A 45,975-nucleotide genomic window follows, 5' to 3' on the forward strand; every position below is an offset into this window, starting at 1 on the left:
GGATGGCCTGGAGCATTTACGGCGCTGGAAAAACAGTATCGAAGCCCGGCCGCGGGCACGTCGGGGCACCGAAATCCCGTTTAAACTGGATGCCGAGGCCACCGCCAGCAATATTACCCAGGCCGGGCGCAGTCTGGTGTGAGCCTGGCCTGTTCCTCAGTGCTCAATCAGTTGCTTTACCGTGTCCAGGGTGTCGGCTTCTGCGGCTGGTTTGTCCCAGCGGATGCGGTGAAAGCGCGGAAAGCGTAAGGCAATGCCAGATTTATGCCGTGACGACGGGTGCGCAGCATCAAAAGCCACTTCAATCACCAGTGCTTTTTTGACCTCACGCACCGGGCCAAAGCGGCCCACTGTATGGCGGCGTACCCAGTTATCCAACTTTTTGAGCTCCTCATCAGTAAAGCCTGAATAGGCCTTGCCAATAGGCAGTAGGGTGTCGTCCTGCCAGGCACCAAAGGTAAAGTCCGAATAAAAGCTGGAGCGTTTTCCGTGGCCGCGCTGCGCATACATGATCACTGCATCCACCAGCTTGGGCTGGCGCTTCCACTTATACCACTGACCTTTGGGCCGTCCCGGCACATACACACTGTCGCGGCGTTTAAGCATCAACCCTTCAATGGCGGTATCGGCACTGGCCTGCTGGTACTGGTCATGTAATGCATCCAGGCTGGCAATTTCCAGCACCGGCGATAAATGCAGCCGCTCGCTGGGCTGGCCGGCAATAAACTGTTCCAGCGCGGCACGCCTGGCGTGTAAAGGCTGGTGATGCAAATCGGTATCATCAAGGGTAAGGGCATCGTACACCATCAGCCCAGCCGGCAAGGCTTGCTGTAATTTTTTGTCGGGCTTTTTTTTGTTCAGCCGTTGTTGCAGCTGATTAAAACTGTCCACCTCGGCACCATGCATGACCAACAGCTCTCCATCCAGCACACAGTGGGTATCGATGGTCTCTAATAAATCGGGAAACGACGGGCTGATATCATCGCCGGTACGGCTGAACAGCGCCTTGCCGTTGGCCGTGCTGACCAGCTGTACCCGAATGCCGTCGAATTTGTATTCCACCTGCCACAGGTCGGCCTGCCAGTCGTCTAGCGCGTTGTCATCCAGCGGATGCGATAGCATGACCGGGTGGAAGGTTACCTGTTCGGAGATATCCGGCTTGTCACCGCGGCCCTCCAGCCAGGCTAATAATTCGGTGTAAGGGGCAGATACGCCATGCCATAAGGCTTCAATCTCAGCCACCTCGGTGTCACCGTAGCGGGCCAGGATCTGTTTCATGCTGCGCGCCGATACGCCGATGCGCAACCCCCGGGTGCCCAGTTTAATGAGCGCCCAGCGCTGGGCTGCACTCATCCGGTCCAGATATCCGGTGAGCAGGTCTTTGACTTCTGTACGCTTGGCCTGCTGAAACTGCTCGACAATGTCGCCCAGGCTGGGCAGAGGCGTGGCTTCGGCCTCAGTATTGGCCGGCCACAGGTGGGCCACGGTTTCACTCATCTCACCAACATAGTCGTAGCTTAGATCAAACAGCACCGGGTCGATGCGCTCCAGCATCAGCTGCTTTACCGTGTTGCGTTTGAAAAAATCAAAGCGCAGGGTGCCGGCCATGGCGGCAATGGCCCAGCCCCGGTCTGGGTCGGGGGTATGGCGTAAATAGTCCATAATCAGCGCGGCCTTGGCGTTATTGCCGCTGGTAAAATACAGCTGCTCAAGCAGATTGCTAAACGCTTCCATTAACCGGTTTCCTCACTGTCTTCATAGCCCAGTAGCGAAAGCGCCCGGGCTTTAAAGCCCAGCTGGGTAGCCTGGTGCACCAGCGCATCTTCGCGGCCGTGGGTGACCCAGACTTCGGTGGGTTTGACCTCGTGCAGGGTTTGCAATAACTCTGGCCAGTCACAGTGGTCAGAAACAATCAGCGGCAATTCCACCTGCTTTTGTCGGGCCCGGGCACGGATCTGCATCCAGCCCGAGGCCATCACAGTGCGTACATTGGGCAGCTTGCGTGACCAGCGATCCACCAGTGCCGAGGGTGGGGCAATCACAATTTCACCGGCCAGCTGCGCCAGGTCGGTTTGTTCACTGACCGGCTCCAGCGGGCCTAAATCGATGCCCTGGCGTTCATACAGGTCGCACAATTTAATTTGCGCGCCGTGCAAAAAGATAGGCTTGTGGTAGCCAGCCTGGCGCAGGGCCAATATCACCCGCTGGCATTTGCCTAAGGCATAGGCGCCAACCAGATGACAGCGCTGTGGAAACACCTTGAGCGAGTCAATCAGTTTATCGATTTCCTGCTCGATGGGCGGGTGGGTAAACACCGGTAAGCCAAAGGTGGCTTCAGTGATAAACACATCACAGGGCACCACCTCAAAGGGCAGGCAGGTCGGATCCGGGCGGCGTTTGTAATCGCCGGATACCACCAGCCGGGCGCCCCGGTATTCAAACAATACCTGGGCTGAGCCTAAAATATGCCCAGCCGGGTACAGGGTCATGTGCACCGGGTCCTCCGGGTCGCCCAGCGTCACCGTCTGATGATAGTCCAGCGTGTCGGTGGTCACCGCCATCTCCTCGCCATAACGGGTAGTCATGATGGCCAGGGTGGCAGCAGTAGCAAATACATGGCTGTGGCCGCTACGGGCATGATCGGCATGGCCATGGGTGACCACCGCCTGGGCCACCGGCTCCATCGGGTCCACATAAATATCCGCCGGGCGGCAATACAGGCCGGCACTTTCAACACTGATCCATTCTTGTGGGTGCAAGACCACCTCCTCAAGTTATCCAGCTGCAACGATATACGGCCAAAGCCGAGGGATGGTTGCCTGGCAATGGTAATCCTGGCCTGTGCCTGGCCCGTATTGACAGGCAGTGACTGATGCCGATGAGGAACGGGTATTCTTCCCCCACGTTTTAGCCAATGGTTTGCCAGCCGTGACTGGCAGTTGCGAGACTACCAGGCCACCATGCTCAGGCAGGCCGACCAGCACCATGCCACCTTACTGATTGCGCCCACCGGGGCCGGTAAAACCCTGTCCGGGTTTTTGCCCAGCCTGGTGGAGTTGGCCGAGCAGCCGCACACCGGCCTGCATACCCTGTATATTTCACCATTAAAAGCCTTAACCCAGGATATTCACCGCAATCTGATGGAGCCGGTGGAGCAAATGGGCCTGGACATCAGCATTGAGACCCGCACCGGCGATACCCCGTCGCACAAACGCCAGCGTCAGCGGCGCAAACCGCCCAATATACTGCTGACCACCCCGGAGTCACTGATGTTGCTGCTCTCCTATGCGGATGCGCCCAAAATATTTGGCAAGCTGCGCACAGTGATCATCGATGAAGCGCATAGTCTGGTGGCCAACAAACGCGGCGATTTTACCAGCCTGGCGCTGGCCCGCCTGCAATCGCTGGCCCCGGCCATGCGGCGCATTGGGTTGTCGGCCACGGTGGCTGAGCCTGAGCTGATGGCGGCCTGGCTGGGGCCCACCGGCGACCCGGCGGCGGTGTTGCAGGTGGAGGCACCGGTTAAGCCGGCCATCACCTTACTCAACAGTGAAGCGCGTATGCCGTTTGGCGGGTTTATGGCCCGCTATGCCATCCCGGATATCTACCAGGCGATTTGCGCTGCCGGCACCGCGCTGGTGTTTGTGAATACCCGGGCACAGTCGGAAATGGTGTTTCAGATGCTGTGGGAGGAAAATCGCCAGGGGCTACCCATTGCGCTGTATCATGGCTCGTTGAGCAAAGAACAGCGTCGCAAAACTGAAAATCTGATGGCCACCGGCCAGTTGCGCGCCATTGTCTGTACCTCGGCACTGGAGCTGGGCATCGACTGGGGGGATGTGGATTTGGTGATCCAGGTCGGCGCGCCCAAAGGGGTCAGCCGCTTATTACAGCGTATCGGCCGCGCCAATCACCGCTTGGATGAGCCCAGCCGGGCCCTGCTGGTGCCGGCCAACCGCTTTGAGGCCATCGAATGCCAGGCTGCTATTGATGCCATTGCCAATGATGAGCTGGATGGCGATGCGCCGCTGCCCGGCGCCATGGATATCTTGCCGCAGTTTATTTTAAATTGTGCCTGCGGCGAACCGGTGTCCCCCGATATCTTGTATCAGCAAATTTTAGATGCTGCGCCCTATCAGGGGGTAAGCCGCAAGGAGTTTGATAAACTGTGGCAGTTTACCGTGGACGGCGGCTATGCGTTGCAGGTGTACGAGCGCTACCGGCGCTTAGAGCAGACCGAGGACGGCTGGGTGGCTGCATCAAAGCGCGTGATCCAGCGCCACCGGCAAAATATCGGCACCATCGTGGAAGCGGGCAGGGTCAAAGTTAAACGCATCCGGCGCGGCAATCAGGGCAAAATCATCGGTGAGGTGGAAGAATATTTTGCTCAGCAGCTGGTGTCCGGCGATACCTTTTTATTCGCCGGTGAGGTGCTTAAATTTGAAGCCATTCGCGATATGCAACTGCACGCCCGCCCAGCCAAAGGCGGCGAGCCGAAAATCCCCAGTTATGCCGGCGGTCAGATGCCCTTATCCACTTTTTTAGCCGAGCGGGTGCGCGACCTGCTGGACACACCAGCGCGCTGGCGCCAGTTACCAGACCAGGTGCAGCAGTGGCTGCAGCTGCAACAGCAGTTTTCTGCCATCCCCGATACCCGCCAGGTGCTGATTGAACAATTTGAATACCGCAAAACCAATGTGGCATTGTTTTATACCTTTGAAGGGCGCAAAGCCAACCAAACCCTGGGCATGCTGCTCACCAAGCGCATGGAAAAACAGCGCCTGCAGCCACTGTCATTCAGTGTGACCGATTATGGCTTATCTGTTTTTTCGATGAAACCTATCAGCCAGACCCAGCTGGATAGTTTATTTAATCCGGATATTTTAGGCGATGAGCTGGAAGACTGGATGCTACAGGCGCCCATGCTCAAGCGTTCCTTCCGGCGGGTGGCGATTGTCAGCGGGCTGACTGAACAGCGTTTTCACAGCAGCCAAAAGACCATGAAACAGGTCACCTTTTCCACTGATTTAATCTACGACACCTTGCGTGAGTATGATCCTGACCATATCCTGTTGGCCGTCACCCGGGCCGATGCGGAGCGCGAATTGTTAGATTTGCGCCGGCTGGCTGACATGCTGATCCGCTTTGTGGGCAAAACCCGCCTGATTAATTTAGAAAAAGCCTCGCCCATGGCCATTCCCATTGTGCTGGATGTGCGCTCGGAACAGGTCAAAGGCGCCGGTGCTCATGCCCTGATGGAGCAGGCCGATTTGTATGCCGAAGCCGAATCTATGCTGGATGAGGTCAAGGCGCTGTTGAGCACCAAACATTAGCGGTCTTTTGCAGGCAGCAGTAATAGGTAAAGAAAAAGGTAGTTGTTGTGGTCACAGATTCTGACTGGTTACATGAGCAGGTCAGTGCCGCGCGCATTGCGCCGGTGCGCTTTGGTGCCCATACCTGGTTGCTGGACAGCCGCGGGGTGGCCTATCTAGCCGCTCACGACACTTTGGTGGTGTCAGACCTGCATTTGGAAAAAGGCAGTTTTCTAGGCAGTTTTGGTCATCCGCTGCCATTGTTCGACAGCCAGGCTACGTTGGACCGATTGACGCGACTGCTGGCGCTGTATACCCCTTCGACACTGATATGTTTAGGCGACAGTTTTCACGATGGCGCGGCATTTGAGCGCATGCAGTCAGCTGTAAAAGCGCAGTTGCAAACCATGATCGACACCGTGCCGCGCTGGATTTGGATCTTAGGTAACCACGACCCGGCTATTCCGGCAGCGCTGAGCGGCGAACGCCATGCGCGGCTGGCGATCAGCAGCACCGGCTTTTGTCATGAACCCGAAGACAACTGGCCTGGCTGTGATTATCAGGTGGTGGGCCATTATCATCCCAAAGTGCGCCAACGGGTTGGCCGCCAGCGGGTCAGCGGGCGCTGTTTTGCGCTGACTCCGCAGATGCTGATGATGCCGGCCTTTGGCCAGTATACCGGTGGGTTATGGGTGGACGATCCGGCGCTACAAACACTACTGCCGCTATCACAGCGGCAGTGTTTTGTGCTCCAGGATGAGCGGATATTTGCACTGTGCAAGGCCCGCCGGGCCTCACCCTGACGTGTACACCTAGTCGCGCCAGCGCTTGGTTAGCTCGTCATAGGCATCGATGCGGCGGTCACGAAAATATGGCCAGATCCGCTTAACCTGTTCGGTGCGCGCCAGGTCCAGCTCCACCATCAAAGTTTCTTCTTCATCGGCACTGGCCTGGGCCAGTACTTCACCCTGCGGGCCAGTGATAAAACTTTGGCCCCAGAACTGAATGCCCGGGTCGTTATCCACCGGCGAGGCTTCAAACCCGGTCCGGTTAGCGACAATCACCGGCACCGAGTTGGCCACCGCATGCGAACGCTGAATGGTCTGCCAGGCGCCAAACTGGCGCTGACGCTCGTCCTCGGTATCGGTTTTATCCCAGCCGATGGCAGTAGGGTAAAACAACATATCAGCACCGCGCATGGCCATCAGGCGAGCGGCTTCCGGGTACCACTGGTCCCAACACACCAGCACACCCAGTTTACCCACACTGGTTTGAATGGGCTCAAAGCCCATGTCACCCGGGGTAAAATAAAATTTTTCATAAAAACCCGGGTCGTCGGGGATATGCATCTTGCGGTATTTACCGGCGATTTCACGGCTGCGGTCAAACACTACCGCGGTATTGTGGTACAAGCCCGACCCGCGCTTTTCAAACAGCGAGGTGATCAGCACCACATTATATTTTTCGGCCAGTGCCCCGAAAAACTCGGTGGCCGCGCCAGGAATGGGCTCAGCTAAATCAAATGCCGCGGTGTCTTCCTGCTGGCAAAAATACAAGGTGCTATGCAATTCCTGTAATAGGATGCACTCACAGCCATCCGCCGCCAGCTGCGCGATCTTATCTGCGCTTTTTTGCCAGTTAATGGCTTTGTCGTTGTTCTCAACAGCCTGTTGAACCAGGCCTACTTTAAGGGTTGCCATACAGCGTAACTCCTTGTTGCAGTTGAGCGCGTACCGCGTCGGTCAGGGTGCCTTGTGGTACTTGCATAGAAATACAGTGTAAACTGCCAAATTGCTGGATCAGCGCCGCGCAGTCGACCGGCACAATCTGATGGCCGGCAAAAGCCTGCGCCATCACCGCCAGGGCTGCCTCATCTTCAGGCTGGCCATACACCGGGACCAATACAGACTCATTACAGATTAAAAAGTTCGCATAGGATGCGGGTAATCGTTCATTTTCTGCATTCACCATATGCGGCAGCGGCAGCCGGTACTGGGTATGTTCCGGCAATGCCTCGGCCACCTGCTCACACAGAGCCTGCAAACCGGCAAAATGAGGATCTTCCTGGCGATTATCACAGGCCTGGATCACCACCCCCTGCTGCGGCGTAAAGCGCACCAGGGTATCAATATGGCCATCGGTGTCATCGCCAAGCAAATGGCCCTGGGTGAAAATCGTCGTTTTTCGGGCCCCCAATGCCTCGCTGAACAAAGATTTGTATTCGTCCAGGGTCATGGTCTGGTTGCGTTTGGGGTTTAACAAACATTGCGCGGTGGACAGCAGGTGGCCATTGTCATCAATTTCCAGCGCGCCGCCTTCCACCACCCGGTCAAACGACAGCAAAGGCTGCGCACACAACCCGGCCAAGACTGTCTGATTGACCAGATTGTCTTTTATCGCATTGAATTTTTGGCCCCAGCCATTAAACAAAAATTCCACCGGTTGAGGGCCATGCTCACCGGCCACGGTCAAAAAGCCATAATCGCGCATCCAGGTGTCATTGTACTCAGCACTGACCAACAAAACCTGACGCTCATTACCGAGACGCGCCTGAATGGTGGCGGCATCGGCTGGCTCGCATAGCAAAATTACACCGGCGCCGGCCTGATTAACCGCGTCAATCACCTGGGTATAGACCTGCTCGACCTGTTCCAGCCAGGGCGCCCAGTCGGTATCAGCATGGGGCCAGGCCAGCATCACGGCTTCACACGCCTGCCATTCTGGATATAAAGACAAATTCATAGTATTTCTCGAGGGTTGCATAGCGCCAAGTATACCGCCGGGCGGGGTTGGCTTAAACCAAAATTGTGCGGGCTAATACGCCTCGCGCTTCAAGGCAAATTAGCTTACCGCCATTGATTTTGTACACATCTGCCCCATCTGAGATCCCATTGATTTTGCCATGTGCAGATTTTAAACGTATTTATGTTACACTTACCCTGCAATCTGCGGGGCAAACTTACTCAGGTCACAGTTTATGCCTGTACCTCACAACATTGCATGCACATGCTGCAACAATAGCTTGGGCATACACATAGCAATTTCGGGGCTCGACAACTGAGGCTCTGAACAAGCAAAACGATGTAAATTCCACAGATGTGGTTGGGTTGGAAATATCATGCTAGCAAATGAAGCGGTAGTGGTGCGTGACGCACTGGAGCCGGTAATTGCCAAAGAAGCACAATTGGTTCGTCAGGCGCTGATCGACACCGGGTTGGAAACCCCGATGATCGACAATCAGCTCAGTGCGGCCCAAAAGCGTGACCGAATTGAAGCGGCAATGGCCGATATCATGGATGCCCTGGGCCTGGATCGTGAAGACGATAGCCTGGCCGATACCCCGCGACGGATTGCTAAGATGTATGTGGATGAATTGTTTGGCGGTCTGGACTACGCCAACTTTCCCAAAATTACCAATATCGAAAACAAGATGCGTTTGGATCAGCCGGTACAGGTCAGCGATATCAGCCTGACCAGCACCTGCGAACATCATTTTGTGACCATTGATGGTACCGCGTCGGTAGCTTATATTCCCAAAGAGCGGGTGTTAGGCTTGTCGAAGATTAATCGTTTAGTAGGATTTTTTGCGCAGCGTCCGCAAGTGCAGGAACGGTTAACCCAGCAGGTGCTGGTGGCCATTCAAACCCTGGCCGGCACTGAGGATGTGGCAGTAAGTATCAATGCGACCCATTATTGTGTAAAGGCCCGCGGTATTCGCGACACCAATTCTTATACGCGCACCAGCGCGCTGGGTGGCTTGTTTAACAGCGACGCTAATTTGCGGCGTGAATTTTTTGCCGACAGCCGTTAAATATTTGCTGGTCAGCGAATGACCAGCTCCTGCGGCGCTTCAGTCACTATCAGATTGATCTGATCATCAATGCCATCGGCCGACACAATTTCCAGCATCACCGCGCAGTTGTCGCATTTTGCATACTGTTCGGTGCATTTATCACGCAATTCATGATGTTGTAACACATTGATGTGCCCGCAGTGAGGGCATAAATACTCATGTTCGGTGGCCGCTTGCATGGTTTCCTCATCTCAGCTAAGCAGGCTACCGGGTCGCAGCCTGATGACAAATCTGTAATGAGTGTTACAAGAACCGCACCACAATGGCAGCAATGTGCGAATCTGCGTGATAGCCCGCAGTTACGCGCCGGCCAGCCACCATTGTTGCTGATAACCACTTAACGTAAGCAGCTCAGTTTGTTTGGGCAGTGCTTGCCCGGTAAACAAATCGGTGGCGTCGTGTTGTTCCAGCACCTGCAAAATCTGGCTGTTGAGCTGCTGTACCTGCTCAGAAAAATTACACAACGCCAGTAATTTATCGCCGTTGTCATGGCTACGCAGATAGGCAAAGCAATGCGGGTTGCCGGTGTCTAAAATTTGCGTGGTGCTGTCGCCAAATACCGGATGCGCCTTACGTAAGCTCACCAGTTGCTGTAATCCTTTAAACGTGTGCTGAGTGGCCTGCGCCGCCAGGGTGGTGGGGCTGGCCGGGCTCATGACCTGAGCAATCTGCTGGTTGGTGACCGCCACCCGGTTGACCCAGCGATCATCGTGCTGCTTGTGCGGATCCTGCCGATAACTGTAATCATTTTGCAGCGCCAGCTCATCGCCGGAGTACAACAGCGGAATACCGCCGATGCTAAAGGCAATACCATATAGCAACTTCATGCGCGCGATGGCCACCTCCACCAGATGCTCACTGCGCTGCTCCAGCGCTTGATCCAGCCCGCACAGTGAAGCCAGGGTGCCGCACACCCGGCAATCACCGGTGCTGGGGTTTTCAGCAAAGGGCACGCCGTTGGCAAATGAGCCGTCAAAGCGGCCGGTAAAAAACTGGTTGAGAAAAAAACGATGATCATGCGGGTTAATTCCCAGTTGCCAGGCCAGGTCATCATCAAAGGTCCAGCCGATATCATCATGACAGCGCACATAGTTGACCCAGGCAGTTTGCCGCGGGATAGCAAAATATTCCTGCATGGAGCGGGTCAGCAAGCGGGTTTTGCGGGTGGCCAGGCTGTTCCAGCTCAAGGCCATCAGCAAGGGGTTATAGGATAACTGACATTCATCGCGGTCAATGTACTCCACCACGTGTTTGGGGTGCACAATGGCTTCGGATTTAAACACCACCGCCGGGGCCACAATTTGCAGGCAGGCATTAAAGGCCTGGATCAGCGTATGTGCCAGTGGCCGGTTTTCACTGTCGGTGCCCATCTCTTTCCAGATAAAGGCCAGCGCATCTAAGCGCAGCGCCGCGCTGCCAATGTTAGCTAAAAACAGCATCTCCGCAGTGATGGCATTAAATACCGCCGGGTTGGCATAGTTAAGATCCCACTGAAAACTGTTAAAGGTGGTCCATACCCATTTTTGCATGGTGTCGTTGTAGGTGAAGCTGCCGCGGCGCACCTGCGGGAATATCTCGCGTAATGTTTGTTCGTACTGGTCAGGCTGCTGCCGGTCATCAAACAGATAATAATAATTTTGATAGGTAGGGTTACCGGCTAGCGCAGCCTGGGCCCAAGGGTGTTCATCCGAGGTATGGTTGAACACAAAGTCCAGCACCAGCCGGATCCCGGCATTGGCCAGCGCCGCCGCCAGTTTTTTCAGCTGCGCCATGGTGCCCAGTGTGGGATTGACCTTGCGGTAGTCTGAGACAGCATAGCCACCGTCACTGTCGCCGGCAGGCGCAGCATATAACGGCATCAGATGCACATAGGTGATGCCTAAGGCTTTAAAGTACGGAATTTTATGCTGCAGGTCGTTTAAGGTCGGGCCGAGCAAATCCACATAGCAGGCCATGCCCACTTCCTGTTCGCTTCGGTACCACAAAGGGTTTGTGATGGCCGCTTCATCCTGCTGTTTGAGACTGGCCGGGCGCTGCTGCATGCCTTCGGCCAGGGTTGCCATTAACTGCTGTAAATGAAAATAGCAGTCATACTGATGCCCGTACACCTGAGTATATAAGTCAAACAGCCGGGCAAAGTGGGTATCCAGCCGGCTATGGAACAGGGTACGCTCATCCCGGCTCAATTTGCGCAAGTCCAGCGTGGCAAGAATGCGGTCTAAGCAGGTGTGCGCATCGGCGGCATAATTCATCATACAGTCTCCTGACCAGCGCCAGCCTCGCGTCTGGCAACTAACAAAGTATTCACAATATTGTTTACAATTTTGTAAACTCTTGCTAATTTATCTTAAACGATTAAGCTCAACAAGCAAATTAATTTGCCGCGTCGGCTCAACCAGCCGTAAACGCGCTTGTAACAGGCAGAACAACCCATGCAGCAATCCAACAGCTATATCATCCGGTGGCTGACGTACCTGATGTTTATGATGTTTGCCATGACCTCCGACTCGGTGGGCGAGATCATCAAAGAGGTCAAAGCAGCCTTTGATGTGACCAATGCTCAGGCCAGTCTGATGCATTCATTACCCATGCTGGGGATTGCACTGGCCGGATTGTTTTTGGGCTTTTTAGCCGACAAGCTGGGCCGCAAGCCTACTATCATTTTGGGCCTGGCCATATTTGGGCTGGCCTGCTACAGCTTTTTAATCGCTAACGACTTTGTCTTTATTGTGGCACTGATGAGCTTATCGGGCATCGCGGTGGGGATCTTTAAAACCGGCGCGCTGGCCTTGATTGGCGATATTTCTTCTTCAACCCGTCAGCACACCGCCACCATGAACGGCGCCGAAGCCTTTTTTGGCGTGGGCGCTATTATCGGCCCCCTGACGGTGGCCTGGCTGATCCATCAGGGCGTGGCCTGGCAGTATTTGTATGTGATTGCCGGCGGCATCTGTACCTTGCTGATTATAGTGGCAGCCTGGGTGCGCTATCCAGCTCATCATCGCCAGTCAGACAGCACCAGTGATGTGGGCAATCCGGACAAGGTGTCGCTGGGCAAATCCTTAAAACTGGTTAAAAACCCCTATGCACTGGGCTTTTCGGTAGGCGCCTTTTTGTATGTCGCGGCCGAAAGTGCGATTTATGTGTGGATGCCCAGCTACCTGGTGTGTGATGCAGTGGATATGCAAAGCACCTATGCCTGTTACAGCGATGGGCTGACCCGTCAGCTGGCGATTTATTCGGTGACCGCTTTTTTTGTGCTGCGGGCATTGGGTCGCTTTGTGGGTATCTGGATGATGGCGCGGTTTAACTGGGCGCTGGTGCTGATGGTATTTAGCGGCGCCATTGTGGTGTGCTTTGTGGCGGGCCTGGCTGTGGGTAAACAGCTGGCGCTGTTTTTGTTTCCGCTCACCGGCATCTTTATGTCAGTGATTTATCCTACCTTTAATTCCAAGGGCATCAGCTGCTTTGAAAAACATCAACATGGCAGTGTGGCCGGGGTGATTTTATTTTTCACCGCGGCTGGCGCAGCTGCTGGCCCGCTTATCATGGGCCTGGTCAGTGACGCCATGGGCGGCGCTGCCAAATACGGCTTTATGGTGGCCACCGGCTTTGCCAGTATTTTATTTATCGGCCTGGTGTACAACTATCTGGCCAATCCTACCGAACAGCGACTGGCTGAAATAGAAGCGCGCGACTATGGCGCGCTGTCAGACTAATCAGTTGCTGGCTATGTAATTTCGTACAGCTCCAGCGGCAAGCCATCCGGGTCGGCAAAAAAGGTAAACAAGCGTCCGGTGTAAGGGTCGGTACGCACTGGTTCCACATCGATGCCGGCGGCGGTCAGGTTATCAATAACTGGTTGCAGCTGCGCTACCCGAAACGCCAGATGGCGCAAGCCTTGTGCTTCGGGCCGGCTGGGTCGCGGCGGCGCGCCGGGAAATGAAAACAACTCAAGCTGGCTGCCATCCGGCAGAGCCAGATCACATTTGTACGAGTCGCGCTCGGCGCGGTAATTTTCGGCCAGCACCGGCAACCCCAGGATCTGGGTGTAAAAGGCTTTGGAGCGTGAATAGTCGCTGCAAATAATTGCCACATGATGAATTCCGTCAACCAGTGCCATCAGGGGATCTCCTGACCGCGCACTGTTTCCAGTAGCTGATACCAGTGGCCGCGGGATAACCGTAGGTGATCGACTTCCGCACAGGCAGCAATGCGCTGCGGGTTAGTGGTGCCAATCACCGGTTGGATACAGGCCGGGTGACGGGTCAGCCAGCCCAGTACCACAGCTTCGGCCGAGACATTGTAAAACTCTGCCAGCTCGGCAACCAACTGCGCAGTGGCCTGGTCGGTCGGGCTATCAGGCTGGCCGCCGCTAAAGCGCCCCTGGGCCAGCGCTCCCCAGGCCTGCAGCTGCACATCATGTTGCTGGCAATATTCCATGGTACCGGCAGCAAACCCATACTGCGGATTGTCATCAGTATTGGTGGTGATGCCTTCTTCGATAAAACGTCGCGCCGACAAGCTCATTTCCAGCTGATTCACCACAATCGGGCTGCCCAACGCTTGCTGTAAAAACGCCATTTGGTGGCTGTTCATATTCGATACGCCAACATGTTTGATCTTACCGGCATTGATTAGCCGGGTCAGGGTCTCGGCGACTTCGGCCAGCTCCATCAGCGGATCCGGACGGTGCAGCAACAGCACATCCAGGCTCTCCAAGCCCAACCGCGCCAGGCTGTCATCCACACTCTGGCTGATCCAGCCGGCAGAGGCGTCATAGCGCTTTGGCCCGGCATCATCGGCAAAGCGAATGGCGCACTTAGACTGAATAATCATTTGCTCGCGCAGCTCAGGGCTCGACGCCAGCATCTGGCCAAAGACTGTTTCGGCTTTACCCAGGGTGTAAATGTCAGCATGGTCAAACACGGTGATGCCGGCTGCCAGAGCGGCTTCAATAGCCGCCTGCGCATGCTGGCGGTCTGCGTCGGTGACCGGCTGGTCGTCCCATTGGCCGCCCAGGCCCATACAGCCATACACCAGGGTACTGGCATTGGGAAAATGATGTGTCAGCATTGCGCTCTCCGCAAAAAAACAAAAGCTAAGCCTAGCATTTCAGGCTCGGCAGGCATATTAAACTGAACCTGTTACTCCGGTGTATTCATCATTATTCATTGTTTTTTACAGGTATGCCAAAATCATGCAGTTACATACCGATATGCGCGAGCCGTTGATGCTGACCACCAACAAGCTGGAGTGGGAAGCTGCGCCGGCTGATGGGGTGTGGCGCAAGAAGCTGGCCCGAGAAGCTGCTGAAAGCGGCCAGGCCACCTCGCTGGTGCGCTATGCTAAAGGCGCGCGCTTTTCTCGCCACACGCATCCGGGCGGCGAAGAAATTTTTGTCCTTAACGGGACCTTCAGTGATGAGTCTGGCGATTATCCGGCGGGCACCTATTTACGTAATCCCGCGGGCACAGCGCATGCGCCGTTTTCCGCGCCCGGCTGCGATTTGTTTGTCAAGCTGGGCCACTTTTCGCCCGGCGACAATCAGGCCCTGGCCATTTCCTATGAACGGGCAGGGTGGCAGCAGGGCATGGATGATCAGCAGCAGATATTGCCATTGCATCAGTTTGATCAGCAGATCACGCATTTGCTAAAGCTTGCCCCTAATGCGTGCTGGCGACCGGTGATCCCAGCCGGTGGCCTGGAAGCGCTGGTGATTGAAGGCAGCCTGTGCTGCGCTGATAAGACCTTACCGGCACACAGCTGGATCCGCCAGCCAGGTGGTAGTCGCTGTGAGTTTACCGTGGTTGAGGAGCCGGCGCTGGTGCTGGTGAAAACCGGTCATCTGAATGAATAAGGAGTGGATGTGAAAAAAATGAGTTTGTGGGTGGCACTGGGCCTGACCCTGGTAGGCTGTACCACCAAGCCCGACCAGGTGGAGCCGGTTAAACCATTCGACAGCCAGGCTTATCTGGGTAGCTGGTATGAGATTGCCCGGCTCGATCACAGCTTTGAAGACGGCTTGAGCAATGTGACCGCCACCTACAGTCAGCGCGATGACGGCGGCATCACGGTTATTAATCGCGGATTCAACGATGCCAAAGGCGAGTGGGAAGAAGCCGAGGGCAAAGCCTATTTTGTTAAAGAGCCCACCACCGGCTGGCTCAAAGTATCATTTTTTGGCCCGTTTTACGCCAGCTATGTGGTGATGGCGCTGGATGAACAATATCAGTGGTCGATGGTCACCGGCCCCAACCGGGACTTTTTGTGGATTTTGTCCCGCCAGCCCAGCCTGCCGCAGCCGGTGTTAGACAAGCTGCTCAATCAGGCCCGTGAATTGGGCTACACCACGGCTGACCTGATTTATGTGGAGCATGACCAGGCCGACACCGCACAAACCGCAGCCGACACAGCCGCCAGCAACACCGACCCATGATCAAGGGTGCTTAGTGTTCACTTTTACGGCATAATAGCGGCATATCCACGACGGCTACAGGCTTTTTATGCAATCTTTGACACTGCGCACGCCAGATGACTGGCATTTACATTTTCGGGATGACGTCATGCTGGGCGAGACCGTACCAGCTACCGCGCGTTGTTTTGCCCGGGCAATCGTAATGCCCAATCTGGTGCCGCCGGTGGTCAATGCCGAGCAGGCCATGGCCTATAAAAAGCGTATTGAAGCCGCCCGACCTGTCGGCAGTTCATTCACTCCGCTGATGACCCTGTACCTGACCAACCAGACCAGCGCGGATGATATTCGCGCAGCCTCTGCGGCAGGTGTGACCGCCTGTAAATTGTATCCGGCTGGTGCCACTACCAACTCAGATGCCGCCGTAAAAGGTATCGATGCGTTATACCCAGTGTTTGCTGAAATGGCCGAGCAGGGCATGCCACTGTTGATCCACGGTGAAGTGACCGAAGCGCATATCGATATTTTTGACCGTGAAAAAGTGTTTATCGATACGCATCTGATCCCCATCGTGAATGCATTCCCGCAACTAAAGGTGGTGTTTGAACATATCACCACCGCCGACGCGGCGCAGTTTGTCAGTCAGGCCAGTGACAATGTGGCCGCTACCATCACTCCGCAGCATTTGTTGCTAAACCGCAATGACTTACTGGTAGGCGGTGTGCGTCCGCACAATTATTGTTTGCCGGTGTTAAAGCGTTCGACCCATCAGCAAGCCTTGCGGGATATGGTGGCATCTGGCTCCAGCAAGTTTTTCTTAGGCACAGATTCAGCGCCACATCCGCGCCACAAAAAGGAAAACCCGTGTGGCTGCGCCGGGTGCTACAGTGCCTGGAGCGCCATTGAATTGTACGCCGAAGTGTTTGAACAGCTTGGTGTGTTGCACAAACTGGAAGGCTTTGCCAGCGAATATGGCGCTGATTTTTATGGCCTTGAGCGAAACAGCGGCACTATCACCCTGGTGCGTGAACCCTGGACAGTACCAGACACGGTGGAATTGCCCGATGGCACCCCCATGGTGCCATTTTTTGCCGGCCAGACCCTGAACTGGCAGCTGGAGAAAAGCTTGCACGCATGAGCAAACTGATAGCGGGGCTCCTTCTTGGGGTATTGACTGGCCTGGCCCAGGCGGCCACGTCCAGTAATGCGATCCAAATTCACACCAACCTGGTGCCGGTCTTAGCCGAGCTGGATAGCACCGGCCGGCCCACCGGTTTTGCGGTGGATGTGGCCCGCGGGATTGTGCGTACCGCCGGACTGAAAGCCGATGTGGTGATTACCCCTTTTGCCCGCGCGCTGCACGAAGTCAGTACCTCGGCAGGTACCGCCTTGCCAGCTATTGCCCGCACCCCCGAACGTGAGAATTTGTTTCACTGGATCACGCCGGTGGTGGCCAGTGAGGTGACCCTGTATGTGCGCGCTGAGCATGCCCGGGCCGACAAACCTGTCACCTCCATTGCGGTGGTGCGCAATGATTTTCGCCAGGCGCTGGCCCGGCAAGAAGGGATCACCAATCTGGTGCCGGTCACCACCTGGCGACAAGCCTTACTGGCGGTGCAAAAAGGCCGGGCGGATGGGGTATTGCTCAGTCCGTCTGGTTTTCGCGCCCAATGCGCTCAGCCTGATTTGCGTTGTGACAGTCTGATGGCCACCTCGTCGTATTTACCCTTTTTAACTTATCTGGCGGTCAGCCGGAAGCCAGCCAATGCCCAGCTGGCCGAGCGGCTCACCAGTGCTGCGGAACGCTTTAAAGCCAGCCCGACCTTTACCAGCTTAGGCCAAAAAGCAGTGGCCGCCTATACCGCGGTGGGCATTCGCGCCACCATTCATGACAACATGCTGTTACTTAGCGGGCCCATGCCAGGCACCCAGGTTTCCAACACTGATCTGGCCGCCTCAACCACTGCCGATTAAGGCACCCTTGGATATATAAATGCAACAATTTTCCGACTTATCGTTACACACGGAGATCCGTGATGCGCTGCATAGCGCCGGCTTTACTCAAATGACTCCGGTGCAGTCAGCCAGCCTGCCCGATACCCTGGCCGGCCGCGATGTGCTGGTGCAGGCCAATACCGGCTCAGGCAAGACCATCGCCTTCGCGGTGGCCGGCCTGCAGCATATTGATGTATTAAGCCACCAGCCACAGATGCTGGTACTGTGCCCGACCCGGGAGCTGGCCGAGCAGGTGAGCCAGCAGATCCGGGTGGTAGGCCGTCAGCTGGCTAATTTAAAAGTGCTAACCCTGTGCGGCGGCCAGGCCATGGGCCCGCAAATTCAGTCGCTCAAACATGGGGCGGCAGTGGTCGTGGCCACCCCTGGCCGGGTGCTGGAGCATGTGCAAAAACGCCGACTGGATCTATCGCAGGTCAAGGTGCGGGTGTTGGATGAAGCTGACCGCATGCTGGATATGGGCTTTGCCGACGATGTCGCCGCATTGTTTGGCCAGACACCGGACACTGCTCAGACCTTGTTTTTCTCTGCCACCTATACCGAAGGTATTCGGGCGCAGGCCAACCGGTATCTGCGTAACCCGGTACATCATGAGGTGAGCACCGAGGCTGCCAAACCAGATATCCACGAAACAGTCTATCAGGTCGATGATAAACATCGCATCAATGCCCTAAAAGGGGTGTTGTCAGAAGCCCAGCCGCATAAAGCTGTGGTATTTTGTAATACCCGGGTGCAGGTCAGTGAAGTGGATGCACAGCTTTTTGCGGCAGGCTTTGCCGTGAAGTCTCTGCAAGGGGATTTAAGTCAGCAGCAACGCACCGAGGTATTGGCCCAGTTTGCCAGTGATGCCCTGCAGGTGCTGGTGGCCACCGATGTGGCCGCGCGCGGGCTGGATATCAGCCAGATAGACTGTGTTATCAACTACACAGTGAGCGAAGAAGCCGAAGTGCATGTGCATCGCATTGGCCGTACCGGGCGAGCCGGTGCCAAAGGTAAAGCGTTTACCCTGTGTAGCGAGGCCGAGTTACCGTTTTTACAGCGCATTGAAGCGGTGATGGATACCCGCTACACCCGTAAAGGGGCCCAGAGCCTACGCTTTCATGCCAACCGCATTCGTACTCCGGAGTTTGCCTGTATCGCCGTGGCTGCCGGCAAAAAACAAAAATTACGACCAGGCGATTTTGTCGGCTCGTTGACCCAGGATGCCGGCATTGAGGCAGAAGACATCGGCAATATCGCGGTGCAAAACCAGGTCAGTTATGTGGCGGTGAAGCAGCGTAGTGTAAAACGCGCGATGCGCCTGTTTCGTGAAGGCCGGATTAAAGGAAAAAAAGTGCGTGCCAGAAAACTCAATTAAGTCTGCGCAAGAGCAAGACCAGGCGCTGGCCAGTTTGCTAGGCAGCCTGGCACCCAGCGTGGATCCCCGGCAGTTTTATTTTTGCCAGCTGGCCGATAGTCATGCAGTGACGCTGCCACTGACCGATATTCACATGCTGTACCGGGAAGCTGAAGGAGTCACTCTGATTGTGACAGAAGAAGTGGCCCAGCGTGCCAGCCTTGTGGGTGAAGGGCCTTTTTGCTGTATTACCTGCCAGGTGCATTCCAGTTTGCACGCTGTGGGCCTGACCGCAGCGTTAACACAGGCGCTCACCGCGCAGGGGATCAGTGCCAATGTGGTGGCCGCTTACAGCCACGACCATCTGTTTGTGCCGGCGCAGGATGCCGACCGTGCGCTAAGCACTCTGACACAACTGACAAAATAAAAAGGGGCCTGAAGCGGCCCCGTGTTGGTCTTACCAGATTTTGACCCGCTCTTCAGGCGGCAGGTACAACGCATCCTGCTTGCTCACCTCAAAGGCTTTGTAAAACGCATCCACATTGCGCACAGCGCCATTGGTACGGAATTTCGCCGGTGAGTGTGAGTCGGTTTGTACCTGGGTGCGCAAGGCTTCATCACGGTACTTGGTGGCCCACACCTGGCCGTAACCGATAAACACCCGCTGATCGCCACTGAAGCCATCTAAGGTAGGTGCTTGTTTGTCACCTAGCGCCATATGATAGGCTTTTAAGGCAATGCTGATGCCGCCCAGATCGCCGATATTTTCGCCCAGCGTAAATTCACCGTTTACGAACAGATCAGGCAAAGCCTCAAAACTGTTGAACTGGTCTACCAACATGCTAGTGCGGTTTTCAAATTCTTTGCGATCTTCGTCGGTCCACCAGTTACGCAGGACGCCGTCGCCATCAAAGGTCGAGCCGGAATCATCAAAGCCGTGGCCGATTTCATGGCCGATAACCGCACCGATGCCACCATAGTTCACTGCATCTTCGGCATTCAGATCAAAAAACGGCGGTTGCAGAATGGCAGCTGGGAATACAATTTCATTGTTCGGCGGGCTGTAGTAAGCATTTACCGTTTGCGGCGTCATGCCCCACTCATGCTCCCAGACCGGGCCGCCTTGTTTTTCCAGCAGCTCCTGATAACGCACCTCAGCATTGCGGCGCAGGTTACCAAACAAATCATCGGGTTTAACGGTTAATGCAGAGTAGTCTTTCCACTGGTCCGGGTAGCCAATCTTCACGGTAAATTTGGATAATTTGTCCAGTGCTTCTTTGCGCGTGTCGTCGGTCATCCAGTCCAGCTGTTCGATACTGTCGCGGTAAGCGGCGATCAGATTATCCACCATGGTTTCCATGCGCGTTTTTGCTTCTGGCGGAAAATGCTTTTCCACATACACTTTGCCGATAATTTCACCCACGGTGCTATCCAGCAGGCCAACTGCCCGGCGCCAGCGCGGCCGTTGTTCGGTGACACCCTGCAGCTCTTTGCTGTAAAACTCAAAGTGCGCAGTGTCCATGGCTTCATTTAACACTGTGGCGTTGCTGTTGAGCAGGTGCCAGTTTAAAAAGGTTTTCCATGTATCCAGATCGGTTTCGGAAATCACCGTGTCTAACTGCTGCATAAACTCAGTTTGCATTACCACTAAGCCATCCAGATCGGTCAGCCTGGCTTCTTCAAAAAATGCCTCCCAGGCAAAGCCGGACATCACAGTATCCAGTTTATCCAGCGCGACCTTGTTGTAATTGCTGGCCCAGTCACGGGTGGCTTCTTTTTTCATGTGCAATTCGGCCAGGCGGGTTTCCAGCGCCATGATGGTGTCCGCTTGTTGTTGCGGCTGCTCCATGCCAGCCAGCTCCAGCACGCGGGCAATGTGGGCGACATATTTTTCACGCAGCGCCACCGACTCTTCATCATCTTTGAAATAATATTCGCGCTCTGGCAGGCCCAGGCCACTTTGCCAGGCGTAAATCATGTACGAATCCGGGTTTTTGAAATCCACATACTGGCCCAGAGCGAAGGGCGAGCCATAACCATAGCGGTTGGCATAGGCAAAATAGGTAGCCAGCGCAGTTTTGTCTTCGATCGCCTCAATGCGGTCAAACTCTTTATCCAATACACTCAAGCCGCGGGCATTGCGGGTTTCCATGTCCATGTAAGACTTGTAGAGATCGCCGACTTTTTGTTCATTGGAGCCTTGCTTAAAGTCGCCTTCGGCCGATGACTGAATGATTTCCAGTACATCTTCCTGAGCCTGGTCGCGCAGGATCTGGAAAGAGCCATAAGAGGATTTATCTGCCGGGATCTCGGTTTTTTCCATCCAGCCGCCATTCACATAGGCATAAAAGTCATTGCCGGGATCCACGCTGGTATCCATATTTTCTTTAGTGACACCGGAGGTCTGGGTGGTTTGTTGCTGACTGCTGTCAGCCGCGCTCTGGTTGGCCCCGGAGGTGGATTCGGTTGCTTCCTGCTGCGGGCTACAGGCGGTGAGCGCCATGAGCACCGACAAACTCAAGAGTGTTTTTTTCATTTTGGTTTTCCATTGAGGATAGGGTTAGGTGATCAGTTTTTAATATCATGGCCAGACCCACAAAACATCCATTTTGCGTATAAATACATAAGTTGTAACAACTTTGTGGGTAGCGTTCTGTGGCTTAGCAGCCCCGACAATGGCTGGAGCCGGCCTTGGATGCAGTGCTATGATAGTGCGCTAGTCCCGGCATCCGTGGCAGGGCGGCCGACTGCCGCCGTTTGCAGGATAAAGACAGTCGCCAGTGCCTGCCACTGGCTCTTAGATAGGTTTTCTATGTTTTCATTTTTTGAGCGCTTAACCCAGCCATTTCCTGATTCGCCCCCCGACCAGCCACCCGAGGGGTTGCTGGCTTTTTGCCGCTATTACAGCCAGGGCATGTGGAAAATCATCGCGGTGGTGTCGGTCTTAAGTGCGATTGTCGCCATTTTGGAAGTGGCCCTGTTTGGTTTTATGGGCCAGCTGGTGGACTGGTTTGCCGAGCATGATCGGGAAACCTTTTTAGCCGACGAAATATGGACGCTGGTGGGCATGGCGGTCACTGTGCTGGTGCTGATCCCTGGCTTTATTCTGTTGCGCTCGCTGTTTAGCCGCCAGTCGTTGCTGGGCAACTATCCTATGCGCATTCGCTGGCAGGCGCACCGCTATTTGCTGGGCCAGAGTTTAAGTTTTTTCCAGAATGAATTTGCCGGCCGGGTGGCCACCAAGGTGATGCAAACCGCGTTGTCGGTGCGCGAAACTGTGATGAAAGTGCTGGATTTGCTGGTCTATATCAGCGTGTATTTTATTTCCATGGTGGTGCTGCTGTTTAGCACAGACTGGCGACTGGCCATGCCCCTGGTGGTGTGGTTTGTGGTGTACATATGTATTTTGAAAATGCTGGTGCCGCGGCTCAAAGCAGTGTCGCAACGCCAGGCCGATGCACGCTCAGTGATGACCGGCCGGATTGTGGATAGCTACACCAATATTTCCACGGTTAAACTGTTTTCGCATAGTCGCCGCGAGGCCAACTATGCCCGTGAAAGCATGGACAATTTTTTACATACCGTCTACCCGCAAATGCGCTTGGTCACAATTTTGGAAAGCTGCGTGGAGATGGCCAATGCGGTGCTGATTTTTGCGGTGGGTGCGTTGTCAGTCTACTTGTGGCTGCACCAGATTGTTTCGCCCGGTGACATCGCCGTGGCCATCAGTTTATGTTTACGTTTAAACGGCATGTCGCACTGGATCATGTGGGAAGTGACCTCTTTGTTTGAAAATCTTGGCACTGTCCAGGATGGTATCAATACTCTGGCCCGGCCACGGGATGTGCAGGACAAACCGGATGCGCGTTCGCTGCAAATCAATGGTGGCCAGATTGAATTTCAAAAAGTCAGTTTTGGCTATGCCGGCGCGCATAATCAGTTGATTAAAGTGTTTGATAATCTGGATATTCATATTCGCCCCGGCGAAAAAGTGGGCCTGGTGGGGCGCTCCGGGGCGGGTAAATCTACCCTGGTCAATCTGCTGCTGCGCTTTTACGATACCCAGCAAGGCCAGATTTTAATCGACGGCAAGCCCATTGATGAGGTGGAGCAGGAGAGCTTGCGCGCGCTGATCAGTATGGTGACTCAGGATACCTCGCTGATGCACCGTTCGGTACGCGACAACATCATGTACGGGCGCGCTGATGCCAGTGAAGCTGAGATGGTCGCCGCCGCCAAACAAGCCGAAGCCCATGCGTTTATCCAGACCCTGACTGATAACGAAGGCCGCACCGGCTATGATGCACATGTGGGTGAGCGCGGGGTCAAACTCTCCGGCGGCCAGCGCCAGCGGATCGCCATTGCCCGGGTGCTGCTCAAAGATGCGCCCATTCTGGTGCTCGACGAAGCCACCTCGGCACTGGACTCGGAAGTGGAAGCCGCTATTCAGGACTGCCTGAACTCAGTGATGCAGAATAAAACGGTGGTGGCCATTGCCCATCGCCTGTCCACCATTGCTCAGATGGACCGGTTGCTGGTGCTCGACGAAGGCCGCGTGGTAGAGCAGGGCACCCACGCCGAGCTGGTAGCCTATAATGGAATATATGCCAAGTTGTGGGCGCACCAGACCGGTGGCTTTATTGGCGTAGAATAAGGATAACACCCACCGTGTAAGAGGAGTAACGGTATGCAGGCATCAACCATTATCGGCCGGTGGGCCCTTTCGGTGCGCCTGTTAATGGCGGCTGGCCTGGTGCTGACCGGTTGCAGCACTGTGACACCGCCCGCATCGACATCAGCACTTCAGTACAACTGGCAGGCCAGCTATGACAGCCACGGCGTTGCCGTGCAGGCGGTGGCCCCGCCTGCGCATATTTACGCTCTGCCAGAATCGGCCCGCCAGCAATTTTTAGCCTGGTATCATGCGCCATCGCGCCAGCATATTGCACCGCAACGCCGGCTGGCCGATTATCTGGCTCAAACCCTGCACGGCTATACTTACAGTGGCCGCACTCATACCGCTGCCCAGGCAGCCACACTGGATACTGGCAATTGCCTGAGCCTGGCGGTGCTGACCGCCGCCTACGCTGAATTAGCCGGTCTTACTATTCGCTTTCAGATGGTGTACAGCGAGCCGGTGTACAAGCAGTTCGACAATGTCTTGCTGGTCTCCTCCCATGTGCGCAGTAAGGTGTACGGGCCGGCCCCAAAAAGCCAGGACGACGCCATGATTGTGAGCCAACCGGCGGTAATTATCGATTATTTTCCGGCGCTAAATGATGCTACCGGCCGGTTTGTTGAGCGTGATTGGGTCAGCGCCATGTTTTACCGCAATCTGGCGGCCGCGGCCCTGATTGATAACCAATTAGAACAGGCCTTCTGGCTGGCCGACCAGGCGCTGCAGCTGGCCCCGCAGGATGCTGAGAATATCAATACTATGGCGGTCATCCTGGGGCGGCTGGGCAAAACTGACCAGGCCATGGCACTGTATGCCGACGCCGTGGCCGCTGGGGTGCAAAATGTGACTTTGCTGAGCAACTATCGCCAGCGTTTGCTGATGCGCGGGCAATCCGCGGCTGCCGATAAACTGGAGCAGCTCATTGCCCGACACGATGAAAAAAATCCATATGTTTGGATCAAGCTGGGCGAAGAGCACCTGGCGGCTGGCAATGCGGATAAGGCGCGTGTCTATTTTGAACGCGCTCGCAAGCAAGCGCCGTATCTGGATGATGCTTACAGCGGGCTGGCCCGGGCTTATTTTTTACAGGGCGACGTGGCGCGTACCGCCGAGGCCTTGGAGCAGGCGCACGCGTATGCCTGGGATGAAGCTGCACAGCAGCGCTACAAAGCCAAACAAGCGGCGCTGGAGGGCATCAATCAGTGAATCCGGGCAAGAGTAGGCAGTGTTACCGTCAGGTGGTTAACAGACAGACAAAATCCTTGTATCTACCCGAAGGTTAAGTATAATGCGCATCCCTCCCTTGCGAATCCGCACTTTTTTCAAAATAAAGCCGCATAATTCACAAGGGGAGTGTACATATTTGTCGCAACAGCGGCATGAAGGGGTGTAGTTCGAATTGGTAGAACAGCGGTCTCCAAAACCGATGGTTGGGGGTTCGAGTCCCTCCACCCCTGCCAGATTGAAGGGCCTGTGCATGGTTCACAGGCGAACGATGCAGTATTGCTAGGATCGTAACATGAGCGAAAAAACGGAAAATTCGTCCAACCCGTTGGACATGTTCAAATGGGTAATCGTGTTTGCATTACTGGCCGGCGTGATTACCGCAAATTACATGTACGGTGAAATTTCCGTATTGTACCGTGCTATCGCAGCTGTGGTTATCGTAGCTATTGCCGGGTTTATTGCTTCCACGACAGAAAAAGGCAGTGCTTTCATTTCGTTTGCAAAAGAATCACGAATGGAAGTGCGTAAAGTTGTCTGGCCAAGTCGGCAGGAAACCAACCAGACGACCCTCATTGTAATGGTAGCCACGATTATTGTCGGCCTGATCCTGTGGGGTCTGGATGGCATTATTGTGCGTGTGGTAGGTTTTATAACGGGAATAGGAGCATAACGTATGTCTGAAGAAGTGAAAAAAAGATGGTACGTGGTCCAGGCTTACTCCCAGTATGAGTCGCGGGTCAAAAAGACACTGCTTGAATACATCAAGATGCACGAGATGGAGCAGTATTTTGGCCAGGTATTGGTACCTACCGAAGAAGTGGTAGAGATGCGTGCCGGCCAGAAGCGTAAGTCAGAGCGTAAGTTTTATCCTGGCTATGTGCTGGTTGAGATGGAAATGAATGAAGACTCCTGGCACTTAGTGAAAAGTGTGCCACGGGTGCTGGGCTTTATTGGTGGTACCTCTGACCGTCCTATGCCGATTTCTCAGCGCGAAGCAGACGCTATCTTAAACCGTCTGGAAGAGTCGGTTGATAAGCCTAAGCCTAAGACCCTGTTTGAACCGGGTGAGGTGGTTCGGGTTACCGATGGTCCGTTTGCTGACTTTAACGGTGTGGTGGAAGAAGTCGACTACGAAAAAAGCCGCGTAAAAGTCTCTGTATTGATTTTCGGCCGTTCAACCCCGGTCGATCTGGAATTTGGTCAGGTCGAAAAAGGCTAAGTCCTCGCCCGACCCATTCCTCAATAGCATAAAAAACGCTGCCTCAGGGCAGCGTTTTTTTGTTTGTGTTCATCATCGAAAGGCTGACCTTGGGGCCAGCCGGGCCATTAGGCGGGCTGGTGTTCATCTGATTCGCGGGCAAATGCCGCCAGCGGATGCGTGGTGTGGATGACAAGCTGCACCCGGTCGCCCGGCTGTACCGCATTTTCATGAGACACCCGAATTTTAAGCTGCACAGGCTGGGACGGCGCTGGTTGCGTAAATAACGCCTCATCCAGGGTCACCGCACACAAACGGGTGCCGCCTTCGAAGCGCACCCAGTCCACCCTGCCATTGCACTGCGGGCCATCTACGGTCAGCGCAATATCATCAGGGCGTAACAGTAAATCCACTGCACTTGCCCGGGCATCAATCATAATACCGGGAGCGCTACCAATGGCAGTGCGCACGAGGTCTTTGTGCGCCTCATCACGGCTGCCGGGAATAAAGCTGGCATCGCCTAAAAAGCCCGCTACAAAGCGGCTGGCAGGTTTGGAAAAGCATTGCTCCGGGCTGTCCAGCTGGGCCAACACGCCCTTGTTGAGCACGCCTACGCGATCACCCACTGACAAAGCTTCATCCTGATCATGAGTCACCCAGATAGCTGGTACGCCGGCGGCTTTAAGGGCCTGACGGATCTCCCAGCGCAGACTGTCTTTAAGTGCCGCATCCAGATTGGACAGCGGCTCGTCCAACAGCACAAAATCCGGCTCATGGGCCAGGGTACGCGCCAGCGCCACCCGCTGTTTCTGACCGCCGGACAAGCGCTCGGGTTTGGCATCGCGAAAGGCATCCAGGCCCAATAACTGTAGCCAGTAATCAGCCTGGTCGGTGTGCTTTAAGCGAAAACACACATTTTGCTGCACGGTCAGATGCGGAAACAGAGCAAAATCCTGAAATACCATGCCCACGTTGCGCTTTTCCGGCGGCACCATGCGCTTAGCACTGGCTTGCCAGTGGCCCAGCTCAATGCTGCCGCCTGAAATGGGGATCAATCCGGCCAGGGCCTGTAAAATGGTGGTTTTGCCACAGCCGGTGGGGCCCACAAGCATGAGTATTTCATCCTCCCCCAGCGCCAGGTTGATGGAATCCACCACCCGGGTAGCACCATAATTAACCGACAAGTCAGTCACCGTGAGCATACTGCGCCTCACTCCTCTTTAATTGCATAGTCGGGCCGGCCTTCACCGGACAACATCAGGGCCAGGCCTACGCCTGACAATAACACCAGTAATAAGCCGGGGATCGCGGCCATGCCAAAATAGCCGGCTTCGTATACCCGCCACATATAGGTGGCCAGGGTTTCAAAACCAGTGGGGCCAAGCATCAGAGTGGCCGGCAGCTCGCGCATGGCTTCTAAAAATACCAGTGCCGCGCCGGCAATCATACCGCGATAGGTCAACGGTACGGTGATGCGCCAAAAGGCTTCTTTGGGCGAGGCGCCCAGTACCCGCGCAGCTTTCACCAGTGATGGGTCGAGCCGTTCGGCGGTGGTACGCACCGAGCCCACCGCCAGCGGCAAAAAGCGCAGTACATAGGCCAGCACCAGCAGGCCCAGAGTCTGATACAGCATGGGCAACTGCAGGCCCACATAGACCAGCGCTGTACCCATTACGATACCGGGTACGCCAAAACCAAAATAGGTAATGCGCTCCATCAGGCGACCGGCTTTGCCGCTAATGGCAGCATGGGCCACCGGCAGCGCCAGGGCCACTGCCGCCAGGGCTGCTAAAAATGATGCATAGGCTGAATTCCAGGCCAGGCTCATATCAAAATCACCGGCGCCTTCGCGCACCAGCCAGACCAGAAAAATGCCCAACGGCAGCACGATGGCCAGCCCGATAATGGGTAGGGTGGCGCTGAGCATCAGTAACTTTTGCCAGGCGTTGGGCCACAGCCACAACTGCCGGCCCGGTCGTTCGGTATTGCCCTTAATAGTGGACTCCACAAACAATACCAGGCCCACAATCACCAGCAGCTGAATAGATAACATGGCTGCCTGGCTCAACCCAAAGGCGTTGTATTCAACAAAAATCACCCGGGTGAAGGTGTCCAGCTGTAAGATGGCTGGGGTGCCAAAGTCAGACAGCGCATACAGGGCAGCCAGCAGCGCGCCGGCGGCAATGCTGCGTACCACCCGCGGCAGAACCACTCGCAGCAGGCTGGCGGGCAGCGACATGCCCAGTGTGCGCGCCGCATTGACCAGGCTGCCATCTAAACTTAGCAGTGAGGCCCGGGTGGTCATCATCACAAAGGGATAGGTATACAAAGACATGACCAGCGCGGTGCCCCATAAGCCGCCAATTGGTGGGGTGGGGATCCCCAGTAAGGTTTCGATCTCCCCGCCTGGACCTAAGGCAAAATACAGGGTGAAGGCACCGATATAGGAGGGTAGCGCCAGCGGCGCGGCCAGTAGAATAAGCCATAGCTTGCGCCACGGCAGGTGTACATAGGTAGTTAGCAGCGCCAGAGGTACGCCGAGTAAGGTAGCGCCAACAATGGTCAGTGCCACCAGCGCCAGGGTATTGCCCAGCACCCGTAAATTGTGGGTATCAAATAAGGTGGCGCTGTCAGCAGCCAGTACAAATAAAACACTTAAGGGTAAAACAGCCAGCAGTGCAATAAACAGCGCAATCGGATAGGATTTTGGCCAGTGCCTCACAGTACGCCTACTTCGCGCATCAGATTCAGGGTGGGGCGAAGATCGGCTAGCTTACGCAAGTCGATATCCGGCGGTGCCAGGCTGGATAAAACCGGTAGCCCCTCAGGTGCTCGCACTTCGTTGACCAGCGGAATTTCATAAGCCTGATTGGCCAGGTAGCTTTGTACTTCATAGCTGAGTAAATAGCGGATAAAGTTGATCGGCAGGTCGCCGTCACTTAATGCCACGATCCCGGATGCGTTAACCAGGCAGCCGGCATCATTGCGGGTAAAAGCCAAATCCACATTAGCGTCAGGTTTACCGGCTTTTAAGCGTAAGGTGTAATAATGATTGGCAAAGCCTACATCCACCTCGCCGCGTTCCACGCCCATGACCACGCCCAATTCACCGGCATAGCTTTTTGCCTTACCGTTAACATTACGCAACCAGTTGGCGGTGGCTTTGTCGCCTTCAAGTAACCGCATAGCGGTCACAAAGGATTGGAAAGACGCGTAGGCCGGCGCCCAGCCAATGCGCAGATCACTATCGGCCAGCGCCATGATATCGTCAGGGATCTGGCTGGCCTGCAGCCGGGTCGGATTATACGGCAGGGTGCGCACGCGACCAGACACGGCAGCCCAGCGCGGATATTGAAAACCGGGCTTCAACTGCGCGGTAATGTCGCCGGGCAGCGGTTTGGCCAGCCCGGCGTCAGTCACTACGCCAATCGAGCCGGTATCCACCGCCCAAAATAAGTCGGCACGCTTAACCCCGGCACTGGCTTCGGCCACCAGGGTATTGGCTAATGCCGCGGTAGCGCCCCGGCGGATCTGCAGATTCAGGCCGGGGTTACGTTTACGGATAGCATCGAGAACATTTTCATACAGTCCGCCTTCACCGCGCCCCAGATACAGGGTCAAATCCCCTTCCAGTTTGGGCAGTTGTTCAACCGACACCGCGCCGGCACCCTGGGCCAATGACTGGCGAATGCTCAATGGCAGGGAGGCCAGCAAACCGGCTCCCACCAGCGATTGCAGAAATGTTCTACGCTGCATAGCTATTCCTTAAAACACGTCTTTACGATTTTGCTCAGCCTGCTCTAATAGCGATTTGGCGCGCGCCAGTTTGCTTTGCATATCGTTTACAATGTCACGTACCTTATCCACCCCGACATTTTTTTCCAGCGCCTGTGGCAAGGTGACGTTAAAGTCTTTTTCCAGCTCTTCCACTAACTCGGCATCCTGCTCGATCAACGCGCCTTCAATGCCTTCAAAGCGTTGCATATAGGTATCGTGAAGTAGGGTAGTGGCTTCTTCTATTTCTGTTTCGGCATATTCTGCCACCACTTTGTTCAGGCGTTTTTCAATATCATCAATGACCTGAGGGGCGGAAGTGGGCTCTTTTGCAGAGGTTTGAACATCCTCTAGCATGCCTTTTTGCTGATAGTGGGAAGCGAGTTTAACGGCTCCCAGCGCCTGCCACAAGGCTTGATTCAGCATCTGCTGCTGCTCTTTAACTGCATCTTCACCCTGATCTTTCTCAATCGCGTTTTTCACCCCATAAATACCTTGCCAGATAGTGGCATACATGGGGATGTACTGGGTTTCGATGGCAGCATGAAAATCCACTTCTTCCCAATGCTCCAGCAATGCTTCGGTATCTGCCTGCTTGCTACCGCCGCGCACATAGTCAGCCACAATGGCATCATAATCATTGACCAACTGTTGCACTTCACTGGTGTAGTCATCCAGATGGGCTTTTAAGTTGTTCACCTGGCCGGTGACATTGCCACTGGCTGTGGCCGGCAAGCTGATTGCGCTGACCGACAGACCCAGGGCCAGCGCCAGGCTGGCGGAGATGGAACGTGCTTTCATAAGGCTTCCTCTTCATTGTTGACGTGAAAATGATACTTATTATCATTTCTGGAGTAAAGTCGCCAGGCTATTGACAAGAAAGATAAAATGCCGGTATTTATTTACACCCGCCGGAAGGGTGTGCAACAGCCTGTGTCTGACAGCAACGCCACAGCGCCAAAAAGGATCAAAGAAAAGTAAAACAGGCCTTGTGTGCTGTGCTTATTTGTTGTACATTACGCGCCCTTTGAAACGCATCGGGGAGCCAATTAAGCAAGTATTCTCGATATTTGCGAGGCGTTCGACCCATCAACGAGAGCAATAAGTTATGGCTAAAAAAGTAACTGGCTTAATTAAGCTACAGGTAGCGGCGGGTGCTGCTAACCCAAGTCCACCAGTTGGTCCTGCGTTAGGTCAACATGGTGTGAACATCATGGAATTCTGTAAAGCGTTTAACGCCAAAACAGAAAGCCTGGAAAAAGGTGCTCCGGTACCCGTAGAAATCACTGTCTACGAAGACCGTTCATTTACCTTCGAAACCAAAACGCCTCCTGCGTCCTTCCTGCTGAAAAAAGCAGCTGGCATCAAGAGTGGTTCTGGCCGTCCTAACACTGAGAAAGTGGGCAAAGTTACCCGCGCTCAGCTGGAAGAGATTGCAAAAACAAAAGAGCCAGACCTGACTGCCGCCGACCTGGATGCAGCAGTTCGCACTATCGCGGGTTCTGCTCGCTCAATGGGCTTGAACGTAGAGGACTAATCGAATGGCTAAATTGACAAAACGCGCTCGTCTTATCCGCGATAAAGTAGACGCGAACAAAGAATATGACATCGCTGAAGCCGTTGCTCTGTTAAAAGAACTGGCTACAGCCAAATTCCCTGAAAGTGTTGACGTTGCTGTTAACCTGGGTATCGATGCGAAAAAATCTGACCAGAACGTACGTGGTGCCACAGTGCTGCCAAACGGCACAGGTAAAGATGTTCGTGTAGCGGTATTCACACAGGGTGCCAATGCCGACGCCGCTAAAGAAGCCGGTGCCGACATCGTTGGTATGGATGACCTGGCCGAGCAGGTGAAAAAAGGCGAAATGAACTTTGACGTAGTGGTTGCCAGCCCTGACGCGATGCGTGTAGTTGGTCAACTGGGTCAAATCTTAGGTCCACGTGGCCTGATGCCTAACCCTAAGACTGGCACTGTTACACCAGACGTAGCGACTGCAGTTAAAAATGCAAAAGCGGGTCAGGTGCGTTATCGCAACGACAAAAACGGTATCATCCACGCAAGCATTGGTAAGATCGCGTTTGAAGCCGATCAAATCAAAGAAAACTTGGAATCACTGCTGGAAGCCCTGAAGAAAGCTAAGCCTTCTTCTGCTAAAGGTACCTACATCAAGAAAGTTAGCCTGAGCACCACCATGGGTGCCGGTGTCGCTGTCGACAAGGCTACTGTAGGCCAGTAAGTGGTTACGACATGCCCCATTGGTGGCGTGTCTCTCTTAAGGTTTTGGGTTGGAGCTGTATTTAGTACAGCTCCCGTCCTAGACCGCAGGCGCGATGCAGTGAAAGAGGTAAGAGAACTTTCACATTCAATGCAAAGCTTAAACGACAAGCCTGCGCAGACGGTGGTTTGACTCAGACTCTCTGGGAATAAAACACCGTAGAGCGGTATCTTAAGAGTCCCTTAAGATATCAATCTGTGAACCCTGATGTGGCAAGCCTGGCTTGTGCATCAGATACAAAGAGGTGAACTCAGTGGCACTAGGTTTAGCAGCAAAGAAAGAGATCGTAGCAGAGGTATCCGATGTTGCATCTCAAGCTCTATCCGTTGCCGTCGCTGAATACCGTGGGATGGAAGTTGCTGAACTGACAGACCTGCGTGTGAAGGCCCGTGAACAAGGTGTATACCTTAAAGTTATTCGTAACACACTGGCTAAACGCGCTCTGGCAGGCAGCAAGTTCGAAGACATCGATAGCGCGCTGACTGGCCCGCTTATCTATGGTTTTTCCATTGAAGCACCAGGCGGTGCGGCACGTCTTTTCAAAGACTATGGCAAAACAAACGATAAGCTGAAAGTTACAGCATTGTCTATCGGTGATGGCCTGTTGGGTCCAGAAAAACTGGATGCAGTGGCGTCACTACCTACCCGCGACGAAGCGCTTGCAAAACTACTTGCAACCTTCAAAGCACCGGTTGGCAAATTCGTTCGCACTATCAACGAAGTTCCAACCAAGTTTGTGCGCGTATTGGCGGCGATCAAAGACGAGAAGTAATTTTCGTTTTTGGAATATTGATTTTTTTAACATTTTAAACCCAGGAGTTTAGAGAAATGGCTCTAACCAAAGAAGATATCTTGAACGCGATTGCTGAAATGCCAGTTATGGAACTGGTTGAGCTGATCGAAGCAGCCGAAGAAAAATTCGGTGTTGAAGCGACTGCTGCTGTTGCAGCTGCTCCAGTAGCTGGCGGCGAAGCTGCTGCTGCTGAAGAACAAACTGAATTTGACGTTGTAATGAAGTCATTCGGTGCGAACAAAGTTGCGGTAATCAAAGCAGTTCGTGGCGCAACTGGTCTTGGCCTGAAAGAAGCGAAAGAAGTAGTTGAGTCTGCTCCTAAAGCTATCAAAGAAGGCGTAAGCAAAGAAGAAGCAGAAGAACTGAAGAAGCAGCTTGAAGAAGCTGGCGCTGAAGTTGAACTGAAGTAATCTGATACCCTCAGATTACCTGCCTTAAATGGCTAGGCTGGTGGTTTTTTAGACCACCAGCCTTTTTGCGCTGTAGGGTGTACAGTTTTTAACCCTTTACTGTATCATGCAAAGCGTACCTCCGGCTCACCGTATAAAAAGCATAAAACCAATAAGTTAACTAATAATTGGTTAATTTTTGTTGTATGCTGGTGAGATTGCCCGGAAAAAGGGTTTTGGAAGTTTGTTGTCTGAGCCTCTCAGGCAGCAGGTTGGGTCATAAATCAGCAGGCTGAGGAACCCATGGTTTACTCTTATAGCGAAAAGAAACGTATCCGTAAGGATTTTGGCAAACGCCCACAGGTACTGGAAATTCCATACCTTCTTTCAATTCAGCTAGATTCTTTCAAAAAATTTATTGAGACCGATCCGGATGCTCAATATGGTTTGGAAGCAGCATTTCGTTCAGTATTTCCAATTAAAAGCTACTCAGGTAATTCAGAACTTCAGTTCGTCAGCTATCGCCTGGGTGAACCCGTTTTCGACGTTAAAGAATGCCAAATTCGCGGCGTCACCTATTCTGCTCCATTAAGAGTAAAACTACGTCTCGTCTTATTTGATAAAGAAGCCGCCCCAGGTACTGTAAAAGACATTAAAGAACAAGAAGTGTATATGGGCGAAATTCCGTTAATGACGGAAAACGGCACTTTTGTTATCAATGGGACCGAGCGTGTCATCGTGTCACAGCTGCACCGTTCACCTGGTGTATTCTATGATCACGACAAAGGCAAAACCCACTCCTCAGGTAAAGTGCTATATAACGCACGCGTGATCCCATACCGTGGCTCATGGCTTGATTTTGAGTTTGACCCGAAAGACAACCTGTTTGTACGGATCGACCGCCGCCGTAAACTGCCTGCTTCAATCATCCTGCGTGCGCTGGAAATGTCGACCGAAGAAATCTTAGAAACCTTCTTCGAGAAAGTGCAGATTCGGATCGAGAAAGACAAGCTGATGATGGAAGTGGTGGCAGACCGCTTACGTGGCGAAACCGCCCAGTTTGATATTCTGGATGGCGAAGGCAATGTGCTGGTTGAAACTGGCCGTCGTATTTCGGCCCGGCATACCCGTGCGCTGGAAAAAGCCGGCGTTACAGAACTGGCTGTGCCCGCAGAATATCTGATTGGCCGGGTGTTTGCGAACACCTACGTCAACGAAGATACCGGCGAAGTGATTGTATCGGCTAACGATGAACTAACGCTGGAAAATCTGGCTGCGTTGAGTCAGGCAGGGATCAAAGAATTTGAAACCCTGTACATTAATGAATTAGATCACGGTTCTTACATCTCCGATACGCTGCGTATTGATAACTCTACCAACCGCTTAGAAGCGCTGGTTGAAATCTATCGCATGATGCGTCCGGGCGAGCCGCCAACTAAAGATGCCGCCGAAACCCTGTTCGACAATCTGTTCTTCTCTGAGGAGCGTTATGATCTGTCGTCAGTAGGCCGGATGAAGTTCAACCGCCGCTTAGGCCGCGATGAGCTAACCGGACCAGGCACACTGGACAAAGACGACATCGTTGCGGTCATGAAACGTTTGATCATGATCCGTGATGGTAAAGACGAAGTGGACGATATTGACCACTTGGGTAACCGTCGTATCCGTTCTGTTGGTGAGATGGCCGAAAACCAATTCCGGGTTGGCCTGGTACGGGTTGAGCGTGCTGTTAAGGAGCGTCTAAGCTTAGGCGATCTGGACAGCATCATGCCGCAGGACCTGATCAATGCCAAGCCGATCTCAGCAGCCGTGAAAGAGTTCTTTGGCTCATCACAGCTGTCTCAGTTTATGGATCAGAACAACCCGCTGTCTGAGGTCACGCACAAGCGTCGTATCTCAGCCCTTGGTCCGGGTGGTTTGACCCGTGAACGTGCGGGCTTCGAAGTGCGTGACGTACACCCGACTCACTATGGTCGTCTGTGTCCAATCGAAACGCCGGAAGGTCCGAACATCGGTCTGATCAACTCATTGGCCAGCTTTGCTCGCACCAATGACTTTGGTTTCTTAGAAACGCCGTTCCGTCGCATTGTTGACGGTGTTGTTACCGATGAGATTGACTATCTGTCAGCCATCGAAGAAGGCCAGTATGTTATCGCCCAGGCCAACATCGCCCTGGATGAAAATGGCGCGGTTATCGACGATCTGATCCCATCACGTCACCGTGGTGAAACGGTACTGATGCCCAAAGCGGACATCAGCTACATGGACGTATCGCCGCAGCAAATCGTGTCAGTGGCGGCCAGTATTATCCCGTTCCTGGAGCACGATGATGCTAACCGGGCCCTGATGGGTGCCAACATGCAACGTCAGGCAGTACCTACTCTGCGCGCAGATAAGCCGCTGGTCGGTACCGGTATGGAGCGTACCATTGCGGTGGACTCTGGTGTAACAGTGGTTGCTAAACGTGGTGGTGTGGTCGATTATGTCGATGCCAGCCGCATCGTGATCAAGGTAGAAGAAGATGAAATGCTGGCCGGTGAGGCAGGTATTGATATCTACAACCTGACCAAATACACCCGGTCTAACCAAAACACCTGCATCAACCAGAAGCCAACCTGTAACGTGGGTGACCCCATCGTGGCAGGCGATGTACTGGCCGATGGCCCGTCTACCGATTTAGGTGAACTGGCACTGGGTCAGAACATGCGCATCGCGTTCATGCCGTGGAATGGTTATAACTTCGAAGACTCGATCCTGATTTCTGAGCGCGTCGCGCAAGAAGATCGTTTCACTACCATTCACATCCAGGAACTAAGCTGTATCGCGCGTGATACCAAGCTGGGGCCGGAAGAAATTTCTTCGGATATCCCTAACGTTGGTGAAGCCGCACTTGGCAAGCTGGATGAGTCAGGCGTAGTTTACATCGGTGCCGAAGTGAAAGGCGGCGATATCCTGGTCGGTAAAGTGACGCCAAAAGGCGAAACTCAGCTGACACCAGAAGAAAAACTGCTGCGTGCCATCTTTGGTGAAAAAGCCTCGGATGTAAAAGATACCTCATTACGTGTGCCTAATTCAGTCCACGGGACCGTTATCGATGTTCAGGTCTTCACTCGTGATGGCGTGGAAAAAGACAAACGCGCGCTGGAAATTGAAGACATGCAATTGCGTCAGGTCAAAAAAGACTTGTCCGATGAATTCAATATCCTGGCCGACGGTACCTTTGCCCGTGCTCGCAACGTGCTGCTAAGAGCCGGCGTTGAAGAAGGCAAGCTGGATAGCACACCACGGGAAAAATGGTTTGATATCACGTTGAAAGACGAAGATATCCAGCACGAACTGGACCAGATCGCTGATCAGTACGCAGAAATCAAACAAGACTTCGATAAGAAGTTTGAAGTGAAGCGTCGTAAGATCACCCAGGGCGATGACCTGGCTCCAGGCGTACTGAAAATCGTTAAAGTCTACCTGGCAGTGAAGCGTCACATCCAACCGGGTGACAAGATGGCCGGCCGTCACGGTAACAAAGGTGTTATTTCGACCATCGTACCGGTGGAAGATATGCCTTACGATGAGTTTGGTAATCCGGTCGACATCGTACTGAACCCGCTGGGTGTACCGTCGCGGATGAACATCGGTCAGATCCTGGAAACTCACTTAGGTATGGCTGCCCATGGTATCGGGGTCAAGATTGACCAGATGCTGAAAGAACAAGCCGAGCAGGCGAAGTTACGTGGCTTCTTAAAAGAAGTGTACACCCTGGGTGAAAATCACCAGGAAGTGGACATCGACAACTTCACCGACCACGAAGTGACGCGCCTGGCTGAAAACCTGCGTAAAGGTCTGCCGGTTGCGACACCAGTATTCGACGGTGCCCGTGAAGAAGAAATTAAAGCGTTATTGAAGCTGGGGGATATCCCTGAAAGCGGACAAATCACGCTGTTCGATGGACGCACAGGCCGTGAATTTGAACGTCCGGTAACTGTGGGTTACATGTACATGCTCAAACTCAACCACTTGGTGGATGACAAGATGCACGCCCGTTCAACCGGCTCGTACAGCCTGGTTACTCAGCAGCCGCTGGGTGGTAAGGCACAGTTCGGTGGTCAGCGCTTCGGTGAGATGGAAGTGTGGGCTCTGGAAGCATACGGTGCAGCCTATACGCTGCAGGAGATGCTGACAGTGAAATCGGATGACGTTAACGGTCGTACGAAAATGTACAAAAACATCGTTGATGGCGATCACAGAATGGAGCCAGGCATGCCTGAATCCTTCAACGTGTTGCTCAAAGAAATCCGCTCGCTGGGTATCAACATCGAGCTGGAAGAGAAGTAATACGGCGTTTGCCAGAGTTTGATTTGATGACCCGGTCGGCGGGCCGGGTCATAGAGACTGACTCCGCTGGGAGAGTATTGTGAAAGACTTATTAAAGTTTCTAAAGCAACAAAACAAGACAGAAGAATTCGATAATATTCGAATTGGCCTGTCATCACCGGAGATGATCCGTTCGTGGTCATTCGGTGAGGTGAAAAAGCCTGAAACCATCAACTACCGGACCTTTAAACCAGAGCGCGACGGCTTGTTCTGTGCGCGTATCTTTGGCCCGGTAAAAGATTACGAATGTCTGTGTGGTAAGTACAAGCGCCTGAAGCATCGCGGTGTTATCTGCGAAAAATGTGGTGTTGAAGTTACCCTGACCAAAGTACGCCGTGAGCGTATGGGCCATATCGAGCTGGCCAGCCCGGTTGCCCATATCTGGTTCTTGAAATCACTGCCGTCTCGCATCGGTTTGATGCTGGATATGACGCTGCGTGATATCGAGCGCGTGCTGTACTTCGAATCCTATGTAGTAACTGAACCTGGTCTGACTACGCTGGAGCGTGGCCAACTGCTGGGTGAAGAAGAATATCTGGATGCACTGGAAGAAAACGGTGATGAGTTCGACGCCAAGATGGGTGCCGAGGCGGTATTTGACCTGCTGAAAGTGTTGGATGTCGATGCCGATGTTGCTGCCATGCGCGAAGAGCTGCCTAGCATTAACTCAGAAACTAAGCGTAAGAAGATCACTAAGCGTCTGAAGTTGCTTGAGTCTTTCCAGCAATCTGGTAACAAGCCAGAGTGGATGATCATGACTGTGCTGCCAGTACTGCCACCAGACTTACGTCCGCTGGTACCACTGGACGGTGGCCGTTTTGCTACCTCTGATTTGAACGATCTGTATCGCCGTGTAATCAACCGTAACAACCGTCTGAAGCGTCTGTTGGATCTGGCTGCGCCGGATATCATCGTACGTAACGAAAAGCGGATGCTGCAAGAAGCGGTTGATGCGCTGTTAGATAACGGTCGTCGTGGCCGTGCCATCACCGGCTCTAACAAGCGCCCACTGAAATCACTGGCTGACATGATCAAAGGTAAGCAGGGTCGTTTCCGTCAGAACCTGCTGGGTAAACGTGTCGACTACTCAGGCCGTTCGGTTATCACCGTTGGTCCTACCCTGCGTCTGCATCAGTGTGGTCTGCCGAAGAAGATGGCACTGGAACTGTTCAAGCCGTTTATCTATGGCAAGCTGGAAGGACGTGGCCTGGCCACTACCATCAAAGCCGCCAAGAAACTGGTTGAGCGCGAAGCACCGGAAGTGTGGGATGTCCTGGATGAAGTTATCCGTGAACACCCGGTTCTGCTAAACCGTGCACCTACTCTGCACAGACTAGGTATCCAGGCCTTTGAACCAACCCTGATTGAAGGTAAAGCGATTCAGTTGCACCCACTGGTGTGTGCGGCCTATAACGCTGACTTCGATGGTGACCAAATGGCGGTTCACGTACCGCTGACCCTGGAAGCTCAGTTAGAAGCCCGTGCGCTGATGATGTCGACCAACAACATCCTGTCGCCAGCCAACGGTGAGCCAATTATCGTACCGTCTCAGGACGTTGTTTTGGGTCTGTATTACCTGACCCGTGACAAGATCAATGCGCGCGGTGAAGGCATGGTATTTACCAGCCCGAACGAAGCAGAAAAAGCGTATCGTACCGATGCGGCTGAACTGCACGCCCGGGTGAAAGTGCGTATCACTGAGTACGACATTGCTGAAGACGGCACCAAAACCGAGAAAGTGACGCTGACTGACACCACTGTTGGTCGTGCGATTTTCTCACTGATCCTGCCAAAAGGTCTGCCGTTTGACTTGATCAACCAGTCCATGGGTAAAAAACAGATTTCACGTTTGCTGAACGCGTGTTACCGGACCTTAGGTCTGAAAGACACGGTTATCGCAGCTGACCAAATCATGTACACCGGTTTCCATTACGCAATGGTGGCAGGTGCGTCGGTAGGTATCGACGACATGGTGATCCCAGAAGCGAAAAAAGAAATCATCGATGCGGCAGAAGCCGAAGTTATCGAGATTCAGGAGCAGTTCCAAAACGGTCTGGTTACCGCCGGTGAGCGTTACAACAAAGTTATCGATATCTGGTCTAATGCCAACGAAAAAGTTGCCAAGGCTATGATGGATAACCTGAAGTCTGACATCGTGATTAACCGTGACGGTGAAGAAGAAGAACAGCAGTCGTTTAACTCGGTCTACATGATGGCCGACTCCGGCGCCCGGGGTAGTGCGGCGCAGATTCGACAGTTGGCCGGAATGCGGGGCCTGATGGCCAAGCCCGATGGTTCAATCATCGAAACCCCTATCACGGCTAACTTCCGCGAAGGTCTGAACGTACTGCAGTACTTCATCTCAACCCACGGTGCGCGGAAAGGTCTTGCCGATACGGCACTGAAAACCGCGAACTCGGGTTATCTGACTCGTCGTCTGGTTGACGTGGCGCAGGATTTGGTTATCACCAACAGCGACTGCGGTACCTTTGAGGGCGTGAAGATGTCTCCGCTGATCGAAGGTGGTGACGTGGTTGAGCCACTGCGTGAGCGTGTACTGGGCCGGGTGGTAGCAGAAGACGTGCTGAAACCAGGTACTGATGAAGTGCTGGTTGAACGTAATGTGCTGCTAGACGAAGCGCTGGTAGACATGCTGGAAGCCAACTCCATCGACCAGATTCAGGTTCGTTCGGTAATTACCTGTGAAAACGATTTTGGTGTGTGTGCCAACTGTTACGGCCGTGACCTGGCCCGTGGCCACATGGTTGCCAAAGGCGAATCAGTGGGTGTTATCGCGGCGCAGTCAATCGGTGAGCCGGGTACCCAGCTGACTATGCGTACGTTCCACATCGGTGGTGCGGCATCGCGGGCCTCTGCAGAAAACAGTGTACAGGTGAAAACTGCCGGTACCCTGAAGCTGCAAAATGCCAAAACAGTTCGCAACAGCGAAGACAAGACAGTGATTGTGTCACGCTCTACTGAGCTGACAATCACCGACAGCCACGGCCGTGAGAAAGAGCGCTATAAAGTGCCTTATGGTGCAGTACTGTCTGTGAACGAAGGCAGTGAAGTGAATTCCGGCGACATCGTTGCTACTTGGGATCCGCACAGCCACCCAATCATTGTTGAGCGTCCGTCGAAGATCAGCTTCTCTGATGTTGATGATTCGAACACGGAAATGCAGCAGGACGAGCTGACCGGTCTGACCCGGGTTGTAGTGAAAGACCTGGCCAAGGTTAACGCCAAAGAGCCGAAGCTGATTCTTGAAAGTGATGAAGTGGGTCTGCAGGAAATTCGCCTGCCAAGCTTTACCACCATCGAAGCGGCCGACGGCAAGATGGCCCAAACCGGTGACGTACTGGCGCGGATCCCGCAAGAAAGCTCGAAGACCCGGGATATTACCGGTGGTCTGCCACGGGTTGCGGATCTGTTCGAAGCACGTAAACCCAAAGAGCCGGCCATTCTGGCTGAGCACTCAGGTAGCATCGGCTTTGGTAAAGAAACCAAAGGCAAGAAGCGTCTGGTTATCACGCCTCCAGATGGCGGCGACCAGTACGAAGAGATGATTCCGAAATGGCGTCAGCTGAATGTGTTTGAAGGTGAGCGTGTGGAACGTGGTGAAGTTATCGCCGACGGTCCTGAGTCACCCCATGACATTCTGCGCCTGCGTGGTATCAGCGCGGTGTCTAACTACATCGTGAACGAAGTTCAGGAAGTTTACCGCTTACAAGGGGTTAAGATTAACGATAAGCACATCGAAGTGGTCATCCGCCAGATGCTGCGTAAGTGTCTGATCACTGCTTCTGGGGACAGTCAGTTCTTAGAAGGTGAGCAGGTTGAGGTGGCAAACGTGAAAATTGCCAACCGTGAACTGGAGCGTCAGGGCAAGATGCCGGCACTGTATGAAACACAGCTGCTGGGTATCACCAAGGCGTCACTGTCAACTGAGTCGTTTATCTCGGCGGCATCGTTCCAGGAGACTACCCGCGTACTGACTGAAGCAGCCGTACAGGGTAAAGAAGACGATCTACGTGGTCTGAAAGAAAACGTAATTGTTGGTCGTCTGATCCCGGCCGGTACCGGCTTTGCTTACCACGAGCGTCGGATGCAGAAGCGTCAGGAGCAACTGGAAGAAATGTCAGTGTCAGCGGCAGATGCTGAACAGGCGCTGACTGAAGCACTGAATGCTGAAGTAAGCGGTGAATCATCTACTGACGAATAATCCTGAGCCGGTGCGATAAGCACCGGCGATGGTCTGTCAGGCGGTGCTGGCAATACCACAATTTATGTGGTTAAGCTTTGTACAGCTTGACAGTGTCGGCTTTCATCATTAGAATTCCGCGACCCATTTTTTGGACAGCCTGTTGAGGCGCCAAAAGAGGGCGCGGTTTTTTGTTTTATGAAAGCAGCATTCTGACGAGCACAGAATGCCGGCGATTAACACAAACTAATCGCGTTTTGATGACCCGGGAATCGCTCGGGTTTTTGTAGTTTTTAATCAGGAGCTAGTTAATGGCAACAGTTAACCAGTTAGTGCGTAAGCCCCGCAAGAAGCCCGTTGAAAAAAGCAACGTTGCTGCTCTGCAAGCTTGCCCACAAAGACGTGGTGTATGTACTCGTGTATATACTACTACGCCTAAGAAACCAAACTCTGCACTGCGTAAAGTCTGCCGTGTGCGTCTGACCAATGGTTATGAAGTATCTTCATACATCGGTGGTGAAGGCCACAACCTGCAAGAGCACAGTGTTGTATTGATCCGTGGCGGTCGTGTTAAAGATCTGCCAGGTGTTCGTTATCACACTGTTCGCGGTACTCTGGACTGCGCAGGCGTAAACGATCGTAAACAAGCCCGTTCTAAGTACGGCGCGAAGAAGCCTAAGTCTTAACGGTTCTCCGTTAGTAAGGCCAAACTGAAGTAATTAGAGTTTTGGGAATTCCCTGAATTCATACGGAGAATAGAAGATGCCAAGAAGAAGAGTCGTAGGTCAACGTAAAATCCTACCAGAACCAAAATATGGTTCACAGCTGCTTGCAAAATTCATGAATGTCGTAATGCTCGACGGCAAAAAATCAGTTGCGGAACACATCGTTTACGGTGCGCTTGATATTGTTGCTGAAAAAACCGGCAAGGCACATCTGGATGTATTTGAAGATGCACTGGACAACATCCGTCCTACCGTTGAGGTTAAATCTCGCCGTGTAGGTGGTTCTACTTATCAGGTTCCTGTAGAAGTACGTCCTGTTCGTCGTAATGCTCTGGGTATGCGTTGGATGGTAGAAGCGGCACGTAAACGTGGCGAAAAATCCATGGCACAACGCCTGGCAGCTGAAATGATGGATGCAGCAGACAACAAAGGTTCAGCGGTTAAGAAACGTGAAGACGTTCACCGTATGGCCGAAGCGAACAAAGCGTTCGCTCACTATCGCTGGTAATTTCGCTAGTCTTTTAGCGATCAACTGAGAGAGACGTATGCCTCGTAAGACCCCAATTGAGCGTTATCGTAATATTGGTATTGTGGCGCACGTAGATGCGGGTAAAACCACAACTACAGAGCGTGTTCTGTTTTACACAGGACTGTCACATAAAATTGGTGAAGTGCACGATGGTGCCGCGACCATGGACTGGATGGAGCAAGAGCAGGAGCGTGGTATTACGATCACCTCGGCGGCGACCACCTGTTTCTGGGCGGGCATGAATCAACAGCACGAGCAACACCGCATCAACATTATCGACACTCCCGGACACGTCGACTTTACCATTGAGGTAGAGCGTTCGTTACGTGTACTGGACGGAGCGGTCGTGGTCTTTTGTGGGTCTTCAGGTGTCGAACCTCAATCAGAAACAGTCTGGCGACAGGCTGATAAATATGAAGTGCCGCGCATGGTATTCGTCAACAAGATGGACCGTGCCGGTGCTGATTTCGAGCGTGTGATCGGGCAAATTCGTAAGCGCCTCGGCGCGAACTGTGTGCCCATCCAGCTCAATATCGGAAGCGAAGACGCCTTTGAAGGTGTCATCGATCTGATTAAGATGAAATCCATCAACTGGAACGCCGAAGATAAAGGCATGACCTTTAGCTATGAAGAGATTCCAGCCGAGCTGATGGAAAAAGCGCAGAAATACCATGTCGAAATGGTAGAAGCTGCAGCTGAAGCCAACGAAGAATTAATGGATGCGTACCTGGAAAATGGCGATTTGACTGAAGCACAAATTCGCGCCGGGTTGCGTAGCCGCACGCTAAATAATGAAATTGTGCTGGCCACCTGTGGTAGCGCATTCAAAAATAAAGGCGTGCAGGCCGTGCTGGATGCGGTAATTGAATTTTTACCGTCACCGACAGAAGTAAAACCGATCACCGGTATTCTGGATGACAAGCACGAAACCGAAGAAAAACGCCGCGCAGATGACGATGAACCGTTCTCCGCGCTGGCCTTTAAGATTGCTACCGACCCGTTTGTCGGCACGCTGACCTTTTTCCGCTGCTACTCAGGCGTGGTAAAAACCGGTGATACCGTGTTTAACCCGGTAAAGAGCAAGCGGGAACGCTTTGGTCGGATTGTGCAGATGCACTCTAAAGAGCGCGCTGAGCTTAAAGAAGTTCGCGCCGGAGACATCGCTGCAGCAATCGGCTTAAAAGATGTCACCACCGGTGACACCCTGTGTGATCCGAATCACATCATCACGCTGGAACGCATGGAATTCCCAGAGCCGGTTATCTCCATTGCGGTTGAACCAAAATCGCAGGCTGATCAGGAAAAGATGGGCATTGCCCTGGGTAAACTGGCAGCTGAAGACCCATCGTTCCGGGTGAAAACCGACGATGAAACCGGTCAGACAATCATCTCCGGTATGGGTGAACTTCACCTGGATATCATTGTCGATCGCATGAAGCGTGAATTTAAAGTGGAATGCAATGTCGGTAAGCCGCAGGTTGCGTATCGCGAAACGATTCGCAAAGCGGTTGAAGTGGAAGGCAAATTCGTTCGTCAGTCTGGCGGTCGCGGCCAATTTGGCCACGTCTGGCTGAGAATCGAGCCGCAGGAAGAAGAAGGCGCAGGCTACGAGTTTGTAAACAAAATCGTTGGCGGTGTGGTGCCTAAGGAATTTATTCCTGCGGTAGATAAGGGCATTCAGGAGCAGATGCAAAATGGTGTGCTGGCTGGTTATCCGGTGCTGGATGTAAAAGTCACGCTGTTTGACGGTTCATACCATGATGTTGACTCTTCTGAAATGGCGTTTAAGATCGCCGGCTCTATGGGTTTCAAAAAGGGCGCCGCAGAAGCAAATCCGGTGTTGCTTGAACCCACAATGAAAGTTGAAGTCACAACTCCCGAAGATTGGATGGGTGATGTTGTAGGTGACCTTAATCGTCGCCGGGGCATGATCGAAGGAATGGACGAAGGTGTTGCAGGCGTTAAAATAGTCCGCGCAAAAGTGCCGCTTTCTGAAATGTTTGGGTATGCGACTGACCTGCGTTCTCAAACGCAAGGCCGGGCGTCTTACTCAATGGAGTTCTTCAATTATTCTGAAGCGCCTAGCAATGTTGCAAAAGCAATTATCGACGCTAGAAATTAAATCTAAATGAAGGTTCGGTCCGGTCATTTCGGTCGGACTTTTAACTTAGGAAACGAGGAAAATGGCAAAAGAAAAGTTTGAACGTTCCAAACCCCACGTAAACGTGGGTACAATCGGCCACGTTGACCACGGTAAAACCACTCTGACTGCAGCAATCACTACTGTGCTGGCTAAAGCACACGGTGGTTCAGCGCAAGCATTCGACATGATCGATAATGCGCCTGAAGAAAAAGCGCGTGGTATCACCATCTCTACTTCACACGTAGAATATGACACTCCTGCACGCCACTATGCGCACGTGGACTGTCCTGGACACGCTGACTATGTTAAAAACATGATCACTGGTGCCGCGCAGATGGACGGTGCAATCCTGGTTGTTGCTGCAACTGATGGCCCTATGCCTCAGACGCGTGAGCACATCCTGCTGGGTCGTCAGGTTGGTATTCCTCACATCATCGTATTCATGAACAAATGTGACATGGTTGATGATGAAGAGCTGCTTGAGCTGGTAGAAATGGAAGTTCGCGAACTGCTGAGCGAATATGAATTCCCAGGTGATGACCTGCCAGTAATCAAAGGTTCTGCTCTGAAAGCGCTGGAAGGCGATGCAGAGTGGGAAAAGAAAATCGTTGAGCTGGGCGAAGCCCTGGATAGCTATATCCCAGAGCCAGAGCGTGCTATCGACAAGCCGTTCATCCTGCCAATCGAAGACGTATTCTCAATCTCTGGCCGTGGTACTGTTGTAACTGGTCGTGTTGAGCAA

At 53.5% G+C, this 45,975-nt stretch carries 38 protein-coding genes and 1 tRNA gene (1 of these 39 running past the window's edge); 26 read left to right on the top strand and 13 right to left on the bottom strand.

Annotated elements, in window-relative coordinates; all coding sequences use genetic code 11:
* Window positions 1-142, top strand: the end of a protein-coding gene (locus tag ACTUJZ_RS12855; protein WP_463636731.1) for a glutathione S-transferase family protein. The gene continues 524 nt to the left of window position 1, outside the view; 142 of the gene's 666 nt are visible here — the last part of the coding sequence; its start codon lies off the left edge, out of view; the stop codon is at window positions 140-142.
* 14 nt (window positions 143-156) lie between these two features.
* On the opposite strand, the gene ACTUJZ_RS12860 is transcribed toward ACTUJZ_RS12855, so the two are convergent.
* Complete coding sequence (locus ACTUJZ_RS12860; protein ID WP_463636732.1) at window positions 157-1,734, bottom strand: cisplatin damage response ATP-dependent DNA ligase; 1,578 nt, start codon at window positions 1,732-1,734, stop codon at window positions 157-159.
* A complete protein-coding gene (locus ACTUJZ_RS12865) occupies window positions 1,734-2,684 on the bottom strand; it encodes a ligase-associated DNA damage response exonuclease (protein ID WP_463636766.1) in 951 nt (316 codons plus the stop codon). Before ACTUJZ_RS12865 ends, ACTUJZ_RS12860 begins: the two co-directional genes overlap by 1 nt.
* 207 nt (window positions 2,685-2,891) lie before the next feature.
* Between ACTUJZ_RS12865 and ACTUJZ_RS12870 the strand changes: the two genes are divergently transcribed.
* Together ACTUJZ_RS12870 and pdeM are read left to right on the top strand one after the other, a co-directional pair.
* Window positions 2,892-5,333 (top strand): ligase-associated DNA damage response DEXH box helicase, encoded by a 2,442-nt coding sequence (locus tag ACTUJZ_RS12870; RefSeq protein ID WP_463636767.1) that lies wholly within the window; start codon window positions 2,892-2,894, stop codon window positions 5,331-5,333.
* Window positions 5,334-5,380: 47 nt separating this feature from the next.
* Complete coding sequence (gene pdeM, locus ACTUJZ_RS12875; RefSeq protein ID WP_463636733.1) at window positions 5,381-6,115, top strand: ligase-associated DNA damage response endonuclease PdeM; 735 nt, start codon at window positions 5,381-5,383, stop codon at window positions 6,113-6,115.
* A 9-nt stretch (window positions 6,116-6,124) separates the two neighbouring features.
* Here the strand turns inward: pdeM and ACTUJZ_RS12880 are convergent, their stop codons facing one another.
* Both ACTUJZ_RS12880 and ACTUJZ_RS12885 read right to left on the bottom strand, forming a co-directional pair.
* Window positions 6,125-7,012: a carbon-nitrogen hydrolase gene (locus ACTUJZ_RS12880; RefSeq protein WP_463636734.1), complete on the bottom strand. Its 888-nt coding sequence runs from the start codon at window positions 7,010-7,012 to the stop codon at window positions 6,125-6,127.
* Window positions 6,999-8,054 (bottom strand): agmatine deiminase family protein, encoded by a 1,056-nt coding sequence (locus tag ACTUJZ_RS12885; protein WP_463636735.1) that lies wholly within the window; start codon window positions 8,052-8,054, stop codon window positions 6,999-7,001. Before ACTUJZ_RS12885 ends, ACTUJZ_RS12880 begins: the two co-directional genes overlap by 14 nt.
* 376 nt (window positions 8,055-8,430) lie before the next feature.
* On the opposite strand from ACTUJZ_RS12885, the gene folE reads away from it, so the two are divergent.
* Complete coding sequence (gene folE / locus ACTUJZ_RS12890) at window positions 8,431-9,123, top strand: GTP cyclohydrolase I FolE (protein ID WP_463636736.1); 693 nt, start codon at window positions 8,431-8,433, stop codon at window positions 9,121-9,123.
* A gap of 11 nt (window positions 9,124-9,134) precedes the next feature.
* Here folE and ACTUJZ_RS12895 read toward each other — a convergent pair whose 3' ends face one another.
* The gene (locus ACTUJZ_RS12895; RefSeq protein WP_463636737.1) at window positions 9,135-9,344 is read right to left on the bottom strand and encodes a hypothetical protein; all 210 of its coding nucleotides are present in this window, start codon (window positions 9,342-9,344) and stop codon (window positions 9,135-9,137) included.
* A 120-nt stretch (window positions 9,345-9,464) separates the two neighbouring features.
* A complete protein-coding gene (locus tag ACTUJZ_RS12900; protein WP_463636768.1) occupies window positions 9,465-11,417 on the bottom strand; it encodes an alpha-amylase family glycosyl hydrolase in 1,953 nt (650 codons plus the stop codon).
* A gap of 225 nt (window positions 11,418-11,642) precedes the next feature.
* Between ACTUJZ_RS12900 and ACTUJZ_RS12905 the strand changes: the two genes are divergently transcribed.
* Entirely contained in the window at window positions 11,643-12,884 is a 1,242-nt protein-coding gene (locus ACTUJZ_RS12905) for an MFS transporter (RefSeq protein ID WP_463636769.1), read from the top strand.
* An 11-nt stretch (window positions 12,885-12,895) separates the two neighbouring features.
* Here ACTUJZ_RS12905 and gloA2 read toward each other — a convergent pair whose 3' ends face one another.
* Entirely contained in the window at window positions 12,896-13,282 is a 387-nt protein-coding gene (gene gloA2 / locus ACTUJZ_RS12910; RefSeq protein ID WP_463636770.1) for an SMU1112c/YaeR family gloxylase I-like metalloprotein, read from the bottom strand.
* Between the two features lie 5 nt (window positions 13,283-13,287).
* The gene (locus ACTUJZ_RS12915; protein WP_463636738.1) at window positions 13,288-14,241 is read right to left on the bottom strand and encodes an aldo/keto reductase; all 954 of its coding nucleotides are present in this window, start codon (window positions 14,239-14,241) and stop codon (window positions 13,288-13,290) included.
* A gap of 124 nt (window positions 14,242-14,365) precedes the next feature.
* Here ACTUJZ_RS12915 and ACTUJZ_RS12920 point away from each other — a divergent pair, with 124 nt between their 5' ends.
* From ACTUJZ_RS12920 to ACTUJZ_RS12945, 6 genes are all read left to right on the top strand, one after another.
* Entirely contained in the window at window positions 14,366-15,025 is a 660-nt protein-coding gene (locus ACTUJZ_RS12920) for a cupin domain-containing protein (RefSeq protein WP_463636739.1), read from the top strand.
* An 18-nt stretch (window positions 15,026-15,043) separates the two neighbouring features.
* The gene (locus tag ACTUJZ_RS12925; RefSeq protein WP_463636771.1) at window positions 15,044-15,604 is read left to right on the top strand and encodes a lipocalin family protein; all 561 of its coding nucleotides are present in this window, start codon (window positions 15,044-15,046) and stop codon (window positions 15,602-15,604) included.
* Window positions 15,605-15,671: 67 nt separating this feature from the next.
* Complete coding sequence (gene pyrC / locus ACTUJZ_RS12930; protein ID WP_463636740.1) at window positions 15,672-16,718, top strand: dihydroorotase; 1,047 nt, start codon at window positions 15,672-15,674, stop codon at window positions 16,716-16,718.
* A complete protein-coding gene (locus tag ACTUJZ_RS12935; protein ID WP_463636741.1) occupies window positions 16,715-17,554 on the top strand; it encodes a substrate-binding periplasmic protein in 840 nt (279 codons plus the stop codon). The genes pyrC and ACTUJZ_RS12935 overlap by 4 nt, the downstream gene beginning before the upstream one ends.
* Window positions 17,555-17,573: 19 nt before the next feature.
* Window positions 17,574-18,950, top strand: a complete 1,377-nt coding sequence (gene dbpA, locus ACTUJZ_RS12940) for an ATP-dependent RNA helicase DbpA (RefSeq protein ID WP_463636742.1) — start codon at window positions 17,574-17,576, stop codon at window positions 18,948-18,950.
* Entirely contained in the window at window positions 18,931-19,356 is a 426-nt protein-coding gene (locus ACTUJZ_RS12945; RefSeq protein WP_463636743.1) for an ACT domain-containing protein, read from the top strand. Before dbpA ends, ACTUJZ_RS12945 begins: the two co-directional genes overlap by 20 nt.
* Window positions 19,357-19,386: 30 nt before the next feature.
* Here ACTUJZ_RS12945 and ACTUJZ_RS12950 read toward each other — a convergent pair whose 3' ends face one another.
* Entirely contained in the window at window positions 19,387-21,465 is a 2,079-nt protein-coding gene (locus ACTUJZ_RS12950; protein WP_463636744.1) for a M13 family metallopeptidase, read from the bottom strand.
* Window positions 21,466-21,741: 276 nt separating this feature from the next.
* Here ACTUJZ_RS12950 and ACTUJZ_RS12955 point away from each other — a divergent pair, with 276 nt between their 5' ends.
* The 5 genes from ACTUJZ_RS12955 to nusG all read left to right on the top strand — a co-directional run bounded on the left by ACTUJZ_RS12955 (window position 21,742) and on the right by nusG (window position 26,053).
* Entirely contained in the window at window positions 21,742-23,583 is a 1,842-nt protein-coding gene (locus tag ACTUJZ_RS12955; protein WP_463636745.1) for an ABC transporter ATP-binding protein, read from the top strand.
* A gap of 33 nt (window positions 23,584-23,616) precedes the next feature.
* The gene (locus tag ACTUJZ_RS12960; RefSeq protein ID WP_463636746.1) at window positions 23,617-24,813 is read left to right on the top strand and encodes a tetratricopeptide repeat protein; all 1,197 of its coding nucleotides are present in this window, start codon (window positions 23,617-23,619) and stop codon (window positions 24,811-24,813) included.
* Between the two features lie 177 nt (window positions 24,814-24,990).
* Window positions 24,991-25,067 (top strand) — tRNA-Trp (locus ACTUJZ_RS12965).
* Between the two features lie 59 nt (window positions 25,068-25,126).
* Window positions 25,127-25,504, top strand: a complete 378-nt coding sequence (secE, locus tag ACTUJZ_RS12970) for a preprotein translocase subunit SecE (protein ID WP_463636747.1) — start codon at window positions 25,127-25,129, stop codon at window positions 25,502-25,504.
* Between the two features lie 3 nt (window positions 25,505-25,507).
* Window positions 25,508-26,053, top strand: coding sequence for a transcription termination/antitermination protein NusG (gene nusG, locus ACTUJZ_RS12975; RefSeq protein WP_463636748.1), 546 nt, complete (start codon window positions 25,508-25,510; stop codon window positions 26,051-26,053).
* A gap of 107 nt (window positions 26,054-26,160) precedes the next feature.
* On the opposite strand, the gene ACTUJZ_RS12980 is transcribed toward nusG, so the two are convergent.
* The 4 genes from ACTUJZ_RS12980 to ACTUJZ_RS12995 are packed head-to-tail and all read right to left on the bottom strand — an operon-like array spanning window position 26,161 to window position 30,607.
* Window positions 26,161-27,234: an ABC transporter ATP-binding protein gene (locus ACTUJZ_RS12980; protein WP_463636749.1), complete on the bottom strand. Its 1,074-nt coding sequence runs from the start codon at window positions 27,232-27,234 to the stop codon at window positions 26,161-26,163.
* Between the two features lie 8 nt (window positions 27,235-27,242).
* The gene (locus tag ACTUJZ_RS12985) at window positions 27,243-28,754 is read right to left on the bottom strand and encodes an ABC transporter permease (RefSeq protein WP_463636750.1); all 1,512 of its coding nucleotides are present in this window, start codon (window positions 28,752-28,754) and stop codon (window positions 27,243-27,245) included.
* Window positions 28,751-29,788, bottom strand: coding sequence for an extracellular solute-binding protein (locus ACTUJZ_RS12990; protein WP_463636751.1), 1,038 nt, complete (start codon window positions 29,786-29,788; stop codon window positions 28,751-28,753). Before ACTUJZ_RS12990 ends, ACTUJZ_RS12985 begins: the two co-directional genes overlap by 4 nt.
* Window positions 29,789-29,797: 9 nt before the next feature.
* Window positions 29,798-30,607: a hypothetical protein gene (locus ACTUJZ_RS12995; protein WP_463636752.1), complete on the bottom strand. Its 810-nt coding sequence runs from the start codon at window positions 30,605-30,607 to the stop codon at window positions 29,798-29,800.
* 307 nt (window positions 30,608-30,914) lie between these two features.
* Between ACTUJZ_RS12995 and rplK the strand changes: the two genes are divergently transcribed.
* From rplK to ACTUJZ_RS13045, 10 genes are all read left to right on the top strand, one after another.
* Window positions 30,915-31,343, top strand: coding sequence for a 50S ribosomal protein L11 (gene rplK / locus ACTUJZ_RS13000; RefSeq protein WP_463636753.1), 429 nt, complete (start codon window positions 30,915-30,917; stop codon window positions 31,341-31,343).
* A gap of 4 nt (window positions 31,344-31,347) precedes the next feature.
* Window positions 31,348-32,043: a 50S ribosomal protein L1 gene (gene rplA / locus ACTUJZ_RS13005; RefSeq protein ID WP_463636754.1), complete on the top strand. Its 696-nt coding sequence runs from the start codon at window positions 31,348-31,350 to the stop codon at window positions 32,041-32,043.
* A gap of 292 nt (window positions 32,044-32,335) precedes the next feature.
* Window positions 32,336-32,854 carry a 50S ribosomal protein L10 gene (gene rplJ / locus ACTUJZ_RS13010; protein ID WP_463636755.1) on the top strand — a complete coding sequence of 173 codons (519 nt, stop codon included), beginning with the start codon at window positions 32,336-32,338 and terminating at the stop codon, window positions 32,852-32,854.
* Between the two features lie 56 nt (window positions 32,855-32,910).
* Window positions 32,911-33,285 (top strand): 50S ribosomal protein L7/L12, encoded by a 375-nt coding sequence (rplL, locus tag ACTUJZ_RS13015; RefSeq protein WP_463636756.1) that lies wholly within the window; start codon window positions 32,911-32,913, stop codon window positions 33,283-33,285.
* A 282-nt stretch (window positions 33,286-33,567) separates the two neighbouring features.
* Complete coding sequence (gene rpoB / locus ACTUJZ_RS13020; protein WP_463636757.1) at window positions 33,568-37,596, top strand: DNA-directed RNA polymerase subunit beta; 4,029 nt, start codon at window positions 33,568-33,570, stop codon at window positions 37,594-37,596.
* A 79-nt stretch (window positions 37,597-37,675) separates the two neighbouring features.
* The gene (rpoC, locus tag ACTUJZ_RS13025; RefSeq protein WP_463636758.1) at window positions 37,676-41,857 is read left to right on the top strand and encodes a DNA-directed RNA polymerase subunit beta'; all 4,182 of its coding nucleotides are present in this window, start codon (window positions 37,676-37,678) and stop codon (window positions 41,855-41,857) included.
* 290 nt (window positions 41,858-42,147) lie between these two features.
* Window positions 42,148-42,522: a 30S ribosomal protein S12 gene (gene rpsL / locus ACTUJZ_RS13030; protein WP_463636759.1), complete on the top strand. Its 375-nt coding sequence runs from the start codon at window positions 42,148-42,150 to the stop codon at window positions 42,520-42,522.
* Between the two features lie 76 nt (window positions 42,523-42,598).
* Window positions 42,599-43,069: a 30S ribosomal protein S7 gene (gene rpsG / locus ACTUJZ_RS13035; RefSeq protein WP_463636760.1), complete on the top strand. Its 471-nt coding sequence runs from the start codon at window positions 42,599-42,601 to the stop codon at window positions 43,067-43,069.
* 37 nt (window positions 43,070-43,106) lie between these two features.
* Window positions 43,107-45,212, top strand: coding sequence for an elongation factor G (fusA, locus tag ACTUJZ_RS13040; protein ID WP_463636761.1), 2,106 nt, complete (start codon window positions 43,107-43,109; stop codon window positions 45,210-45,212).
* 61 nt (window positions 45,213-45,273) lie between these two features.
* On the top strand, window positions 45,274-45,975 hold a 702-nt coding region (locus tag ACTUJZ_RS13045), incomplete at its 3' end, for an elongation factor Tu (protein WP_463636762.1).

The sequence above is a fragment of the Alteromonas sp. WD8-37 genome (assembly GCF_055326825.1).

Coding starts and splice junctions, on each gene's coding strand:
- ACTUJZ_RS12860 (WP_463636732.1), bottom strand. CDS start 1,734: ATGGAAGCGTTTAGCAATCTGCTTGAGCAGCTGTATTTTACCAGCGGC.
- ACTUJZ_RS12865 (WP_463636766.1), bottom strand. CDS start 2,684: ATGGAGCCGGTGGCCCAGGCGGTGGTCACCCATGGCCATGCCGATCAT.
- ACTUJZ_RS12880 (WP_463636734.1), bottom strand. CDS start 7,012: ATGGCAACCCTTAAAGTAGGCCTGGTTCAACAGGCTGTTGAGAACAAC.
- ACTUJZ_RS12885 (WP_463636735.1), bottom strand. CDS start 8,054: ATGAATTTGTCTTTATATCCAGAATGGCAGGCGTGTGAAGCCGTGATG.
- folE (WP_463636736.1), top strand. CDS start 8,431: ATGCTAGCAAATGAAGCGGTAGTGGTGCGTGACGCACTGGAGCCGGTA.
- ACTUJZ_RS12895 (WP_463636737.1), bottom strand. CDS start 9,344: ATGCAAGCGGCCACCGAACATGAGTATTTATGCCCTCACTGCGGGCAC.
- ACTUJZ_RS12900 (WP_463636768.1), bottom strand. CDS start 11,417: ATGAATTATGCCGCCGATGCGCACACCTGCTTAGACCGCATTCTTGCC.
- ACTUJZ_RS12905 (WP_463636769.1), top strand. CDS start 11,643: ATGTTTATGATGTTTGCCATGACCTCCGACTCGGTGGGCGAGATCATC.
- ACTUJZ_RS12915 (WP_463636738.1), bottom strand. CDS start 14,241: ATGCTGACACATCATTTTCCCAATGCCAGTACCCTGGTGTATGGCTGT.
- ACTUJZ_RS12920 (WP_463636739.1), top strand. CDS start 14,366: ATGCAGTTACATACCGATATGCGCGAGCCGTTGATGCTGACCACCAAC.
- ACTUJZ_RS12925 (WP_463636771.1), top strand. CDS start 15,044: ATGAGTTTGTGGGTGGCACTGGGCCTGACCCTGGTAGGCTGTACCACC.
- pyrC (WP_463636740.1), top strand. CDS start 15,672: ATGCAATCTTTGACACTGCGCACGCCAGATGACTGGCATTTACATTTT.
- ACTUJZ_RS12935 (WP_463636741.1), top strand. CDS start 16,715: ATGAGCAAACTGATAGCGGGGCTCCTTCTTGGGGTATTGACTGGCCTG.
- dbpA (WP_463636742.1), top strand. CDS start 17,574: ATGCAACAATTTTCCGACTTATCGTTACACACGGAGATCCGTGATGCG.
- ACTUJZ_RS12950 (WP_463636744.1), bottom strand. CDS start 21,465: ATGAAAAAAACACTCTTGAGTTTGTCGGTGCTCATGGCGCTCACCGCC.
- ACTUJZ_RS12955 (WP_463636745.1), top strand. CDS start 21,742: ATGTTTTCATTTTTTGAGCGCTTAACCCAGCCATTTCCTGATTCGCCC.
- ACTUJZ_RS12960 (WP_463636746.1), top strand. CDS start 23,617: ATGCAGGCATCAACCATTATCGGCCGGTGGGCCCTTTCGGTGCGCCTG.
- secE (WP_463636747.1), top strand. CDS start 25,127: ATGAGCGAAAAAACGGAAAATTCGTCCAACCCGTTGGACATGTTCAAA.
- nusG (WP_463636748.1), top strand. CDS start 25,508: ATGTCTGAAGAAGTGAAAAAAAGATGGTACGTGGTCCAGGCTTACTCC.
- ACTUJZ_RS12980 (WP_463636749.1), bottom strand. CDS start 27,234: ATGCTCACGGTGACTGACTTGTCGGTTAATTATGGTGCTACCCGGGTG.
- ACTUJZ_RS12990 (WP_463636751.1), bottom strand. CDS start 29,788: ATGCAGCGTAGAACATTTCTGCAATCGCTGGTGGGAGCCGGTTTGCTG.
- ACTUJZ_RS12995 (WP_463636752.1), bottom strand. CDS start 30,607: ATGAAAGCACGTTCCATCTCCGCCAGCCTGGCGCTGGCCCTGGGTCTG.
- rplK (WP_463636753.1), top strand. CDS start 30,915: ATGGCTAAAAAAGTAACTGGCTTAATTAAGCTACAGGTAGCGGCGGGT.
- rplA (WP_463636754.1), top strand. CDS start 31,348: ATGGCTAAATTGACAAAACGCGCTCGTCTTATCCGCGATAAAGTAGAC.
- rplL (WP_463636756.1), top strand. CDS start 32,911: ATGGCTCTAACCAAAGAAGATATCTTGAACGCGATTGCTGAAATGCCA.
- rpoB (WP_463636757.1), top strand. CDS start 33,568: ATGGTTTACTCTTATAGCGAAAAGAAACGTATCCGTAAGGATTTTGGC.
- rpsL (WP_463636759.1), top strand. CDS start 42,148: ATGGCAACAGTTAACCAGTTAGTGCGTAAGCCCCGCAAGAAGCCCGTT.
- rpsG (WP_463636760.1), top strand. CDS start 42,599: ATGCCAAGAAGAAGAGTCGTAGGTCAACGTAAAATCCTACCAGAACCA.
- fusA (WP_463636761.1), top strand. CDS start 43,107: ATGCCTCGTAAGACCCCAATTGAGCGTTATCGTAATATTGGTATTGTG.